This window comes from Anoxybacteroides voinovskiense, from assembly GCF_014196205.1.
In the GTDB taxonomy this organism is placed as follows: Bacteria; Bacillota; Bacilli; order Bacillales; family Anoxybacillaceae; genus Anoxybacteroides; species Anoxybacteroides voinovskiense.
Genome location: NZ_JACIDE010000005.1, coordinates 115,344 through 173,014 on the forward strand (window position 1 = coordinate 115,344; position 57,671 = coordinate 173,014).

General features: G+C 46.2%; 52 protein-coding genes, 1 other RNA gene, 1 pseudogene and 2 other annotated features (2 of these 56 cut by a window edge). Of the genes and pseudogenes, 46 read left to right on the top strand and 8 right to left on the bottom strand.

Features of this window, described 5'->3' with window-relative positions; genetic code table 11:
- From cdr to GGR02_RS04875, 4 genes are all read right to left on the bottom strand, one after another.
- Positions 1 to 1,934: the 5' portion of a CoA-disulfide reductase gene (gene cdr, locus GGR02_RS04860; RefSeq protein ID WP_183183617.1), read on the bottom strand. 493 nt of this gene lie to the left of the window's left edge; only the first 1,934 of its 2,427 coding nucleotides appear in the window; the start codon lies at positions 1,932 to 1,934; the stop codon falls past the left edge of the window.
- Positions 1,935 to 1,990: 56 nt separating this feature from the next.
- A complete protein-coding gene (locus GGR02_RS04865; RefSeq protein WP_183183618.1) occupies positions 1,991 to 2,278 on the bottom strand; it encodes an ArsR/SmtB family transcription factor in 288 nt (95 codons plus the stop codon).
- Positions 2,279 to 2,385: 107 nt separating this feature from the next.
- Positions 2,386 to 2,922, bottom strand: coding sequence for a transcription repressor NadR (locus GGR02_RS04870; protein WP_183183619.1), 537 nt, complete (start codon positions 2,920 to 2,922; stop codon positions 2,386 to 2,388).
- Complete coding sequence (locus GGR02_RS04875) at positions 2,919 to 4,058, bottom strand: IscS subfamily cysteine desulfurase (protein ID WP_183183620.1); 1,140 nt, start codon at positions 4,056 to 4,058, stop codon at positions 2,919 to 2,921. The genes GGR02_RS04870 and GGR02_RS04875 overlap by 4 nt, the downstream gene beginning before the upstream one ends.
- A gap of 100 nt (positions 4,059 to 4,158) precedes the next feature.
- Between GGR02_RS04875 and nadB the strand changes: the two genes are divergently transcribed.
- The 16 genes and pseudogenes from nadB to yajC all read left to right on the top strand — a co-directional run bounded on the left by nadB (position 4,159) and on the right by yajC (position 19,030).
- Positions 4,159 to 5,691: an L-aspartate oxidase gene (nadB, locus tag GGR02_RS04880; protein WP_183183621.1), complete on the top strand. Its 1,533-nt coding sequence runs from the start codon at positions 4,159 to 4,161 to the stop codon at positions 5,689 to 5,691.
- The gene (nadC, locus tag GGR02_RS04885; protein WP_183183622.1) at positions 5,688 to 6,527 is read left to right on the top strand and encodes a carboxylating nicotinate-nucleotide diphosphorylase; all 840 of its coding nucleotides are present in this window, start codon (positions 5,688 to 5,690) and stop codon (positions 6,525 to 6,527) included. Before nadB ends, nadC begins: the two co-directional genes overlap by 4 nt.
- An 11-nt stretch (positions 6,528 to 6,538) precedes the next feature.
- The gene (gene nadA, locus GGR02_RS04890) at positions 6,539 to 7,642 is read left to right on the top strand and encodes a quinolinate synthase NadA (RefSeq protein ID WP_183183623.1); all 1,104 of its coding nucleotides are present in this window, start codon (positions 6,539 to 6,541) and stop codon (positions 7,640 to 7,642) included.
- A 120-nt stretch (positions 7,643 to 7,762) separates the two neighbouring features.
- Positions 7,763 to 7,933: pseudogene (gene safA, locus GGR02_RS17825) on the top strand (SafA/ExsA family spore coat assembly protein); the annotation flags it as partial.
- 1,534 nt (positions 7,934 to 9,467) lie between these two features.
- Positions 9,468 to 10,409, top strand: coding sequence for a phosphotransferase (locus GGR02_RS04900; protein ID WP_183183624.1), 942 nt, complete (start codon positions 9,468 to 9,470; stop codon positions 10,407 to 10,409).
- Between the two features lie 41 nt (positions 10,410 to 10,450).
- Positions 10,451 to 11,191 (top strand): NAD(+) synthase, encoded by a 741-nt coding sequence (nadE, locus tag GGR02_RS04905; RefSeq protein ID WP_183183677.1) that lies wholly within the window; start codon positions 10,451 to 10,453, stop codon positions 11,189 to 11,191.
- Between the two features lie 81 nt (positions 11,192 to 11,272).
- Positions 11,273 to 11,980, top strand: coding sequence for a YhcN/YlaJ family sporulation lipoprotein (locus tag GGR02_RS04910; RefSeq protein WP_183183625.1), 708 nt, complete (start codon positions 11,273 to 11,275; stop codon positions 11,978 to 11,980).
- 96 nt (positions 11,981 to 12,076) lie between these two features.
- On the top strand, positions 12,077 to 12,814 hold the full coding sequence (locus GGR02_RS04915) for a YebC/PmpR family DNA-binding transcriptional regulator (RefSeq protein WP_183183626.1): 738 nt from the start codon (positions 12,077 to 12,079) through the stop codon (positions 12,812 to 12,814).
- Positions 12,815 to 13,018: 204 nt separating this feature from the next.
- Positions 13,019 to 14,029, top strand: coding sequence for a DUF3231 family protein (locus GGR02_RS04920; protein WP_183183627.1), 1,011 nt, complete (start codon positions 13,019 to 13,021; stop codon positions 14,027 to 14,029).
- A 98-nt stretch (positions 14,030 to 14,127) separates the two neighbouring features.
- Positions 14,128 to 14,610 carry an intercompartmental signaling factor BofC gene (locus GGR02_RS04925; RefSeq protein ID WP_183183628.1) on the top strand — a complete coding sequence of 161 codons (483 nt, stop codon included), beginning with the start codon at positions 14,128 to 14,130 and terminating at the stop codon, positions 14,608 to 14,610.
- Between the two features lie 125 nt (positions 14,611 to 14,735).
- Positions 14,736 to 15,329: a Holliday junction branch migration protein RuvA gene (gene ruvA, locus GGR02_RS04930; protein WP_183183678.1), complete on the top strand. Its 594-nt coding sequence runs from the start codon at positions 14,736 to 14,738 to the stop codon at positions 15,327 to 15,329.
- A 12-nt stretch (positions 15,330 to 15,341) separates the two neighbouring features.
- Entirely contained in the window at positions 15,342 to 16,340 is a 999-nt protein-coding gene (ruvB, locus tag GGR02_RS04935) for a Holliday junction branch migration DNA helicase RuvB (RefSeq protein ID WP_183183629.1), read from the top strand.
- Positions 16,337 to 16,543, top strand: coding sequence for a DUF2905 domain-containing protein (locus GGR02_RS04940; protein ID WP_183183630.1), 207 nt, complete (start codon positions 16,337 to 16,339; stop codon positions 16,541 to 16,543). Before ruvB ends, GGR02_RS04940 begins: the two co-directional genes overlap by 4 nt.
- A gap of 23 nt (positions 16,544 to 16,566) precedes the next feature.
- Positions 16,567 to 17,595: a tRNA preQ1(34) S-adenosylmethionine ribosyltransferase-isomerase QueA gene (gene queA / locus GGR02_RS04945; RefSeq protein WP_183183631.1), complete on the top strand. Its 1,029-nt coding sequence runs from the start codon at positions 16,567 to 16,569 to the stop codon at positions 17,593 to 17,595.
- Between the two features lie 10 nt (positions 17,596 to 17,605).
- Positions 17,606 to 18,748: a tRNA guanosine(34) transglycosylase Tgt gene (gene tgt / locus GGR02_RS04950; RefSeq protein ID WP_183183679.1), complete on the top strand. Its 1,143-nt coding sequence runs from the start codon at positions 17,606 to 17,608 to the stop codon at positions 18,746 to 18,748.
- A gap of 15 nt (positions 18,749 to 18,763) precedes the next feature.
- Positions 18,764 to 19,030: a preprotein translocase subunit YajC gene (gene yajC / locus GGR02_RS04955; protein WP_183183632.1), complete on the top strand. Its 267-nt coding sequence runs from the start codon at positions 18,764 to 18,766 to the stop codon at positions 19,028 to 19,030.
- 120 nt (positions 19,031 to 19,150) lie between these two features.
- On the opposite strand, the gene GGR02_RS04960 is transcribed toward yajC, so the two are convergent.
- Positions 19,151 to 19,528, bottom strand: coding sequence for a TIGR04086 family membrane protein (locus GGR02_RS04960; RefSeq protein WP_183183633.1), 378 nt, complete (start codon positions 19,526 to 19,528; stop codon positions 19,151 to 19,153).
- Between the two features lie 54 nt (positions 19,529 to 19,582).
- On the bottom strand, positions 19,583 to 21,142 hold the full coding sequence (gene spoVB / locus GGR02_RS04965) for a stage V sporulation protein B (protein WP_183183634.1): 1,560 nt from the start codon (positions 21,140 to 21,142) through the stop codon (positions 19,583 to 19,585).
- A 109-nt stretch (positions 21,143 to 21,251) separates the two neighbouring features.
- Between spoVB and GGR02_RS04970 the strand changes: the two genes are divergently transcribed.
- From GGR02_RS04970 to dtd, 7 genes are all read left to right on the top strand, one after another.
- The gene (locus GGR02_RS04970) at positions 21,252 to 21,542 is read left to right on the top strand and encodes a post-transcriptional regulator (protein WP_183183635.1); all 291 of its coding nucleotides are present in this window, start codon (positions 21,252 to 21,254) and stop codon (positions 21,540 to 21,542) included.
- 86 nt (positions 21,543 to 21,628) lie between these two features.
- A complete protein-coding gene (gene secDF, locus GGR02_RS04975) occupies positions 21,629 to 23,881 on the top strand; it encodes a protein translocase subunit SecDF (RefSeq protein ID WP_183183636.1) in 2,253 nt (750 codons plus the stop codon).
- Positions 23,882 to 23,899: 18 nt separating this feature from the next.
- Positions 23,900 to 24,847, top strand: coding sequence for a cation diffusion facilitator family transporter (locus GGR02_RS04980; protein WP_183183637.1), 948 nt, complete (start codon positions 23,900 to 23,902; stop codon positions 24,845 to 24,847).
- 56 nt (positions 24,848 to 24,903) lie between these two features.
- The gene (gene recJ / locus GGR02_RS04985; RefSeq protein ID WP_183183680.1) at positions 24,904 to 27,261 is read left to right on the top strand and encodes a single-stranded-DNA-specific exonuclease RecJ; all 2,358 of its coding nucleotides are present in this window, start codon (positions 24,904 to 24,906) and stop codon (positions 27,259 to 27,261) included.
- The gene (locus GGR02_RS04990; protein ID WP_183183638.1) at positions 27,252 to 27,764 is read left to right on the top strand and encodes an adenine phosphoribosyltransferase; all 513 of its coding nucleotides are present in this window, start codon (positions 27,252 to 27,254) and stop codon (positions 27,762 to 27,764) included. Before recJ ends, GGR02_RS04990 begins: the two co-directional genes overlap by 10 nt.
- A 150-nt stretch (positions 27,765 to 27,914) precedes the next feature.
- Complete coding sequence (locus GGR02_RS04995) at positions 27,915 to 30,113, top strand: RelA/SpoT family protein (RefSeq protein ID WP_183183639.1); 2,199 nt, start codon at positions 27,915 to 27,917, stop codon at positions 30,111 to 30,113.
- A gap of 12 nt (positions 30,114 to 30,125) precedes the next feature.
- Positions 30,126 to 30,578: a D-aminoacyl-tRNA deacylase gene (gene dtd, locus GGR02_RS05000; protein ID WP_183183640.1), complete on the top strand. Its 453-nt coding sequence runs from the start codon at positions 30,126 to 30,128 to the stop codon at positions 30,576 to 30,578.
- A 97-nt stretch (positions 30,579 to 30,675) separates the two neighbouring features.
- On the opposite strand, the gene GGR02_RS05005 is transcribed toward dtd, so the two are convergent.
- Positions 30,676 to 31,707 carry an N-acetylmuramoyl-L-alanine amidase gene (locus GGR02_RS05005; RefSeq protein WP_183183641.1) on the bottom strand — a complete coding sequence of 344 codons (1,032 nt, stop codon included), beginning with the start codon at positions 31,705 to 31,707 and terminating at the stop codon, positions 30,676 to 30,678.
- Between the two features lie 9 nt (positions 31,708 to 31,716).
- Positions 31,717 to 32,097, bottom strand: a complete 381-nt coding sequence (locus GGR02_RS05010) for an SH3 domain-containing protein (protein WP_183183642.1) — start codon at positions 32,095 to 32,097, stop codon at positions 31,717 to 31,719.
- Between the two features lie 125 nt (positions 32,098 to 32,222).
- Here GGR02_RS05010 and GGR02_RS05015 point away from each other — a divergent pair, with 125 nt between their 5' ends.
- The 23 genes from GGR02_RS05015 to GGR02_RS05125 all read left to right on the top strand — a co-directional run.
- Entirely contained in the window at positions 32,223 to 32,399 is a 177-nt protein-coding gene (locus tag GGR02_RS05015; protein WP_183183643.1) for a hypothetical protein, read from the top strand.
- 58 nt (positions 32,400 to 32,457) lie between these two features.
- Positions 32,458 to 32,683: a binding site (T-box leader), on the top strand.
- 74 nt (positions 32,684 to 32,757) lie between these two features.
- A complete protein-coding gene (gene hisS, locus GGR02_RS05020) occupies positions 32,758 to 34,029 on the top strand; it encodes a histidine--tRNA ligase (protein WP_183183644.1) in 1,272 nt (423 codons plus the stop codon).
- 11 nt (positions 34,030 to 34,040) lie between these two features.
- The gene (aspS, locus tag GGR02_RS05025) at positions 34,041 to 35,822 is read left to right on the top strand and encodes an aspartate--tRNA ligase (RefSeq protein WP_183183645.1); all 1,782 of its coding nucleotides are present in this window, start codon (positions 34,041 to 34,043) and stop codon (positions 35,820 to 35,822) included.
- A gap of 71 nt (positions 35,823 to 35,893) precedes the next feature.
- Positions 35,894 to 36,076, top strand: a non-coding RNA gene (ssrS, locus tag GGR02_RS05030) — 6S RNA.
- A gap of 141 nt (positions 36,077 to 36,217) precedes the next feature.
- The gene (locus tag GGR02_RS05035; RefSeq protein WP_183183646.1) at positions 36,218 to 36,982 is read left to right on the top strand and encodes a tRNA threonylcarbamoyladenosine dehydratase; all 765 of its coding nucleotides are present in this window, start codon (positions 36,218 to 36,220) and stop codon (positions 36,980 to 36,982) included.
- A gap of 241 nt (positions 36,983 to 37,223) precedes the next feature.
- Positions 37,224 to 40,286, top strand: a complete 3,063-nt coding sequence (locus GGR02_RS05040) for an efflux RND transporter permease subunit (RefSeq protein ID WP_183183647.1) — start codon at positions 37,224 to 37,226, stop codon at positions 40,284 to 40,286.
- Positions 40,287 to 40,364: 78 nt separating this feature from the next.
- Entirely contained in the window at positions 40,365 to 41,237 is an 873-nt protein-coding gene (locus tag GGR02_RS05045) for a TetR/AcrR family transcriptional regulator (protein ID WP_183183648.1), read from the top strand.
- A 53-nt stretch (positions 41,238 to 41,290) separates the two neighbouring features.
- Positions 41,291 to 42,541, top strand: a complete 1,251-nt coding sequence (locus GGR02_RS05050; RefSeq protein WP_183183681.1) for a replication-associated recombination protein A — start codon at positions 41,291 to 41,293, stop codon at positions 42,539 to 42,541.
- 73 nt (positions 42,542 to 42,614) lie between these two features.
- Positions 42,615 to 43,031 (top strand): cysteine metabolism transcriptional regulator CymR, encoded by a 417-nt coding sequence (gene cymR, locus GGR02_RS05055; RefSeq protein ID WP_183183649.1) that lies wholly within the window; start codon positions 42,615 to 42,617, stop codon positions 43,029 to 43,031.
- Between the two features lie 22 nt (positions 43,032 to 43,053).
- Entirely contained in the window at positions 43,054 to 44,202 is a 1,149-nt protein-coding gene (locus GGR02_RS05060; RefSeq protein ID WP_183183650.1) for a cysteine desulfurase family protein, read from the top strand.
- A gap of 5 nt (positions 44,203 to 44,207) precedes the next feature.
- A complete protein-coding gene (gene mnmA / locus GGR02_RS05065) occupies positions 44,208 to 45,323 on the top strand; it encodes a tRNA 2-thiouridine(34) synthase MnmA (RefSeq protein ID WP_183183651.1) in 1,116 nt (371 codons plus the stop codon).
- 94 nt (positions 45,324 to 45,417) lie between these two features.
- Positions 45,418 to 46,083: a tetratricopeptide repeat protein gene (locus GGR02_RS05070; RefSeq protein ID WP_183183652.1), complete on the top strand. Its 666-nt coding sequence runs from the start codon at positions 45,418 to 45,420 to the stop codon at positions 46,081 to 46,083.
- 16 nt (positions 46,084 to 46,099) lie between these two features.
- A complete protein-coding gene (gene recD2 / locus GGR02_RS05075) occupies positions 46,100 to 48,457 on the top strand; it encodes an SF1B family DNA helicase RecD2 (protein WP_183183653.1) in 2,358 nt (785 codons plus the stop codon).
- A 100-nt stretch (positions 48,458 to 48,557) separates the two neighbouring features.
- Positions 48,558 to 48,749 (top strand): hypothetical protein, encoded by a 192-nt coding sequence (locus tag GGR02_RS05080; RefSeq protein ID WP_027407908.1) that lies wholly within the window; start codon positions 48,558 to 48,560, stop codon positions 48,747 to 48,749.
- 17 nt (positions 48,750 to 48,766) lie between these two features.
- Positions 48,767 to 48,901 (top strand): YrzQ family protein, encoded by a 135-nt coding sequence (locus tag GGR02_RS05085; protein ID WP_183183654.1) that lies wholly within the window; start codon positions 48,767 to 48,769, stop codon positions 48,899 to 48,901.
- Positions 48,902 to 50,452: 1,551 nt separating this feature from the next.
- On the top strand, positions 50,453 to 51,514 hold the full coding sequence (locus tag GGR02_RS05090; RefSeq protein WP_183183655.1) for an AI-2E family transporter: 1,062 nt from the start codon (positions 50,453 to 50,455) through the stop codon (positions 51,512 to 51,514).
- A gap of 45 nt (positions 51,515 to 51,559) precedes the next feature.
- Positions 51,560 to 51,780, top strand: a binding site (T-box leader).
- 49 nt (positions 51,781 to 51,829) lie between these two features.
- A complete protein-coding gene (gene alaS / locus GGR02_RS05095; RefSeq protein WP_183183656.1) occupies positions 51,830 to 54,466 on the top strand; it encodes an alanine--tRNA ligase in 2,637 nt (878 codons plus the stop codon).
- 76 nt (positions 54,467 to 54,542) lie between these two features.
- Positions 54,543 to 54,806, top strand: a complete 264-nt coding sequence (locus GGR02_RS05100; RefSeq protein WP_066327429.1) for an IreB family regulatory phosphoprotein — start codon at positions 54,543 to 54,545, stop codon at positions 54,804 to 54,806.
- 25 nt (positions 54,807 to 54,831) lie between these two features.
- On the top strand, positions 54,832 to 55,248 hold the full coding sequence (gene ruvX / locus GGR02_RS05105) for a Holliday junction resolvase RuvX (RefSeq protein WP_183183657.1): 417 nt from the start codon (positions 54,832 to 54,834) through the stop codon (positions 55,246 to 55,248).
- 14 nt (positions 55,249 to 55,262) lie between these two features.
- Positions 55,263 to 55,556, top strand: a complete 294-nt coding sequence (locus tag GGR02_RS05110; RefSeq protein ID WP_183183658.1) for a DUF1292 domain-containing protein — start codon at positions 55,263 to 55,265, stop codon at positions 55,554 to 55,556.
- Between the two features lie 191 nt (positions 55,557 to 55,747).
- Complete coding sequence (mltG, locus tag GGR02_RS05115) at positions 55,748 to 56,842, top strand: endolytic transglycosylase MltG (protein WP_183183659.1); 1,095 nt, start codon at positions 55,748 to 55,750, stop codon at positions 56,840 to 56,842.
- A gap of 111 nt (positions 56,843 to 56,953) precedes the next feature.
- A complete protein-coding gene (locus GGR02_RS05120) occupies positions 56,954 to 57,595 on the top strand; it encodes an O-methyltransferase (protein ID WP_229706143.1) in 642 nt (213 codons plus the stop codon).
- A 6-nt stretch (positions 57,596 to 57,601) separates the two neighbouring features.
- Positions 57,602 to 57,671 carry the beginning of a peptidase U32 family protein gene (locus GGR02_RS05125; RefSeq protein ID WP_183183660.1) on the top strand. 860 nt of this gene lie beyond the right edge of the window, so the window shows 70 of its 930 coding nt (coding positions 1–70); it begins with the start codon at positions 57,602 to 57,604; the stop codon falls past the right edge of the window.

Consider the following 57,671-nt stretch of genomic DNA (forward strand, 5'->3'; position numbering starts at 1 on the left):
ACGCCTTTTCCTTTTTGAATGTATGCTTTAAATTGTTTATTTTCAAACGTTGTTTTTAGTAGTGTATTGCCGGTTTTGTCGCACCATGACTGAATATCGCGCGTAAAGCCAGGGTCTGTCGCTTTTACTTCTAAAATATCCCCCTCTTTTAATTGTTCCATTGTTTTGTATACTTTCATAATTGGTCCAGGGCATTGCAATCCGCATGCATCGAGCGTTGTTGTTGCTTGAATGTTCATCGCTGTTGCACTCTCCGTTTTTTGTTCTAGTTGCTTTGGCTGTTCGATGTTCGCATAAACAGCAGAATACGTTTTATATCCGCCATCTAAGTTTTTGACGCGGTAGCCACGCTGCATTAAAATTCGTGCTGCTAAATAGCCGCGAAGTCCGACTTGGCAATAGACGTAAATCGTTTCGTCTTTTGGTAATTCGTTTAGTCGTTTGCGCAACTCGCCAAGCGGGATATTGACGGACGTTGGAATTGCTCCCATCTCGCGTTCCATCGGTTCACGAACATCGAGAAGAAAGGCGCCATTTTCGATTAAGTCATTTACTTCATCCCATTGCACCGTTTCAACCATCTCTTCGATTAAGTTCGTCGCTACATATCCTGCCATATTCACAGGATCTTTCGCAGATGAATACGGTGGAGCGTATGCCAATTCTAAATCCGGAAGATCAAAGACAGTTAATCCACCTTTAATAGCAGTTGCGAGAACATCGATTCGTTTATCTACCCCATCGTATCCAACCGCTTGCGCCCCAAACAATTTTCCGGTTTTTCGGTCAAATAATAGTTTCAACGCAACTGGAAACGCACCAGGATAGTAGCTAGCATGGGAATATGGATGAATATGCAACACCTCATATTCGATGCCAAGCCGTTTTAATGTCTTTTCATTATTTCCCGTTGCTGCAACGGTCATATCGAATACTTTGGCAATTGCTGTTCCGAGCGTTCCGCGATAGCGCACGTTTCGTCCATTGATATGATCCGCTACGATGCGTCCTTGCCGGTTTGCTGGCCATGCCAACGGAATATGGGTTGGTGTTCCGGTAACATAGTCTTTCACTTCAATGGCATCGCCGATAGCGTAAATCGATGGGTCAGACGTTTGTAAATATTCATTCACTTGAATGCCACCACGTTCGCCAATGGCAAGCCCTGCCCGTTTGGCGAGTTCGTTTTCGGGTTTGACGCCGATAGCGAGAATGACTATATCGGCTTCTAACATCGTCCCACTCGTTAAACGAACGACTTGTCCACGATTTTCAAATGCCGCGACGCCATCTTCTAATATTAGGCGGACTCCTTTGTCACGAATGTGCTGATGAAGAATGGCTGCCATTTCATAATCAACCGGTGCCATGATTTGTTTAGCAGCTTCGACAAGCGTCACTTCTAAGCCGCGCTCCCATAAGTTTTCTGCCATTTCAATTCCGATAAATCCACCACCGATGACAACCGCTTTCTTTGGCTGTTTTTCATCGACGTACGCTTTGATGCGGTCTGTATCTGGAATGTTGCGAAGTGTAAAAACATGTTCCGCTTCTTCGATTCCAGGAATCGCTGGTTTGATCGGGCTAGCACCTGGCGATAAAACGAGATAGTCATAAGACTCTTCGTACGTTTTTTCTGTTGGTAAATGTTTTACCGTCACTGTTTTTCGCTCACGGTTAATATCGACAACTTCGCTTAGCGTGCGGATATCAAGGTTAAACTTTTCCGCCATTCCTTCTACCGTTTGCACAAGCAGCGCTTCACGTTCTGCAATAGTGCCACCGATATAATATGGAAGCCCACAGTTGGCAAAGGAAATATATTCTCCACGTTCAAACATGACTATTTCTGCTTCTTCATCCAATCGACGCAAGCGCGCAGCTGTTGTTGCTCCACCTGCAACCCCACCGACAATGATAATTTTTTTACTCATGATGACTCCTCCTTGACGTTTTATTTATATATTCAAATAATACGATATACTAACGATTAAAAAAGAATGGCCATTAGCTGTTTCACCGTTTGGTTATGAACGCGGTAAATGACTTCTACCCCTTGCCGTTCGGCGCTGACGATATTTTCTGCTTTTAGTTTCGCTAAATGTTGCGAAATTGTCGATTGCGGTAACTTTAAACAATGCTGCATCGTCGAGACGTTGCATCCGCCTTTTTCTATCAACCCTTTCACGATACAAAGCCGAACGGGATGAGCAAGCGCCTTTAATAACTCGGCTTGTTCTACATACATGTTTTGCTCTTGACGATACGTATCCATCATCGCTTTTTCCTCCTTACATTGTGAATTGTATCACAAATATACGTATAGGTGTTTGACAAATATGTGAAAAACCGGATCGCTTACGAAGCATCCGCAAGCGAATCCGGTCATTCGATGAGAAATCCTGCTTGTTGCAAAGCGAAACAAGCAGCGTTAAGTTTTGCAGGAGAGTCCGCTTCAAGTGTATGCAAATGCGTGCCGTCTGTCAGTTGCAGCAAATACGAAGCGTTCGTTTCTTTAATTTTTTGAATGAATTGGTCAACTTCAAGGCGGTTGCTGACCATGACGGAAGCGGTTAAGTCGCCGTAGACAGGGTGCTCGATTTTGACGTCTTTGACGGTGACGCCGTGGTCGACGATTAAATAAAGCTCTTCTTTCGTCTGTTCTGGTGTATGGAAGCAAGCGACGACGCGCGTGTACGTTTCATTTTTAGCTGGTGTTTTTAAATATAAATAGCCTTGGCTTGTCGCAATAATCGGTTCATTCCGCGCCTTTAATAGCGAAATATCTTGTACGATCACTTGCCGGCTGACGTTCGTTTTCGCGGCTAATTCCGCTCCCGTCAACGGCTCATTGCTTTCTTTTAGCCATTGCAAAATAAATTGGCGACGCTGTTCTCCGAAAATTTTTTTCTCCTCTTTCAATTGCTTTTTCCCACCTTTCGCTTTTGACAAATCGTTTCTAACACAGCAACGAATTGAGCGAGTTGGTCTTTCGTCGTCAGTTTGCCGAGCGAAATGCGGACAAATTGTTTCGCTTCTTCCGCTTCTTTGCCAATCGCAATCATCGTTCGTGATGGCGCTTGTTTTCCGACTTGACAAGCGCTTCCTGTCGAAATGGCAAAGCCGTAACGGTTGCATTCAAGCATCGTATATTGTCCTTCGATGCCGTGAACGGAAAATCCGATAATATTTGGTAAATGCGCCTCTGGGTGTCCTTCAATGGTAATGGGCAATTCTTTTACTCGTGAAAGAAAATATTGCCGAAGCGCTTCTAATCGCGTGTTTTCTTCCATAAGCCCGCTACATATTTGTTGGGCAGCAGTAACAAATGCAGCAATCCCAGGCACATTGACCGTTCCGGGACGAAACCCTGATTCGTGTGTCGCGTTGAGAAAGCAAGGCGTCCATTTGATGCGTGGGTCGATATAGACGGCACCGACTCCTTTTGGTCCGTAAATTTTATGGGCAGAAATGGATAAGCTATCAATGCCCATCGCTTGGACATCTACTTGTATTTTACCAAATGTTTGCACACAATCGCTATGAAAGATAACGCCGTTTTTTCGTAAAATTTTCCCGATGTCAGCAATCGGCTGCACCGTCCCGATTTCGGAGTTAGCATGATGAATCGACGCGAAAATCGTTTCGTTTGTAATCGCCCGTTCTAACTCCGCTAAATCGATGCGTCCGAAGCGGTCGACAGACAAATAAGTCACGTCGTATCCTTCTGTTTCTAGCTGCTGGAATAAATGATAAAGGGAAGCATGTTCTGTCGCTGTTGTAATCAGATGGTTTCCTTTATGCCGATGGGCTTCGATGATAGAGCGAACGGCGAGAATATTCGATTCGCTTCCGCCGCTCGTAAAATAAATCCCTTTTTCTTCTCCGTTCATCAATTCCGCAAGCTGTTTCCGACAAATCGAAAGCAAACGAGCGGCATCGCTGCCGATGTCGTGCAAACTGCTAGAGTTGCCAAAATACGTTTTCGCTACTTCTGCATAAACGGCGAGCGCTTCTTCACTCATCGGTGTCGTGGCAGCAAAATCAAGATAAATCATACGTACTCCCTCGCATTTGGAAAAATAAAAGTCTTGTCATCAGTTTAATTATATGTCAATATAGGTGTCAAGACAGTAAAAAATAACAGGGGGCTTACGTATGCCAGAAGCGGATGTCATTATTGTCGGCAGCGGTCTAGCGGCGCTTATGACAGCCTATCACTTGCATAAGCATAAAAATGTGATAATTTTCACAAAAACCAAACAAGAAGAAAGCAATTCATGGCTTGCCCAAGGAGGAGTGGCGGCTGCGATTGCGAAAGAGGACGATTGGCGACTGCATTATGAAGATACATTAATCGCCGGCGCTTTCCATAATGACGAGCAAGCGGTCGAAATACTCGTTCGGGAAGGACCCGTTCGGCTATTAGAACTTGTGAAAGAAGGACTGCAATTTGATATCGATGAAACCGGACAGTTCCAGCTCGGTAACGAAGGAGCACATAGCCGCCGCCGTATTTTGCACGCTGGTGGCGACCAAACAGGAAAAGCGCTCGTTTCGTTTTTGCTTGAAAACGTACGCGGAAAAGTAACGATCATCGAAGGGGAAAGCGTCACCGACCTTCTTGTGCAAAACGGCCGCTGTGTTGGTGTAAAAACGAGAACGGGTACTTATGATGCAAACGCGGTCGTTCTTTCGACCGGTGGCTGCGGCAATGTGTTCGCGTTTACATCGAATGCCCCGACTGCGACAGGCGATGGCATCGCTTTAGCGTATCGAGCAGGTGCGGTCGTTAGCGATATGGAATTTATTCAGTTTCATCCGACGATGCTTTATGTCGATGGAAAAGCGGTAGGACTTGTTTCCGAAGCAGTGCGCGGGGAAGGTGCGATTCTCGTGACAGAGGACGGTAAACGGCTCATGGAAGATGGGCATCCGCAGCGCGATTTAGCCCCGAGAGATATCGTCGCTCGAGCGATTCATGCGGAAATGATAAGAGGGGGACGCGTGTATTTAGACATTTCGATGATTCCTCATTTCCGTACGCGTTTTCCGACGATTGCCGCCATGTGCGAAGCGCACGGGATTGATGTAAACGACGGAAAACTTCCGGTCGTCCCAGGCGCGCATTTTTTAATGGGTGGTATTCAAACCGACTTAACGGGAAAAACATCGCTTCCTGGTTTATACGCCGTTGGCGAAGCTGCCTGTACAGGCGTGCACGGGGCGAATCGGCTAGCGAGCAACTCGCTTTTGGAAGGAATCGTGTTTGGGGCAAGGCTTGCGGAAACGTTGCGTAACGAGCAACCAAACCGGTTGGAATGCTCCGTTTACGAGGCAGTGCCGTTTACAAAACCACTCCCGTCGGTTTCTGACATTCAAGCGATAATGATGAAACATGTCGGCATTGTAAGGGATGAAATAAGTTTAACAACGGCGAAACAATGGTTCGAACAGTTTTCCATTCACGAACTAATTGCTTCCGATTGGTCGCTGTTTAACGAAGAACAACGGACTGCTGCTTCTTTACTACTCACCGGCTGGCTGATTACGACATCGGCGCTAAAGCGCACGGAAAGCCGCGGGGGGCATTATCGCTCGGATTTCCCAAAAGAAGACGATGGGTGGAAAAAACGGCGCATTAAACGGACAAAAGAGGAACTTTTCGCACAGATAGGGGGAAAAGGATGAATTCGCTGAAATTGCAGCAGATGTTGCAACAGTTTTTTCTTGAAGATATTGGCGAGCGCGACGTAACGACAGAAACGATTTTTCCAAGCGACCAGCAAGCAACGGGCGTATTTTTAATCAAAGAAGACGGCGTCTTTTCGGGAAGGGACGTGCTTGTCACTGGCTATCGCTTGCTTGACCCGTCGATTGCCGTGACGCTTTATAAACGAGACGGAGAGTTAGTAAAAAAAGGCGAAATCGTCGCCGAAGTTTCCGGTCCGATCGCCCCGCTGTTAACCGGTGAGCGCGTCATTTTAAATCTCATGCAGCGCATGAGCGGCATCGCGACGCTCACTCATCGAGCGGTGACCATTTTAAATAGCAACCATACGCGCATTTGCGATACAAGAAAGACAACGCCAGGACTGCGCATGCTTGAAAAATATGCGGTAACGTGCGGCGGCGGATACAACCATCGGTTTGGACTGTATGATGCGGTCATGATTAAAGATAACCATATTGCGTTTTGCGGTTCGATTATAAAAGCGGTAGAAGTGGCGCGCGCTCGCCTTGGTCATATGGTGAAAATCGAAGTCGAAACAGAAACGAAAGAACAAGTGATCGAAGCAGTAGAAGCAGGAGCGGACGTCATTATGTTTGACAACCGAACGCCGGAAGAAATAAAAGCGTTTGTCGAGCTTGTCCCGCCATCTATCATTACCGAAGCATCGGGCGGTATTACGCTTGAAAATTTGGCGCAGTACGGCGATACGGGCGTCGATTATATTTCGTTAGGGACGTTAACCCACTCTGCGAAGGCGTTAGATATTAGCTTTAATATTAAAGGTTGGAAGTAGGGGGAGAAACGATGAACGTATTGGAAATGATGAAAAAGCAAGACGATATGCCAGAAGTATATAAAACGATGAGCGTCGAAGCAATGGAAGCGCGCGTGCGGGAGATTAAAGAAAAGCTAGGCGACCGGCTATTCATCCCTGGTCACCATTACCAAAAAGATGAAGTCATTCAATTTGCCGATGCGACCGGGGATTCATTGCAACTTGCTCAAGTGGCAGCGAAAAACAAACAAGCAGAATACATCGTCTTTTGCGGTGTTCATTTTATGGCAGAAACGGCTGATATTTTGACAAGCGATGAACAAAAAGTCATTTTACCAGATATGCGCGCGGGCTGTTCAATGGCGGATATGGCGGAGTTAGCGCAAGTGGAACGGGCATGGCCGATGTTACAAGAGCTGTTTGGCGATACGATTTTGCCGCTGACGTATGTGAACTCGACGGCAGCAATTAAAGCGTTTGTCGGACGCAACGGCGGAGCGACGGTCACCTCGTCGAACGCCGACAAAATGGTTGCATGGGCGTTTACCCAAAAAGAACGCATCTTTTTCTTGCCAGATCAACATTTAGGAAGAAATACTGCCTATAAGCTAGGAGTAGCGCTAGAGAAAATGGCGGTTTGGGATCCATTGACCGATACGTTGCAATACGAAGGCGATATAAACGAAGTGAAAGTCATTCTTTGGAAAGGACACTGTTCCGTCCATGAAAACTTTACGGTGAAACATATTGAACATATTCGCCAAACAAAACCGGACATGAACATTATCGTCCATCCAGAATGTAGCTGGGAAGTCGTGCAGCAGTCCGACTATGCCGGCTCGACAAAATACATTATTGAAACGATTCGTAACGCTCCAGCGGGAAGCAAATGGGCGATCGGGACAGAGATGAACTTAGTCAATCGCTTAATTCAACAACACCCGGATAAAGAAATTATTTCGCTTAATCCATATATGTGTCCATGTTTAACAATGAACCGTATTGACTTGCCGCATTTTCTTTGGGCGTTGGAGTCGTTAGAACAAGGGAAAATCATCAATCAAATTACTGTTCCTGCGTCCATCGCAGCAGATGCGGTAAAAGCGTTAGAGCGAATGCTTGCACGCGCCTAAAAGGTGTCCATTTGGACGCCTTTATTTTTTTATCATAAAATCAGCAACTAGCTCATAAGTTATGTTGAAGGATGATGGCGAAATGGTATATAAACCGTGTGGGTGTAGGAGGGGAACGGAGTGAAAATCCATATTGTCCAAAAAGGCGATACACTTTGGAAAATTGCCCAAAAATATGGGGTCGATTTTGAAGCGTTGAAAAAAATAAATGGCCATTTAAGCGATCCAAATTACATTATGCCTGGAATGAAAATAAAAATTCCAACTGCCGGCGTTCCGGTGAAAAAAGAAGTGCAGAAAAAAGAAACGGTCGTTCATATGCACCCGAAAAAAGAAGAACCAATCGAACATCCATATGCCGAAGCGAAGCCGTTTGTTTCGTTTAACATAGAGGCAGAAATAGCTCCGAACGTCAATGTGAACCCGAAAGCAAAGGAAACGCCAAAAGAAGCAAACATGAACGCCAATCCATCGGTGAATGAAGCAGCGAAAGCACCAAACATGAATGCCAATCCGCCGATGAACGAAGCAGCGAAAGCGCCGAACATGAACGCCAATCCGTCGATGAACGAAGCAGCGAAAACGCCAAATATCCAACAGCCACTACCAGAGCCGCCAAAAGCGCCGATCGCACAAAAACCAAAAGAACCGGCGGCAGAGAAAAAAGAACTACCGAAAGCGCCGGCAAAAGAGCCGGAGAAAGCTCCGCTAGAAAATGTGACAAATGATAAGAAGCCGGCGGAAGCTCCGTATACAATTCCGCCCGTTTCGTCTAAGCCGTACGCGCATTGGAACATGCCACCGCTTCCGCCAAAGCCAGCAAATATTTTGCCAAACATGATGAAGCCGGAGGTAGAAGATGTGGAAAGTCCAGAAAAACCCGTTCATCACGACGCGCCGCCAGAACTTCCAGCCGTTCCATACGTTCCGATGTGGCCGCAGCAACAATGGGGAGCGAATCAAGCAAATCAGCCAAATGAGCCAGCGAATCCGCAAACGCAGCCGCAAGAACATTGCGTTCCGGTCACGCCTGTCATGCCTGGCTATGGATTTTATTATCCACCAATGCCATTTGCGGGCTATCCAGCTGCACCAATGCCGATGCAAGTAGAAAGCAGCTCGCACATGTTTCCAGGTATTCATGAAAGCAGCGAATCACATGGTTGGATGCCGCCAGCTCCACCAGCGGGAACGCAGTATCCGACGCCATCAGGAGGAATGCAATACCCGCCAGCAGGAATGCCGTATCCGACGCCATCGGGAGGGATGCAATACCCGCCAGCAGGAATGCCGTATCCAACGCCATCGGGAGGGATGCAATACCCGCCAGCAGGAATGCCGTATCCGACGCCATCAGGAGGAATGCAATATCCGCCAGCGGGAATGCCGTATCCGACGCCATCGGGAGGGATGCAATACCCGCCAGCAGGAATGCCGTATCCAACGCCATCAGGAGGAATGCAATATCCGCCAGCAGGAATGCCGTATCCAACGCCATCAGGAGGAATGCAATATCCGCCAGCGGGAATGCCGTATCCGGCGCCATCAGGAGGAATGCAATATCCAATGGCACCGCCTGGAGGGATGCAGTCCCCAGAAATATCACCAACGGATGAGCAATATCAAGCGCCAGCGCCAACAGCCGGAATGACGTCACCGCCAGCAGGGGATGCGCCGCTGCCGCCAAGTTACGGAGGTTCGCCACAATATGCACCATATTATCCACAACCTCAAGTGCCTAGTTTTTCAGCACCGTTTGCGCCAATGCCACCGCAGCCGTCTGCATTTCCGCCAAGCCCACAGCAACTGTTTATGATGCCGCAATATGGCGAAAGCAGTGAGCACGATGAATAAACAACAAAGAGACGATGGCTGGCATCGTCTCTTCCTCTTTCTTGAAAACGAGTACGGGGTAAAAGTACAAAAATGTACCGTGATTAAACCGCATGTGTTCCTTATAGAAACGAGCCGTGGAAAAAAGGTGGTAAAAAAATACCACACGTTTTTGGAAGCATCGAGACAACAAATGCTTTCGCGACTATTAAAAGCGGAAGGATTTCTCGCCATGCCTTCTATTGAAGGGGTTATTTCGTTCGTAGACGATTACTGGACGGTACAACCATATATTCAAGCGCATCGTTCATTTGATTACCGCATCGAAAAAGATCGAGAGGATAGTTTGACATTGCTTCGTACGTATCATGCTTTTTCCGAGCCGTTCGTACGTCATCCGTTTTTTCCGACGATGGTACCGCGTTATTTTTTATACGAGAAGTGGCTAGAGCGATATAGACGGTTTCTTTCTATGTTGCCAGCGTTACAGCGGTTAATGAAAAAGGAAGAGCTCTCGTTTGTTTTCTCGTGCGCTGAGGCGTTTTTTACGTATTTTCCTTCTTATCGTTCGGCATTTTTCGCGGAACAAACGACGATGATTCACGGCGATGTTGCCTCACATAATTTTTTGCGCACGGAAACACGTAGTTATTTAATCGACTATGATTTACTTGCGATTGCGCCACCTGCCGTTGATTATTTGCAATACATAAGCCGCGTCATGCCGCACGTTCAATGGTCAGTGGCGTTTTTAACACAACATCCAATGCTGCGGACGTTCATGGAAAACCCGTGGTTTTTAGCGGCGCTTTTATTTCCGGCGGACGTGATGCGTGAATGTCGATGGATCGTTCAGCGTAACGTGCCGTTTACGATTTCACAGTTTGATTACCGCAAACAGTTTGTGCAAAAAATCATGAATATGATAAGATAGCGTATATGCCATTTTTCGTGAAAGGGAGTCAGATCGAGATGATGGAACAAAAAATTGAGAAATTGATTGCGTGGCTTCGTGAACAAGTGCACAATGCGGGGTTAAACGGAGCGGTCGTCGGCATTAGTGGCGGCATTGATTCAGCGGTAGTGACGCATTTAATTAAGCGGGCGTTTCCAAACGATTCGCTTGGGCTGATTATGCCGTGCAAAAGCAATCCGAAAGATAAAGAAGATGCGCTAAAAGTGGTGGCAAGTTGCGGCATTAAGCACCTTGAGATAGACTTAACAGAAACGCATCAAACGTTATTTCGCGAAATTGAAAAACAGCTGAAAGAAAAAGGGGAATGGAACGAGGAAGCAGCAAAGCTTGGCGACGCAAATACGAGAGCGCGTCTACGCATGACGACATTGTATGCCGTTGCGAATAACTACGGCTATCTTGTCGTCGGAACAGACAATGCGGCGGAGTGGCATACCGGTTATTTCACGAAATACGGCGATGGCGGCGTCGATTTAGTTCCGCTCGTTCATTTTACGAAAGGAGAAGTGCGCGAAATGGCGCGTATTCTCGGCGTTCCAGAAGAAATTATTACGAAAGCGCCAAGCGCAGGGCTTTGGGAAGGACAAACGGACGAAAGCGAAATGGGAACGACATACGAAATGATTGATAAATATTTAAAAGGCGAAGACATTCCGGAAAAAGACCGACAAATTATTGAACGGCTACATAACCGTTCCCACCATAAACGCCAATTGGCAATTGCACCGCCAAAATTTTAATCGTTCGATGAGTAAACCCTCTCGTATTTGCCAAGCTAAAAATGGACCACTGGTCCGATGGCAAATAAGGGGGGTTTTTCGTTGAGAAAAACGATCGCAATAGTAGGTGCTATTTGCTGTATCGGGGGACTCGCGGCATGTGCGAACTATGCAGAGGATAGAAATCCTCGTTATCGCGATGCTGCCCGTCCGATCGGATATTATTCCACCGATCACGATCAATATATGTACGGCCGTTACGGCACAAACCGTGAAAATGACGGAAATGCGTATATGATGGACAATCAAAACGGCCCGCTCGCTGATTTATTAAACGTCGATATGACGGGGCGCTACACAAAGCGAACGAATCCAACGCTTCCGCTTCCAGCTAATTTTGGCGTAGCCGATAAAAATTACCACGGGCATTTAAACCCGATGACTGCCAAAACGCATCCGTCGTATTATGACCATTATGACGGGCGGTTAGCGGAAACGGTCGCTCATCAAGCGATGAAGGTGAGAAACGTGACCGATGCGCGTGCGCTCGTCTATAAAGGACATGTGCTCGTAGCAGTCGCAACGAACGCTTCTGACACAACCCGTGTTGAACAACAAGTCGCCAAAACGGTAGCGCCGTATACGAAAGGAAAACATGTGCGCGTCGTTTCCAATCCAAGCGTATTTCAACGCGCACGCGTCATCGACAACAACATTCGCTACGGTCGTCCGTTTTCAGAAATCGAACGCGAGTTAAAAACGATTTTTTATAAAGGGGAAATCATCGAGCACCCAGCCAATACCCGATAGAGATGCCTTATAGGCATCTCTATGCTATTTTACCGTTGGCGGATTTTTTGCTATAGTAGTATCGGAAATTTCGTGTCATGAGAGGAGAAATTCACAATGGCTGGACATTCCAAATGGAAAAATATTCAACGGCGGAAAAATGCCCAAGATGCTAAACGCGGAAAAATATTTATGAAATTGGCGAAAGAAATTTACGTTGCCGCAAAAATGGGAGGCGGTGACCCGAGCACGAACGCCAGCTTGCGCCTCGTCATTGAAAAAGCGAAAGCAGCAAACATGCCGAACGAAAATATTGAACGTGCGATTAAAAAAGCGACGGGAAACCAAAATCATGCCAACTACGAAGAAATTCGCTACGAAGGATACGGCCCGGGCGGCGTAGCGGTGATGGTCGTGTGTTTAACAGACAATAAAAACCGTACTGCATCAAACGTGCGCGTCGCGTTCTCGAAAAATGGAGGAAACCTTGGGGAAACGGGGTGCGTATCGTATTTATTTGAACGGAAAGGGTTGCTTGTTATCGCCCGAGAAGAGTTAGACATCGAAGAAGACGATATGCTTCTTCAAGCGATTGAAGCGGGAGCAGAAGAGATGGAAACGACGGACGATTCATTTGAAATTTATACCGCCCCTGAACAGTTTGAAGACGTGAAAAACGCGTTAGCAGCGAACGGCTTTACGTTCGTTGATGCCCAAATTACAATGGTTCCACAAACATATACGAAATTAACCGGCGACGACTTAACAAAAATGTTAAAATTAATCGACATGTTAGAAGACGATGACGACGTCCAAGAAGTGTACCACAACTTAGACGAATCCGATATGGAGTAGAAACCGCTAGAAGAAGCGGTTTCTTTTTTTAAAGGTAGTAGAAAATTTTACGATGAGGTGGGGAGCTGTCTAGCTCCAAGCGCCATGGACAACCCCTCCTCGGTGGGGTTTGTGCGATCTTCGCCGATAGGCGGGCGCTTTACGCTTTTCTTACATATTTTTTTCGTTCGCGAACATACTAATGGCAAATGGGAGGGATGGATAATGACAACAAAAACAATACGGTTAACAAGTGCCGAGGTTGCGAATAGTTGGCACACATATATGTACGACAGTATGGTTGAGTGCGTGATGACGCATTTTAAACGAACCGCAGAAGATGCAGAAGTGAAAATGATAGTAGAGAAACTGATTCAGCTCGTACAAAAACATCTTCAGGCATTAGAAAAGCTATTTCGCGAAGAAGGAATGGCAAAACCAGATGGCTTTCCAGTCGCCAAACATGTGAACATCGATGCACCGAAGCTTTTCTCCGACGTCTTTTATTTAGAATATATTAACCAAATGACGCAATTTAAAATTTCATCACATATGACATCCATTGTCATGGCTTCTCGCGACGATATTCAACGATTATTTACGGAATTTATTCAAGAGGCGATTGAGTTAAATGCTAGCGTGCGTACGGTGATGAAAGAAAAAGGGGTGCATATTCGCCCGCCATATATGGAGTATCCAAAGAAAGTCGATTATGTTGAAAAGCAAAGCTTTTTAACGGGATGGCTCGGACGTCGCCGACCGCTGTTGGCAGTAGAAGCGGCGTATTTAGTGATGAACTCCATCAATAACGAAATCGCCAAATCGACGCTTATCGGCTTTGCTCAAGTGACGAAAGACCCGGATATTCGCAATTTCTTTATTCGCGGACAACGAGTCACGTCGGATATTATCATTTCGATTTTTGACGTGCTGCAAGAAAACGATATCCCTGCATCAATGACATGGGATACGGTCGTCAACGATTCGACAGTTGCGCCATTTTCGGAGCAACTGATGCTCTTTTTAATTCATACGTTGTCCGGTTTAGGGATTGCCATGTACGGGCAAGCGTTGGCGCTGACGATGCGCAGAGATTTAGCGGCATTATATGCGGCGTTTGTGGCGAAAGCGGGGGCATATGCGGAAGACGGTGTCAATCTAATGATTGAACGCGGCTGGCTCGAACAGCCTCCTCATTTTCTCGACCGCGAACGGTTAGTGAAAGAGTCAAATTAACGATGCCCGCATGTTGTGGGCATTTTTTTGGATAAAATTTCAACAGCTGGCGAAACTACAAATGAGCAAGATATTTTTCAACTAAGAGGGGGAACAACATGCGAACGGTGAGCGCGTGCTTTTTATTGGTCGTTTCCTTATTTATCGCTTCTTCGTATACAGCAGCACAGTCACCTATGCAACTAACGATTTTATTAGAGCGAATGTATTTAGACGGACAAGTAAGTGAAGAAATTCGCAAAGAAACGGTCATGTCGATGCATGAAATATGGAAAAAGTATAGCGATTGGCAGCTCGTTGATTTAGATGACAAGCAAATCGTTTTTCAAAAAACGATAAACGACATTTCGCCATTAGCAAAAGCAAATGGTTATTTTGGCTTAACGAAAGACGGGACTTTGTCCATTTTTGAAGGAAAGCCGACGCCGTCCTCACGCATTATCCAATCGTTTTTTCAAATTGATGTAAAAAAATTAGAAAGCCGAAAACAACAACAGCTGAAAAAAGGCATTCGCGTTGTTTCGAAAGCGCGGTACGAAGACATTTTAGCCACTTACCGCCCGTTTGCCCTCACCGAATAAAAGGCTTATCGAACGATAAGTCTTTTTTGTATGCAGAGCAGTCGCTGTTAGAGAGAGAATATACATTCGCTTTTTTTTCTGGATGTGGTACAATGAGAAACAGTGAGAAAGAGAGGGGAACGGTGTTGATTGAGTTTGTCCGCGGAGTAGTGGATTATGTTTGTCCAGAATATATTGTAATCGAAACGAACGGGGTTGGCTATCAAATTTTTACCCCCAATCCGTTTTCGTTTCAGCCAGACCGTGATACAATCGTGACGGTCTATACATATCAATACGTGCGCGAAGATATCATGGCGTTATACGGGTTTCGAACGCGCGAAGAACGGACGCTGTTCGCGAAACTATTACAAGTATCTGGCATCGGACCAAAGGGAGGATTAGCGATTTTAGCCGCAGGAGAGCCAACACAGCTTGTCAATGCAATTGAAGCAGAAAACGAAGCATTTTTATGCAAATTCCCTGGCGTCGGAAAAAAAACAGCGCGGCAAATGATTCTCGATTTAAAAGGAAAATTGGCGCACATTGCTACAGATGTTGCTGATTTCTCTCATTGGACCGAGCGAGAACAAGAAACAGCGCTCGCAGAAGCGATCGAGGCGTTAAAAGCGCTTGGCTATGCGGAGCGGGAAATTCGTAAAATCGAACCATTTTTAAAAACGGAAACGATGTCTACCGACCAGTATATTAAGCGCGCGTTGCAGCTATTATTAAAGTAAGGGGGGAGTATCATGGAAGAGCGCCTTGTCGCCGGAGGTGCTTCGGCTGATGAAGCGTCGTTAGAATATAGCCTCCGTCCGAAAGTGTTACAAGAATATATCGGCCAAGAGCAAGTGAAAAATAACTTAAAAATATTTATTGAAGCGGCGAAAATGCGGAATGAAACGCTTGACCACGTTCTATTATACGGCCCCCCAGGGCTTGGAAAAACGACGCTCGCTGCCATTATCGCCAATGAAATGGGCGTTCGCTTGCGGACGACGTCGGGACCAGCGATTGAACGTCCAGGTGATTTAGCGGCGATTTTAACGGCGCTTGAACCGGGGGACGTCCTATTTATTGATGAAATTCACCGCCTGCCTCGAGCGGTAGAAGAAGTGTTATATCCAGCGATGGAAGATTATTGTTTAGATATCGTCATCGGCAAAGGGCAAACGGCGCGGTCGATTCGACTTGACTTACCACCATTTACGCTTGTTGGGGCAACGACAAGAGCAGGCGCATTGTCTGCCCCGCTTCGTGACCGATTTGGTGTATTAAGCCGATTAGAATATTACCGTCCAGAGCAGCTGGCACAAATTGTCACAAGGGCAGCTAGTCTTTTAGAAGTGGCGATTGAGGAAGCAGCGGCAGTTGAAATTGCTAGGCGCTCGCGTGGAACGCCGCGCATCGCCAACCGGCTATTGCGGCGCGTCCGTGACTTTGCCCAAGTAAAAGGCGATGGAACGATCACAGCGGTGTTAGCGAACGAAGCGCTCGAATTACTGCAAGTCGATCGTCTAGGGCTTGACCATATCGACCATAAACTATTGCAGACGATGATCGAAAAATTTCGCGGCGGTCCTGTTGGAGTAGAAACGATTGCGGCGACGATTGGCGAAGAAGCACAAACGATCGAAGATGTATACGAGCCGTATTTACTGCAAATCGGCTTTTTGCAGCGAACACCGCGCGGCCGTATCGTCACTTCTGCAGCGTACCGACATTTCGGAATGGAGGAACCAAAATGAGCAATTTCCCGAAAATGATCATGCTAATGGGTGCGATTTTGCTTGTTGTTGGGTTTGTTATGCAGTTTGTAAAGCTCGGTCGCCTTCCGGGCGATATCATCATTCAAAAAGGGAATACGACCTTTTATTTTCCGGTCGTGACGTCGATACTAGTAAGTATCGTGCTTTCGCTCATTTTTTATGTAATCGGTCGATTTCGCTAAAATAAACGAAATAGGTGAAAGAAATGAAAGTAGACTTATTTGATTTTTATTTGCCAGAAGAGTTAATTGCCCAGACACCGCTACCTGATCGGGAAGCCTCCCGATTGATGGTGCTTAATAAACGAACAGGTGAAATAAACCATGAAACGTTTCGCAACATTTTATCGTATTTACAAGCAGGCGATTGCCTTGTTTTAAATGATACGCGCGTATTGCCGGCAAGGCTTTACGGGGAAAAAGATGGGACAGGGGCAAAAGTGGAAGTGCTCTTGTTAAAACAGCTCGATGGCGACCGATGGGAAACGCTTGTAAAACCGGCAAAACGTGTGAAAGAAGGAACGGTCATTACATTTGGTGACGGGCGGTTACAAGCCGTATGCGAAGGCACGCTAGAACACGGCGGCAGAGTGCTCACTTTCCACTATAATGGCATTTTTTATGAAATATTAGAATCGCTTGGCGAAATGCCGCTACCGCCTTACATAAAAGAACAGTTAGAAGACCGCGAACGATACCAGACCGTTTATGCGCGTGAACGCGGGTCGGCAGCGGCGCCGACGGCAGGGCTGCATTTTACCGAACAGTTGCTGGACGATATTCGAAAAAAAGGTGTACACATCGCTTTTATTACGCTACACGTTGGGCTTGGTACGTTCCGCCCTGTCAATGTCGAGAATATTGAAGAGCACGACATGCACGCAGAGTTTTACCAAATGACCGAAGAAACGGCCCGCCTATTAAACGATGTAAAGCAGCGTGGCGGACGGATTATTGCCGTTGGCACAACATCGACGCGCACGCTCGAAACAATTGCAGCCCGCCATAATGGCACGTTCGTTGCCGAAAGCGGCTGGACAGATATTTTCATTTATCCGGGCTATGAGTTTCGGGCAATTGACGGGATGGTAACCAATTTTCATTTGCCAAAATCGACGCTCATTATGCTCGTCAGCGCGTTGGCAGGGCGCGAAAATGTGTTGCGTGCATATGAAGAAGCAGTGAAAGAACGATATCGCTTTTTTAGCTTTGGCGATGCGATGTTAATTATTTAAGAAAGGGGCTATACGCTTGGCGATTCGATATGAACTAGTGAAAACATGTAAACAAACGGGTGCGCGGCTTGGAATGATCCACACGCCGCACGGCTCATTTGAAACACCGATGTTTATGCCAGTCGGGACGCTAGCGACGGTGAAAACGTTGGCGCCGGAAGAATTGAAAGAAATGGGCGCCGGCATTATTTTAAGCAACACGTATCATTTATGGCTTCGTCCTGGACACGAGATTGTAAAAGAAGCAGGTGGGCTTCATTCGTTTATGAATTGGGATCGTGGCATTTTAACCGACTCCGGTGGCTTTCAAGTATTTAGCTTAAGTGAATTTCGCAAAATTGAAGAAGAGGGCGTATATTTCCGCAACCACTTAAATGGGGACAAGCTATTTTTGTCTCCAGAAAAAGCGATGGAAATTCAAAATGCCCTCGGTTCGGACATTATGATGGCGTTCGACGAATGTCCACCGTATCCGGCGACGTACGAATATATGAAACGCTCGGTCGAACGGACGAGCCGTTGGGCAGAGCGCTGCTTAAACGCGCACCAACGCCCAAACGAGCAAGGATTGTTTGGCATTGTGCAAGGCGGGGAATTTGAAGATTTGCGCAAACAGAGCGCGCAAGACCTTGTATCGCTCGATTTCCCAGGCTATGCTGTCGGCGGGTTATCGGTCGGAGAACCGAAAGACGTGATGAATCGCGTCCTTGAATTTACGACTCCGCTATTGCCAGCGAATAAGCCGCGCTATTTAATGGGCGTTGGGTCGCCGGATTCCTTAATTGACGGCGCGATTCGCGGCATTGATATGTTTGACTGCGTCTTGCCGACAAGAATCGGACGAAACGGCACGGTAATGACGAGCGAAGGGCGTGTCGTCATTAAAAATGCCCAATATGCCCGCGATTTCACCCCGCTTGACCCGAATTGTGACTGCTATACGTGTCGCAACTATACTCGGGCATATATTCGCCATTTAATTAAGTGCGATGAAACGTTTGGCATTCGCTTAACTTCTTACCATAACGTCTATTTTTTGATAAAATTAATGGAGCAAGTCCGTCAAGCGATTCGTGAAGACCGTCTCGGTGATTTCCGCGATGAATTTTTCGAACGATACGGGTTTAACAAACCAAACGCGAAAAACTTTTAGAAAGGGGGGAAACAGATGGCAGCAGCGATGAATTTACTACCGATTGTGTTAATGTTTGTGATTTTTTATTTCTTGCTCATTCGCCCGCAACAAAAGCGCCAGCGCGCCGTACAGCAAATGCAGGCGAACTTGAAAAAGGGCGATAAAATCGTGACAATCGGCGGGTTGCACGGCATTATCGACTCCGTCGACGAAGATAAAGTCGTCATCCGCGCAGGCGACGGCACGCGTCTTACATACGACCGTTCAGCGGTTCGTGAAGTAATCGCGGAAAATAAATAACGATAAAAAAGCTGCCTTTTTATGCGAAAGGCAGCTTTTCTTACGAATTTTACGAGTAGGTGAGGAGCTGTCTAGCTCCAAGTGCCATCGGCTCGAGTCGCTCGGTGGACGCTTTTCTTCTTAATGTTGACGCGATGAGGAGAAATTGACGCCCATGATTCCTCCAATCATTGCGACGGCCAAAAAGCCGAGATGGTACAACCATTGTTGTGCGGAGAAAGTTTTCTCCATCCCTAAAAATTGAAACAAAAAGATGATGAATGTAAAGCAAACACCTGTTGCTCCACCAATGAGCCACCCTCTTTCTTTTCCTTTCCCGCCGGCAACGACCCCACCGATAAAGACAGATAGAAGCGAACAAGCGAAAATAACAAATGTTAACGACGACTCTTGCACATCCGTCCATTTTAAGAGAAGTGACAGCAACATGCTCACTATTGAGGCGAGTAAAAAAATGGTCACTACTCCATATGCCACGGCTTTTCCAAACCGAGCCATGTGTTCTCCCTCCGTTTCTCGTTTTACCGAAAATATATTCACGCTCGGACATGTTTAGAAGCGTTTTTTTCGTAAAAACAGCCGAATGAATGGGAGGCGTGCCAATTCCTCGCGTTTTACGAGATTGAACACGATTAAAAGAATGATATAGGTAACCGTTGTGACCGTAATTGCGATGAGCGTGCGAATATTAATAGGGAGTGAGTATTGCCAATAACGAAATGCGATATGTCCAATAAGTCCAGAAGCTGCCATTGTCAGGAGCGTATATACATATTCAAGCACATAGATGGAATACGAAATCGCTTTGACAATCGTCGCAAAATGAAGCAACGTCACAAGCACTGTTCCGATCGCAATCGCTAATGCCGCCCCCATAATGCCTAATTTCGGTTGGGTAGCGAGCGCGAAAATGCAGGCAGTTTTCACTGCAGAGCCGATAAAGCTATTTACCATCGCTGCTTTTGCTAAATCCAAGCCTTGCAACACCGCTTGGAGCGGCCCTTGGCAGTAATAGAATAAGAAAAAAGGGGCCATTACTTGGACGAAACCGGCAGCGTTGCTCGTTCCGTACATAAGCAGCATGATCGGATCGGCAAACACATACAGTACGACTACCGCTAAACCGCCGGTAATAAGAGAAAGACGCATTCCTTGTTGGACGCGATGTTCGATGAGTAGTGGCTGTCGCTGAGCTGCCGCCTCGCTAATCGCTGGAACGAGCGACGTAGAAAGCGAATAGGTAATAAATGACGGCAGCATTAATAACGGCAGCGCATATCCGGTTAATTCCCCGTATTGTTTAGTTGCCGCCGCTGTTGCGACGCCAGCTATCGCTAAACTACGTGCAACGACAATCGGCTCTAAAAACCAAGCGATGGAGCCGATTAAACGGCTTCCGGTTGTTGGAATGGCGATGCGTAATAAACTGACGAACGTTTCTTTCCCTGCTTTGACATAGCGGAAAAATTGCGAGCGAAGCTTCATCGGTTTTTTCCGTTTGAATATATATACTAAATAAAAAAGAGACGCCAATTCCCCGAGGACGGCAGAAAACATTGCCCCCGCTGCGGCATACTCAATGCCGTACGGCAAAAACAAATTCGTGCAAAAGGCGATTAAGCTAATGCGGACGATTTGTTCGATGAGTTGCGAATACGCGTACGGCTTCATTTGTTGCCGCCCTTGAAAATAGCCGCGCAATACAGAAGAGACGGCAACGATTGGAACGACCGGCGCAATCGCCAGTAGCGGATAATACGTGCGGGCATCGGTAAAGAGCGACGTTGCTAAAAAAGGAGCAAGCAGCACCATCGCAGGGAAAAACAACACGCTTAACGTTCCGGTAATCACTAACGAAACGACGAGAATTTTTTTTACTTTTTGCTGGTCACCCATCGCTTCTGCTTCCGCTACTAATTTCGAGATGGCAACAGGCAGCCCCATTTGTGTGAGTGTAATGGCCAACACTAGCGTCGGAACGGCCATCATATATAACCCGACCCCTTCTTCGCCGATGACGCGGGCAACGACGATGCGGTTAATAAACCCGAGCACACGTGTAACGAGGCCGGCGACAATTAAAATAATCGTTCCTTGCAAAAATTTGGACATCGCGAACTCCCCTCCCTTCTCAAATAGGACAATCTTTTATACAATTAACTATATGCAGTACATGCGAACGAGCATGACAAGTTTGCCTTGAAAATGGGGAGCGGTGACGATGGCGAAAGAGCAAGTAGAAAAATTGCGGGCGGAGCTTATGCCTGCATTGCAATGCAAATATGACGAATTTCGCTTGTTAGGCTATGAACAGGTGACATACGAAAAAATTTGGGAGTGTTTGCGACAAAAAAAATGGAAAACGTTAGAAGAAAAAAAGTTATACGAACTAGTAAGCGATATTTTGTCGCTTTCGATTGGTGAATATATGGCGTTTCTCACGATGTCATCGTATCGAGAGCAACATGTAAAAGCAGACGACTTACAATCACTTGTAGATGAATTATTGTAGAAAATTGACAGCTTGTCGAAACTGCTTCATAATAAAATGTTGAGGCGGTTTGGCTCGTGGTTGGTGAGAACATAAGGAGGATTTTTATGGTAAAAAGAAGTCGCATCATTGCGTTTTTCCTCATTGTGCTTTTATTAGGGGGCACGATGGGAACGACAATTCAAGGAATTTTACATAACATAAAGCTAGGGCTTGATTTACAAGGCGGCTTTGAAGTGTTGTATGAAGTAAAGCCGGCGAAAAAAGGCGATAAAATTGACAAAGAAACGCTTGCTAGCACGGTAAGTGCTTTAAATAAGCGGATTAACGTGCTTGGGGTGAGCGAACCGAACATTCAAACGGAAGGAACCAACCGAATTCGCGTGCAGCTTGCAGGGGTGAAAGACCAGAACGAAGCGCGTGAAATTTTATCGACGCAAGCGAAATTAACGTTTCGTGACGTGCATGATAACGTATTGATGGATGGAAGCGATCTTGTCGAAGGCGGCGCGAAGCTTTCGTTCGATGAACATGGAAAACCGAGCGTTGCCATTAAGCTAAAAGATGCAAACAAATTTAAGCAAGTAACCGAAAAAGTGTATAAAATGGGGGAGCCAAATAACTTATTGGTCATTTGGCTTGACTTTAAAGACGGGGTCGACTCGTACGCCAAAGAAGCAGGAAAAGCAAAGCCAAAATATATTTCCGCTGCCGCTGTCAACCAAGTGTTTGACCAGACAGACGTATCGATCGTCGGCAACTTTACTGTCGAGGAAGCAAAGCAGCTCGCAAGCTTATTGAATGCGGGGGCTCTTCCGGTTGAGTTAAAAGAAATTTATTCGACGTCCGTTGGGGCACAGTTTGGCGAAAATGCGTTGCAAAAAACGATTTTCGCTGGCATTGTCGGCGTCGCGTTAATTTTCTTATTTATGATTGCCTACTACCGCTTGCCAGGGCTTATTGCCGTTATTACGCTTTCCGTTTACATTTATTTAATTTTGCTCGTCTTTGATTGGATGAACGGTGTATTGACGCTGCCGGGAATCGCGGCGCTCATTTTAGGGGTCGGGATGGCGGTCGATGCCAACATTATTACGTACGAGCGAATTAAAGAAGAAATGAAGCTCGGGAAGTCGATTATGTCCGCGTATCGCACCGGAAATAAAGGGGCGTTTACGACGATTTTCGATGCCAACATTACAACCATTATTGCTGGGGTCGTCTTGTTTATTTATGGGACAAGCTCGGTAAAAGGCTTTGCAACGATGCTTATCATCAGCATTTTAGCAAGCTTTATTACTGCCGTATACGGTACGCGTTTATTGCTCGGACTGCTTGTGCAAAGCCGTTTCTTAAACAATAAACCAAGCTATTTTGGCGTGAAGAAAGCGGAAATTTTAAATATTGCCGAAACGAATGAAGACACGGAAGTGCCGACAAAATTTGACCGCCTTGATTTCGTCAAACACAGTAAAAAATTCTTTATCCTTTCTGGCGCATTGACGGTTGCTGGCATTATTGCCCTGTTGACGATGAAGCTAAATCTTGGGATTGACTTTGCGAGCGGGACGCGCGTCGAAGTGATGAGCGACCAAAAACTAAACGTACACCAGCTAGAAACGGAATTTCAAAAGCTTCATTTACAGCCGAAAGATATCGTGCTCTCAGGAAATAAAGGTGAAGTTGGCGTTGCTCGCTTTATTGGCGTCTTAAGCAAAAAAGAAATTTCTGAACTGAAGACACACTTTAAAAAGCAATACGGGTTTGAGCCGAACGTCAGCACCGTATCGCCGACCGTCGGAAAAGAATTGGCGCGAAATGCGTTTATCGCGGTCATCATTTCGTCTATCGGCATCATTCTTTATGTCACGCTTCGGTTTGAAATGTATATGGCGCTAGCAGCGATCGTTGCGTTACTACACGATGCGTTCATTATTATTACGTTTTTTAGCTTAACCCGTCTAGAAGTAGATTTAACGTTTATCGCCGCAGTGTTAACGATTATCGGTTATTCGATTAATGACACGATCGTTACGTTTGACCGCATTCGTGATTTAATGAAACGTCGGAAAGTGAAAACGGTGGACGACTTAAAGTATATCGTCAACCGCGCGTTGCAACAAACGTTTACGCGCTCCATTAACACTGTATTAACCGTTATTTTCACGGTCGTGGCGCTTTTACTGTTCGGAAGCGAAGCAATCCGTAACTTTAACATAGCGTTATTCGTCGGATTAATTTGCGGCGTCTACTCATCGTTATTTATCGCTTCCCAGCTATGGGTCGTTTGGAAAGGAAATCAGTTGAAAAAAGGGAAAATGAAGAAACAACCGCTGAAAGAAGCGGAGCCGGAAATATAAGCAATAGGATGCCTACAAATGGGCATCCTATTTTTATGGAATCAACGGGAAAGGAAGAGAACGGTGAAAAAAGAAGAGCGTTTTCGGCAAGCAGAATTTGCCGCAGCAGTTGGCATCATTGGAAACATCGTGCTTGCGGTAGTCAAAGCGATCGCCGGAGTAGTCGGACATAGTAAAGCACTTCTTGCCGATGCGGTGCACTCTGCATCCGATGTCGCTGGGTCGGTGGCAGTATTAGTCGGACTGCGCGCGGCGAAACGCCCGCCGGATGAAGACCATCCGTACGGGCACGGCAAGGCAGAGTCGATTGCTGCGATTATCGTCGCTGTGCTGCTATTTATTGTTGGCATCGAAATTGGTAGAGCATCACTCACATCATTTTTTAAGCCACTTCGTCCGCCAGAAATGATCACTGTCTATGTCGTCATTGCTTCGATTGTTGTAAAAGAAGCGATGTTTCGCTATAAATATCGGCTTGGGAAAAAACTAAAGAGCGACGCGATTATAGTGAATGCTTATGAGCATCGTTCCGACGTTTTTTCTTCCATCGCTGCGCTGATCGGCATCGGTGCTGCCATCGTCGGTTCTGCTTTTGGCATCGACTGGCTCGTCTATGCCGATCCGGTTGCAGGGCTATTTGTTTCTATTCTTGTCATTAAAATGGCGTGGACACTTGGAAAAGAATCAATTCATACGACGCTTGACCATGTATTGCACGAAGAAGATATCGAGCCGTTTCGCGACGCGGTATTGCAAATTCCTGAAGTACGAAAGCTTCATGAATTGCGTGCGCGCGAGCATGGGCATTACGTGATTATTGATGTGAAGATCGCCGTCGATCCGACGCTAACCGTCGAAGAAGGGCATCGAATCGGTAAACGCGTAAAAGAGCGGCTTCTTTCGTTTGCCAATGTCGAGAACGTATTTGTGCATGTGAATCCGCACTATCAGAAAAAAAACGAGTAACCTCGTTGCTCGTCTTTTCCTCCTTTTGTATAATAGGGGGAGTTGAGGTGGAGCATATGTTAACAGCAAAAACACGATGGGATGTAAAGCGTCCTAGTCTAGATAAAGTCAATCAGCTTGTCGAACGATTAAATATCGCTCCGCTTGTCGCGGCATTGCTTGTCAATCGCGGCATCGAAACAGCGGAAGCAGCAAAGGCGTTTTTACTGCCGGAAAAGCAACCGCTTCATGACCCGTTTTTATTTGACGACATGGAGCAAGCGGTCGAACGAATTCATCGAGCGATTCAAGCTAGAGAACGCATTCTCGTCTTTGGTGATTACGATGCCGACGGCGTTAGCAGCACGACCGTCATGATGAGCGCGCTGAACGAATTAGGAGCGAATGTGGACTTTTATATTCCTAACCGCTTTACCGAAGGATACGGACCGAACGAGAGTGCGTTTCGCCGAGCAAAAGCGCAAGGCGTTTCGCTTATCATTACGGTTGACACAGGAATTGCTGCGGTGAAAGAGATAGCGCTGGCGAATGAACTTGGAATGGATGTCATCATTACCGACCATCACGAACCAGGACCAGTGTTGCCGGAGGCGTTCGCCATCATTCATCCGAAAATCGGAAGGTATCCGTTTCGTGAACTAGCCGGGGTTGGGGTCGCGTTTAAACTAGCCCATGCGTTGCTTGGAAACGTGCCAGAACATTTATTAGACGTCGTGGCGATTGGGACGATTGCCGACCTTGTGTCATTAACAGGCGAAAATCGTTCGCTCGTCGTCCGCGGCTTACAACAATTGCGCAATACGGCGCGCATCGGCATTCGGACATTACTGAAACAGTGCGGAGCGAATCTTTCGCAGGTGAACGAAGAAACGGTCGGCTTTGTCCTTGCGCCGCGCATTAACGCGGTTGGGCGGTTAGGCGATGCTTCGCCAGCAGTGAAGTTATTAATGACCGACGACGAAGCGGAAGCGCAGCAGTTAGCGGCAGAAATGGAAGTGCTCAACCGCGAGCGGCAACAGCTCGTCAACGATATCACGGAAGAGGCGGTAGCGATGATTGAGCGTGAGTTTCCGCTTCATGCGCACCGTGTGCTTGTCGTGGCGAAGGAAGGATGGAACGCAGGGGTTGTTGGCATCGTTGCTTCCAAGTTGGTGGAGCGGTTTTATCGGCCAACGATTGTGTTGAGCATTGACCGAGAAAAAGGAATTGCGAAAGGTTCAGGGCGAAGCATTCATGGCTTTGATCTTTTTCACCACCTATCGGCAAGTCGCGATATTTTGCCACATTTTGGCGGTCATCCGATGGCAGCTGGGATGACGCTTGCGATCGAACATGTGGACGAGTTAAGGGAGCGGCTCAATCAACAAGCGAGGGAAACGTTAACAGAAGAAGACTTTTTGCCGATGACACCGATTGATGCTGTCTGTTCTGTCCGAGACGTCACGTTAGAAGCGGTAGAGCAACTAGAACAACTCGCTCCGTTTGGCGTCGATAACCCAAAACCGTTTGTGTTGTTAGAAGAAGTGGCAGTGCAAACGATTCGCCGCATCGGGACGAACCAGGCTCATATTAAAATGTTGTTTGAACATGAAGGACATACGCTTGACAGTGTTGGTTTCGGATATGGCTATTTGCACGATGAAATTGCTCCTGACGCAAAAGTGTCCGTCGTTGGCACATTGTCTGTGAATGAATGGAACTATTTACGGAAGCCGCAGCTCATGATTTCCGACGTCGCGGTACGCGATTGGCAGCTATTTGATTGGCGGGGAATGAAGCAAGTACAATCTGCTTTTTCAGCGCTTCCGCTCGATAAACGTTTGCCAATCGCGTTTCACGCCGAAACGATAGAGGAATTAAAGTTTGGAGCACATCGTGACGAAGTGCATATTATCACGTCGGCGGAAGAAGCAGGACGCATTTGCACGGACGGCCGCTACCTTGTCCTCCTTGATTTGCCGCCGTCGTTGGACGTCTTAAAAGTTTTATTACATGGTAGTTTACCTGCGCGCATTTATGCGTTATTCTATCAAAGGGAGAATCATTTTTTTAGCACGCTGCCAACGCGTGACCATTTTAAATGGTTATATTCGTTTTTGCGGCAAAAACGATCATTTGATGTGGAAAAATACGGTGCTAAACTAGCGCGTTCGCGCGGATGGACGAACGAAACGGTTCGTTTTATGGTGCAAGTCTTTTTAGAGTTGCAATTTGTCACACTTGAACATGGCGTCGTTCAACTCGTTGAACAGCCAGCGAAGCGCGATTTAATGGATTCTCCAACCTACCGATTAAAACAAGCTCAACTAGAGCTCGAAAAAATGTTTGTCTATTCATCTTATGAACAATTAAAGCGCACCTTTTTGGAAATGAGAGGTTCGCAACTGTACGAGGAGGCAAAAACATGGATTTAAAACAATACGTCACGATCGTTCCGGATTTCCCAAAACCAGGCATTATGTTTAAAGACATTACGACGATCATGGATAAAGGAGAAGTTTACAAATACGCGACAGACCAAATCGTGCAATATGCACGGGAAAAAGAAATTGATATTGTCGTTGGTCCGGAGGCGCGCGGATTTATTATCGGCTGTCCGGTTGCGTATGCGCTCGGCGTCGGTTTTGCTCCGGTACGAAAAGAAGGAAAATTGCCACGTGAAGTCGTTCGCGTTGAATACGGATTAGAGTACGGCAAAGACGTGTTAACGATGCATAAAGATGCGATTAAACCAGGCCAGCGCGTCTTAATTACAGACGACTTATTGGCGACAGGCGGAACGATTGAAGCAACGATTAAGCTTGTCGAACAGCTTGGCGGTGTAGTGGCAGGCATTGCGTTTCTCATTGAGTTGACATATTTAGAAGGTCGGAAAAAGCTAGAAGGATACGATATTTTAACATTGATGCAATTTTAAACATCGACATCTTCGCATGAATTCGCTAAAATAGAAGGAAGAGATGTTTGCAAAGAGCACTCCGTAGGGTGCTCTTTCTTATTAACTCCAACTTTACATGTCGAAAAATTTCCACGATAATAGTATCAAATTTTAGTTAAAGGTGATCTCATGGCCAACGAACAAGTGTTAACGGCGGAACAAGTCATCGAACAAGCGAGTCGTTATTTGTCCGAAAAAGACGTTGAATTGATAAAAAACGCGTACGAATTTGCGAAACATGCTCACCGTGAGCAATATCGAAAATCAGGCGAACCATATATTATCCATCCGATTCAAGTCGCCGGCATTTTAGTTGATTTGAAAATGGACGCGGTGACGATCGCCGCTGGATTTTTGCATGATGTCGTAGAAGATACGGTAGCGACAAAAGAAGATTTAGAAAAGGCGTTCGGCGAGGAAGTAGCGATGCTTGTTGACGGCGTCACGAAGCTTGGAAAAATTAAATATAAATCCCACGAAGAGCAACAAGCGGAAAACCATCGGAAAATGTTTTTAGCGATGGCACAAGACATTCGCGTCATTTTAATCAAATTAGCGGATCGGCTCCATAACATGCGGACGTTAAAGCATTTGCCGGTGGAAAAGCAACGGCGCATTGCCAATGAAACGCTGGAAATTTTTGCTCCGCTTGCACATCGGCTCGGAATTTCAAAAATTAAATGGGAGCTAGAAGATACGGCACTTCGTTACTTAAACCCGCAGCAATATTATCGGATTGTCAACTTGATGAAGAAAAAACGCGCGGAACGCGAGCAATATTTAGAAGAAGTCATTCAAGAAATGCGCGAGCGGTTAAACGAGGTATCCATTAAAGGGGAAATTTCTGGGCGACCGAAACATATTTACAGCATTTATCGGAAAATGGTGTTACAAAATAAGCAGTTTAACGAAATTTACGATTTGTTGGCCATTCGCATTATCGTCCATAGCATTAAAGACTGTTATGCAGTGTTAGGCATTATTCATACCTGTTGGAAGCCGATGCCGGGCCGTTTTAAAGATTACATTGCGATGCCAAAGCCAAACATGTATCAATCGCTGCATACGACCGTCGTTGGTCCGAAAGGCGAGCCGCTTGAAGTGCAAATTCGCACGTTTGAAATGCATCAAATTGCCGAATTCGGGATTGCTGCCCATTGGGCGTATAAAGAAGGAAAGACGGTAAAACCGAATTCGTTTGAAGAAAAACTTTCTTGGTTTCGGGAAATTTTAGAATGGCAAAACGATGCAAGCAATGCAGAAGAGTTTATGGAAACGCTCAAAATGGACTTGTTCTCTGATATGGTGTTTGTCTTTACGCCAAAAGGGGACGTCATTGAACTGCCGGCTGGGTCAGTGCCAATTGATTTCGCCTACCGGATTCACTCGGAAATCGGCAACAAAACGATCGGCGCTAAAGTGAATGGCAAAATGGTGCCGCTCGATTACAAGTTAAAAACGGGGGATATTGTTGAAATTTTAACGTCGAAACATTCGTACGGACCGAGCCAAGATTGGTTGAAACTAGCGCAAACGTCACATGCGAAAAATAAAATTCGCCAATTTTTCAAAAAGCAACGCCGCGAAGAAAATATCGAAAAAGGAAAAGAAATGGTAGAAAAAGAAATTCGCAACCTTGGTTTCGACGTCAAAGACATTTTAACAACCGAAAATGTCAAACGAGTGGCGGAGAAATTTAACTTTTCCAATGAAGAAGATATGTACGCAGCGGTCGGCTACCACGGGATTACGGCGGCGCAAATTGCCCATCGGTTAACGGATAAATGGCGGAAGCAGCGCGATTTAGAAGAACAGCAAAAAAAATTAGCCGAAGCGGTGCAAGAAATAAAAACGCCGATTGGGAAAAAACGCGATTGCGGCATTCGGGTGCAAGGAATCGATAATTTATTAATTCGTTTGTCGCGTTGCTGTAACCCAGTTCCTGGCGATGAAATTATCGGCTTTATTACGCGAGGGCGGGGTGTTTCGGTGCATCGCGCCGATTGTCCGAACGTGCAAACAGAAGAAGCGGAAGACCGGCTCATTTCGGTCGAGTGGGAAAGCGATGCGAAAACGAGTCGCGAATACAATGTCGAAATTGAAATTTCCGGCTTTGATCGGCGCGGCTTATTAAACGAAGTGCTCCAAGCGGTGAATGAAACGAAAACAGATATTTCTGCAGTTTCCGGGAGATCGGATCATCGAAATAAAATCGCGACCATTCATATGACGATTGCGATTCGTAACATTAGCCATTTACAAAAAGTCGTCGAACGAATTAAACAAATTCCAGACATTTATTCTGTTCAACGAATAATGAATAACTAGAAAGGGATTGTTATGCGAGTAGTCGTACAACGTGCAAAACAGGCGAAAGTGACCGTCAACGGGGAAACGGTCGGCTGTATTGATTTTGGGCTGGTGCTTCTTGTCGGGGTTACCCATCATGATACAAACGAAGATGCGGCGTTTGTTGCCGATAAAATTGCGAATTTGCGCATTTTTGAAGACGAAGCTGGGAAAATGAACGTATCGCTTCTCGATGTTGGCGGTGCGGTGTTGTCGGTGTCGCAGTTTACGCTATACGGCGATTGTCGAAAAGGACGGCGTCCGAATTTTATGGAAGCCGCACGACCAGAGCATGCGCTTTCGATTTATGAAACGTTCAATGAAGAATTAAGAAAAAAAGGAATTACGGTCGAAACGGGCCAATTTGGTGCGATGATGGAAGTGACGCTCACAAATGACGGACCGGTCACCCTTATCGTTGAAAGTAAAGAAAAAAGCGAGTAACGGATGGTTGCTCGTTTTTTTTTTCGACCGTCGGAGGCAAGCATATAGCTTGCCTCCACGTGACATAGTTATGCACGGCTAGTCGAATTTGCTGCTTCTATTGGTTAAAGTAGCGCTGTAGTCCGTTGATGATGTCGGCTACTACTTGCTGCTGGTAAGCGTCGGAACGAATGATCGCTAATTCCGTTGGGTTGTTGACGTACCCGAGTTCTAATAAGACTGACGGAACCGTTGTTTCGCGAATGACGTGGAAATCGCCGAATCGAACGCCGCGATACGGAATAGACAGCCCATTGGAAAAGAACGGGTCAAGCGATAGTGCGAGCGGGTAGTCGCTTTGTTGGTCGTAATAATACACAGTCATTCCGCTTGCTAACGTTGGCGAGCTGTCGTAATGAATGCTAATAAACGCATCGGCATGAGATTGATGGGCGATGCGGACGCGTTCTTGCAGCGTAAGGTATGTGTCATCGGTTCGCGTAAGATAAACAATGGCTCCTGTTTTTTCTAGCTCCTGCTTTAAACGAAGTGCAGTGTTGAGCGTCAATGTCTTTTCCATTGCGCCATCGCTTCCGATGGTGCCGCTATCTTTGCCCCCATGGCCAGGGTCGATGACGATGATTTTCTTTTCAATCGTTCCATTGTTATTGCTACTGCGGACAATTGAAACGACCCATTCGGCGATATAGCCGCTCGTGCCCTCTGGAAGTTCTACTTTATACCACGTTCCTTCTTTCGCAAGGACGTGAAACTGCTCCCCTTTTTTTGCTACTTTTCGTACGCTCGCCGTCAGCGATGGCGCAGTACGAACGTTCGTCCCGTCTTCTAACACTTTAATAGAATAAGAAGCGGTCATAATGTATGTACGGTATACCCACCCGGTCACAGTGCCGTTCACGTTTATTTGATACCAATCGGTCGTTTCGCCAACGATGCTAACTTCTTGCCCGAACGTTAGCTTTTGAATGACGTTTGCTTGCAAAGACGGTTCTGCCCGTACGTTCAGGATGTCGACAGCGACCGTTCCCGTTTTCGTCTGTATGGCAGGCGGTGCTGGATTCGCTGGATTAGAAGACACCGGAACGAGGTAGTCAGAAGCGACCCAACCGGTTAGCGTATTTTGTTTCATTTTTACCCATTATCCGTTTCGATCGATGACTTGAACGGTTTGTCCGCGCTGTAAATAGCCGATGATTTTTGCTTGTGGGCTCGGAGAAGTGCGGACGCGGAGCTGGTTGACAGCCGCTTTCATTTGCATCGCTGTTTCGGCGACGTATTGTCGAGTAACCCAGCCCGTTTCTTTAGCGGTCAGTCGCAAGTGTACCCATCCGTTCGTTTCTTGAAGCACAGGGTACGTTTCTCCTTGCCGAAGCTTTGCTTTGACTCGATATGTTGTTCCAGGCCCTTCTCGGACGTTTAGCCGGTCTGCAGTCGTGACGACCATTTTTGCTTCTGCCAAAGTAGAAAGAGGGATGAACAATAAGGCAAAAAGCAAATAAGCGATAGTTGTTCGTTTCAAGCTAGCTCCTCCTTTCGTTAGCCGTCGGAATCATAATAATTCGATAAAAAATGAAAAAATCCTTTTATTTTTTTATAAAACAGGAAAGATTAAAAAATGAATGCCGAAACGAAAGGATGACGACCGTGAGAAATAGTGAGAAGGGAGAGTTCGTTCATCAAAAAGGGGGCGAACTATTTCATGTCGATTTTCATGAATTTATTCGCAAAGCACCGGACTATACGCCTTATGAGCTAGCATCGGAGTTTGGATTGACGCTTCGCGATGTCCAGAAGTTAAAAAAGCAACTGTTCCGCGCATAAATACGTTTTCTCGCTTGACAAACAGAAGATTCATTCGTAACATAAAAAATAAAATTGGGAAAAGCCGATGATGGAGAAAAGTAGTTAAGAGTACACATGGCCAGAGAGGAAATGCCGTAGGCTGCAAGCATTTCTCCATGATGACTTAACGAACGAACACTCCGTAGGTTTCTCTTTGAACGCAGTGGCTAGTAGAAGAGAACGCGCACCGGGCGTTATCGGGACAAAGTGGAAGCTTTAGCTTCAATTAGGGTGGCACCACGGGATAAACTCTCGTCCCTATGTTTTTGCATAGGGAAGGGAGTTTTTTTATTGGCAAGACGCTTTTTTATTTTACATAGAAGCAGGAGGATGAAGGATGTCGTTTCAAATTCCGAGAGGGACGCAAGATATTTTGCCAGGGGAAGTAGAGAAATGGCAATATATCGAACAACTAGCGCGCGACCTTTGCCGGCGCTATAACTATCAAGAAATTCGCACGCCGATGTTTGAACATACGGAATTGTTTTTACGCGGCGTTGGCGATACGACGGATATCGTGCAAAAAGAAATGTATACGTTTGAAGACCGCGGCGGCCGAAGCATTACGCTTCGCCCAGAAGGAACGGCAGCCGTTGTTCGGTCGTTCGTGGAACATAAAATGCATGGGCAGCCAAACCAACCCGTGAAGCTTTATTACATCGGACCGATGTTTCGGTACGAACGGCCGCAAGCTGGACGGTTTCGGCAATTTGTCCAGTTTGGTGTCGAAGCGCTTGGAAGCAACGACCCAGCAATAGATGCCGAAGTGATTGCATTGGCGATGGATATTTACCAGTCGCTCGGCTTAACGAAGCTAAAGCTTGTGATTAATAGCCTCGGGGATATCGAGAGCCGAAAAGCGCACCGCCAAGCGCTCATTGCCCACTTCAAAGAAAGAATCGGCGAATTTTGTGCAGACTGCCAAACGCGTTTAGAAAAAAATCCGATGCGCATTTTAGACTGCAAAAAAGACCGCGATCACGAATTGATGGCAACCGCTCCATCCATTTTAGACTATTTGAACGAATCGTCGCGCACCTATTTTGCAAAAGTGCAAACGTATTTAACCAAATTAGGGATTTCGTTTGAAGTAGACCCTCGCCTCGTTCGCGGGTTGGACTACTATAACCATACAGCGTTTGAGATTATGAGCGAGGCGGAAGGATTCGGAGCGATTACAACGTTATGTGGTGGCGGCCGCTATAACGGGCTTGTGCAAGAAATTGGTGGGCCAGAAACGCCAGGCATTGGCTTTGCGCTTAGCATTGAACGGTTGCTTGCGGCATTGCAAGCAGAAGGAATTTCCTTGCCAATTGAAACCGATCTTGATTGTTACGTCGTTGCGTTAGGCGAGAAAGCGAAAGAGGAAGCAGTTGTGCTTGTCCATGCATTGCGTCAAGCGGGCATCGCCGCAGAAAAAGACTACCAAGATCGGAAAGTAAAAGCGCAGCTAAAAGCGGCTGACCGCTTGCAAGCGCAATATGTCGCGATTCTTGGGGATGACGAGCTCGAAAAACAAGTGATTAATGTAAAAAATATGAAAACGGGTGAACAAACAGAAGTGCCGCTTGCTTCATTTGTGGAGTATGTTAAACAAGCGTTAGTATAGGAGGGGTTTCGATGTTTGGAAGGACGTATTATTGTGGTGAAGTTAGCGAACAAGCAGTTGGCGAAAAAGTGACGTTAAAAGGATGGGTACAACGACGTCGCGACCTTGGTGGATTGATTTTCATTGACTTGCGCGATCGCACGGGCATTGTACAAATTGTTTTTAGCCCAGATGTATCGGAAGAAGCGTTACGTATTGCGGAAACGATTCGCAGTGAATATGTGCTAGACGTCGAAGGAACGGTTGTGCGCCGTGAAGCAGGACAAGTAAACCCAAATTTAGCAACAGGCACTATTGAAGTGCATGTTGAGCGCGTAACGATTTTAAACGAAGCGAAAACGCCACCGTTTACGATTGCCGATGACACAGACGTTGCCGAAGATGTGCGTTTAAAATATCGCTACTTAGATTTGCGCCGCCCGGTGATGTTCCAGACGTTTAAAATGCGCCATCAAGTGACGAAGGCGATTCGCGACTTTTTAGACGAAGAAGGCTTTTTAGAAGTAGAAACACCAATTTTGACGAAAAGCACGCCAGAAGGAGCGCGCGACTATTTAGTGCCAAGCCGAGTGCATCCAGGAGAATTTTATGCGTTGCCGCAATCGCCGCAAATTTTTAAGCAGCTATTAATGGTCGGCGGTTTTGAGCGTTATTATCAAATTGCCCGCTGTTTCCGCGACGAAGATTTGCGGGCAGACCGCCAGCCGGAATTTACCCAAGTCGATATTGAAACATCGTTTATGAGCCAAGAAGAAATTATCGCGATGGTCGAGCGAATGATGGCGCGCGTCATGAAGGTGGCGAAAGGAATCGACGTCCCGCTTCCGTTCCCGCGCCTGTCGTACGACGAAGCGATTGCTCGGTACGGCTCGGACAAGCCGGACACGCGTTTTGGCATGGAATTAGTCGATGTGTCTGAACATGTGAAAACAAGCGGCTTTAAAGTGTTTGCGAGCGCGGTAGAAACCGGCGGTCAAGTAAAAGCAATTAACGTAAAAGGGGCGGCAGACAAATATTCCCGTAAAGATATTGACGGCTTGACCGAATTTGTTTCCCGTTACGGTGCGAAAGGACTGGCATGGCTAAAAGTCGAAGAAGACGGGTTAAAAGGGCCAATTGCGAAATTTTTCACCGAAGCAGAACAAGAAAACTTTATGCAAGCGCTCGCTGCGGAAATAGGGGACTTGCTTTTATTTGTGGCGGATAAAAAGACGGTCGTTGCCGATGCGCTCGGAGCGTTGCGGCTGAAGCTTGGCAAAGAATTAAAACTCATCGATGAAACAACATTCCATTTCTTATGGGTTACGGACTGGCCGCTGTTAGAATACGATGAAGAAGAAGGACGCTATTATGCAGCGCACCATCCGTTTACGATGCCGGTGCGCGAAGACTTAGAAAAGCTTTCGACCGACCCAGCTTCGGTTCGCGCCCAAGCGTACGACCTTGTGTTAAACGGCTATGAGCTAGGCGGCGGCTCGCTCCGGATTTTTGAGCGCGACGTGCAAGAAAAAATGTTCCAAGTGCTCGGATTTACGGAAGAAGAAGCGCGTGCGCAGTTCGGCTTTTTACTAGAGGCGTTTGAATACGGCACTCCGCCGCACGGTGGGATTGCGCTCGGGCTAGATCGTCTTGTCATGCTTTTGGCAGGGCGCACGAACTTGCGCGATACGATCGCTTTCCCGAAAACGGCAAGCGCAAGCTGCTTGTTGACCGATGCACCGAGCGAAGTGAGCGAAAGCCAGCTCGAAGAATTGCATTTAGCGGTCAAAACAGAAAATGTTAGCCGTGTGTAACGTGTGTCACGAAAAAGTAACAAATCTGTTCGTTGAAAAGGCATGCAAAGTGTGCTATGATACATTCAAGCATAGTCCTGATGTGTTCGTCGTATAACCTTATTGTTTTGACCGAACAATAAGTTATACGGGAGTCCGGAGTTTTCAAGCGGCGTACATGCCTCTGTTCGAGGACGTGCAATGGTTGAAACAGGGCACCCACCTGCTGGGAGCGGGTTCAAAACGAAGGCATCGACGGCACGATTGGGACTTCAACCTCCGAATGAATCCCTTATGTGAAGCACATGCTTTACATAAGGGTTTTTGTTTTGTCAAGAAAAAATCCGATTGAAATACTTACTTTAATCGTGTAGGATAGTAGCGGTACAAAAATGATACATGTGATGGAGGGTGTCATGCTGCATCAGTTTTCACGCAATGAATTGGCGATTGGAAAAGAAGGATTAGAGAAGTTAAAAAAAGCAACCGTCGCTGTATTAGGGATTGGCGGCGTCGGTTCGTTTGCGGTGGAGGCGCTCGCGCGTTCGGGCGTCGGTCGGCTTGTGCTCGTCGATAAAGACGATGTCGACATTACGAACATTAACCGGCAAATCCATGCGCTTCTTTCAACCGTTGGTCAACCGAAAGTGGAGTTAATGAAAGAACGTATTGCTGACATTAATCCCGCATGCGAAGTGATTGCGCTGAAAATGTTTTATACGGAAGAAACGTACGAACAATTTTTTAGCTATGGCTTAGATTTTGTTATTGACGCTTCCGATACGATTACGTATAAAATCCATTTAATGAAAGAATGTTTAAAACGAAACATCCCGATCATTTCAAGCATGGGCGCAGCCAACAAAATGGATCCAACTCGCTTCCGCATCGCCGATATTTCGAAAACACATACTGACCCGATTGCGAAAGTAATCCGGACGAAATTACGGAAAGAAGGAATTAAAAAAGGAATTCCAGTCGTGTTTTCCGATGAGAAGCCAGTCGTTATTCGCGAAGAAGTGCGCAAAGAAGTCGGCAATGACAAAGCGACGATTCGCAAGGCGAAAATGCCGCCATCTTCCAACGCGTTCGTGCCGTCCGTCGCTGGACTGATTATGGCTTCTTACGTCGTTCGCGAGCTGTTAAAAGACGTAAAAATTTACCGCGTGGGCGAAGAATAAGCAACAAGGGCTTGTCGAAATAGACAGCCCTTTTTTTGTGCGGAAAAGAAACAAAAATACGTCGCAAGCCGTAGAAAAAATATGACGGAAGTATGTGATAGAACAACGTGTAAGCCATTACGATAAAGATAGTTGAAAAAAACGGTAACATCAAGTATAGTCATAATATAACGACCGTTCAGTCATGACGATTTAAGAACAAACGGTCAGTCTACATATGACAAGAGAAAGGAAGGGAACAATGAATTTTTTAACACGGTTTAGCTTAAAAAATGCGGTTGCGGTGTTTATTATTTCATTTCTGCTCATTTTAGGAGGACTGTATTCGTTTTCCTCTTTAAAAGTCGATTTATTGCCGAACATCGAGTTTCCGCAGCTATCGATTGAAGTCGTCTATCCAGGTGCTTCTCCTGAAGACATTAACGAGCAAGTTACGTCGAAGCTAGAAGAAAAATTGAAATCGATTGACGGCATTAAAAAAATGCAAAGCTCTTCTTATGAGAGCATCTCCATTATTAACCTTGAATTTCCGTTCCATACCGATATGAACGACATGGAGCGGCAAGTCGATACGATCATTAAAGATACAAAACTTCCAGACAACGTACAGACGAAAATTAACCGTTTTTCGTTCGGGACATTCCCGATTTTTAACATTTCGCTCTTTGCCAAGCAAGGGGTTGATTTACAAAAAGTATTAGAACAAGACGTTATTCCAGAGTTGAACAAAATTAACGGCATTAACTCGGTATCGGTCGGTGGGCTGAAAGAGGAAATTGTCCAAATTACGATCGACAAACAAAAAGCGGCACGAGCAGGGCTTTCGTTATCGCAAGTAAAAGACCAAATTAACGAAAAGTTTTTGTCGTTCCCAGCTGGAAATGTGAATACCGATACGTTACAAATTCCAGTGCGTGTGCAAGAAAAGCTCGATACTGTCCAAGCGCTTGAGAACATGACATTAACGTCGCCGCTGGCACAAACGACGACACCGGCGTTCCAAGGACGGATGATGCAGGCTACGCCACCGCTAAAGCTAAAAGATATCGCAACAATTGAAACGATTACAGACCAGCCGGAAAAAACACGTTACGATTTAAAAGAGTCACTGTCCATGGCAGTGACGAAAAAACAAGATGCCAACACGGTCGAAGTGGCAGATAAAGTGATGAAGGTATTAAACGCCCATAAAGATCAATTCCATTATGCCATCGGCTTTGATTCGGCAGAAGGGATTAAAAAATCGGTCGAATCGCTTGTGCGGGAAGGATTGTTAGGCGCATTGTTTGCGTCGATTGCCGTGCTCGTCTTTTTACGAAACGTGCGGGCAACGATCATTGCGATTATCTCCATTCCACTCTCTTTAATCGTCGCGTCGATTTTCTTATACCGCTTAGATATATCGCTAAACGTGATGACGCTCGGTGGTATGGCGGTCGCCGTTGGCCGCGTGGTGGACGACAGCATCGTTGTCATTGAAAATATTTTCCGCCGCGTCCGAAAATCGAAAACAGGCATGAGCGATGAACTTGTGCAAGATTCGACGAAAGAAATTTTAAAAGCGATTACGTCTTCGACGATTACGACCGTTGTCGTCTTTTTACCGCTCGGATTTGTCGGCGGCATTACGGGTGAATTTTTCTTGCCATTTGCTTTAACGATCGTTTTCTCGCTCTTTTTATCGCTTATCGTCGCTGTGACAATCGTGCCAATTTTAGCGAAATTTTCGTTTAAAAAAGTGCCTCCAGAAGAAAAAGAAGGCGCATTGCAACGGTTTTACGGGCGCGTCATTGCTTGGGCGCTCAATCATAAAGTGATTGTCTTAGCATTATCTGTCGTTCTTCTTGTCGGTTCGTTTGCGCTCGTTCCGAAGCTTGGGTTTACGTTTTTGCCGAACGAAGAGCAAAAGACGCTTGTCGCTAGCATTGAACTACCATCTTCTACGTCGCTTGCAAAAACGAACGACGTGTCGTTGAAAATAGAAAAAATGTTTGCTGACCAACAAGAAATTAAAGATGTGACAGCAGGCGTCGGAAGCCGCGATTTCCGTACAGGACTGAAACGGTCAAACCAAGCGAACTATTTCATTCGCTTAAAAGAAGGTGTCAACGTCACACGCTTTATTAAAACGCTTGAGAAAAACATGCAGTCGATTGTCGATGAGGAAGCAAAAGGGACGAAAGTCGGCGTGCAGGAACTTAGCTCTGGTGGACCGCCTTCGAACAACAATGTCAATATTGACTTATATTCAACCGATCTTGCATCATTACAAAAAGCAGCAAAAAATGTCGAAACCTATATGAATAAGCGGAAAGACTTAAAATATGTAACAAACAACTTTGCCGATCAGCAAAAACAAGTCGTTGTCCAAATCGATCCAGAAAAAGCAGCGGAGTACGGTGTGTCTGGATTCCAAGTACTCGGGACGATTGCCGATGCGACAAGACCGGTTCAAGTAGGAACGCTCAAACTCGATGGAATTGACCGCACAGTGCAGTTGTCGTACGACAAAGGAATAGATTCCGTGGATGCGTTAAAAAATACGCTTCTTTTCACAAAACGTGGTCTTGTTCCCGTTTCGGCGATTGCGGACGTAAAAGAAGTGAATACGTATACGTCGATTCAAAAATTGGACGGAAAAGTATTTGCTCGTGTATCGGCGCAAATTGTCGGGGACAACATCCAAAAAGTGACTCAAGATGTCATTAACGACGTGAAAAAAGAAGTGGAACTTCCAAAAGGCGTTTCGTTTGAAGGTGGCGGCGGCAGCGACGACACCGTAGAAACGTTCCAGCAACTTGGTCTCGCGATGGTTGTCGCGATTGGGCTTGTGTATATTACGATGCTGATTACGTTTGGAAAAGCAAGAATTCCGTTCATTATTTTGTCCGCTTTAATTTTCGTGCCAATTGGCTCGTTACTCGGCTTGTATGTCGCTCATGAACCGATGTCGGTGAGCGTCATGATTGGGCTATTAATGCTAATTGGAATTGTGACGACAAATGCGATTGTACTTGTTGATCGGATCGGACAAAACCGTGAACAAAAAGGAATGGCGGTGCGCGATGCCCTAATTGAAGCGGGAAAAACGAGATTGCGCCCGATTTTGATGACGGCGTTTGCGACGATTACTGCGCTTATTCCACTGGCGCTCACGAAAGCATCGGGAACGTTGATTTCGAAAGGTCTAGCGATTACGGTCATCGGTGGGTTAACGTCATCGACGTTATTGACGCTCGTTATTATCCCGGTGATGTACGAACTATTTTTCTTCCGTCAAGTGAAAAAAGAACGAAACGCATAAAAGATAGGCTGGCTCAAACCGAGTCAGCCTCTTATGCTATAATAAAATGAGGAAACTAGTGATAAGGAAGGGACAACGTTGAGCAAAAAAGAAACGATTATTCAAGCAGCGATGAAGTTGTTTGCCGAAAAAGGGTATCACGCCACATCCATGCAAGAAATTGCCGAACAAAGCGGGATGGCGAAAGGCTCGATTTACAACTATTTTAAATCAAAAGAGGAAATTGCCCTTTCGATTTTTCGCTACCATTATGACATGTTGTTTCAAAAGCTAGAACAAGTAGCAAACGACGCCACATTGTCTGCAAGGGAAAAGTTTGAAAAACAGCTGATGCTGCAAATTGAAGAATTTGTACGGCGGAAAGAACTTGTCGGAATGCATATGGGGGAACAAGCAGCGAAAATTAACGATGAAGTACACCAACTTGTGTTTCGTATTCGTGCGCAGACGATTAACTGGTATAGAAAAGCGATTATCGATATGTATGGGGAGAGCGTGCGTCCATTTGCGCTTGATTGTGCGACGATGCTTAACGGTATTATGAAAGAATATATGTTTTACATGGCAATCGAAAAAAAAGAGCTGCGTTATTCATCGCTCGCACCGTTTATGTTGCGGCGGCTCGATGCGATGGTGGCAAGCTTTACAACAAACGATGCTCCGCTTTTAACCGATGAATTAATGCAAGATTACTTAAACGTAGAACAACACGAGAAAGAAAACGACCGAAAGCAAATTGTTGCGTATCTTGAGGAAATTTTACAAAAGCTACAACAGGACGAGTTGGTAAAACGCGACGTCATTCATTCGCTAAAGACGTTAAAGGAAGAGTTTTTGCAGCCGGAAAACGCAAGGGAATTTATGGCGGAAGCGCTTCTCATGTATTTAGAAAAGCAACGACTCCCGCATTGGCAGGAAGTAGCCGCTGCTATTCGCCGCTATTTTGCGTAACAGAGCTTTCTGTTTTGGAGGTGGGAACATTGCAAGAACCGCTCGCTGTTCGCATGCGTCCGCGTACGATTGATGAAATTGTCGGACAAGCACATATCATTGGGCCTGATACAGCATTATACAAAATGATTCATAACGGCTACGTTCCGTCGCTGCTATTGTATGGAGAACCAGGCGTCGGGAAAACGTCGCTAGCGTATGCGATTGCCGGGACGGTGAATCGCGAATTTTTTGCGTTAAATGCCACGACATCAGGAAAAAAAGAAGTGGAGGAAATTGTTGCCGCCGCCAAAATGGTCGGCAACGTCATTTTGTTTATTGATGAAATTCATCGCTTTAATAAAGCACAACAAGACTATTTGTTGCCGAACGTCGAAAGCGGGCTCATTACGCTTATTGGCGCAACGACGGAAAACCCGTTTCACGAAGTCAATCCAGCCATCCGCAGCCGCTGCGGGCAAATTAAACAGCTAAAGCGGCTAACGCGTGAGGAAATCATCGTGCTGTTGAAGCGAGCGCTACAAGACAAAGCGCGCGGGCTTGGATCACTTTCTGTTGATATCGACGAACGTTTTTTGCAGCTAATTGCTGACGGGACAAACGGCGATGCCCGTTCTGCTCTCCAAGCGTTAGAAGCGGTCGTATACGCTGCTAGGCAAAAAGACGGGCGCATCGTCGTCGATGAACAGCTCGTGCTCGATTGCGTCGAAAAGAAAGGATTTTCTCATGATAAAAAAGGCGATACGTATTATTCGCTGTTGTCCGCCTTCCAAAAAAGCGTTCGCGGCAGCGACGTCGATGCTGCGCTTCATTATTTGGCAAGACTATTAGAAGGAGGAGACGTCGCGGCGATTTGTCGCCGGCTGCTTGTCATTGCGTATGAAGACATTGGCTTAGCGAATCCGTTTTTAGGAGTGAAAGTGAATGCCGCCATTCAAGCAGTAGAGCGGCTTGGTTTGCCGGAAGCGCGCATTCCGCTTTCTGTCGTCACCGTGGAATTATGTCTATCGGCTAAATCTAACTCCGCTTACAAAGCGCTCGACAACGCGATTGCCGATGTGCAATCAGGGAAAATTGGCGACATTCCTGCACATTTAAAAGATGCGCACTATGACGGAGCAAAAGTGCTCGGGCACGGAAAAGGGTACCTATATCCGCATGATTACCCAAACAGTTGGGTATTGCAACAATATTTACCGAAAGAATTAGAAAATGTGCAATATTACTATCCGAAAGAAAACGGCGAGGAAAAGCATTATGCGAAAGTGTACAGCCGGCTGTGTGAGTTAAGGCACAAGCAATGAAGGAAGCAAAAAAGTATGGTATAATGGTTTGCGATTGTTTTCTAGACGGGTAATACGCGGTAGGGGGAATATGATGAAAATTTCAACAAAAGGCCGATATGGGTTAACGATTATGATTGAATTAGCGAAAAAATACGGGGATCGCCCGATTTCATTAAAATCCATTGCCCAAGCGCACGGTTTATCCGAGCATTATTTAGAGCAGCTCGTGTCGCCGCTTCGCAACGCTGGGCTTGTGAAAAGCATTCGTGGGGCGTACGGCGGTTACGTATTAACGGACCATCCATCCAAAATAACAGCTGGTGATGTCATTCGTGTATTGGAAGGACCGATTAGCCCGGTCGAAGGACTAGAGGAAGAAGAACCAGCAAAGCGAGAATTATGGATTCGCATTCGTGATGCGGTACAAGAAGTGCTTGATAGCACTACACTGGAAGACTTGGCGAAATATAGCGACGGCAATAGCGAGTCCTATATGTTTTATATTTAAATCGTGAGAAAGGAGAATGTCGTTGGAACGCATTTATTTAGATCATGCCGCGACATCGCCAGTGCACCGAGCGGTCGTTGAGCGAATGGCAACGATGATGACGGAGGTGTTCGGCAATCCGTCAAGCATTCATTTTTTTGGCAGACAAAGCCGCCACGTGCTCGATGAGGCGCGCGAAACGGTCGCAAAAAGCATCGGGGCAAAACCGGCAGAAATTATTTTTACGAGCGGTGGAACGGAAGCGGATAATTTAGCGCTCATTGGCGCAGCGCTAGCGAATCGGCATCGAGGTCGTCATCTCATTACGACAGCGATTGAGCATCATGCGGTGTTGCACGCGTGCCGCTATCTTGAAAGCGAAGGGTTTGAGGTGACCTATTTACCTGTCGATGAACGGGGAAAAATATCGCTTGCGGAGTTACAGCGCGCCCTTCGTGACGACACGATTGTTGTATCAGTAATGTTCGGAAACAACGAAACAGGTGTGTTGCAGCCGATTGAAGCAATCGGACAGCTATTAAAAGACCATCCCGCCTATTTTCATACGGATGCGGTTCAAGCATACGGGCTTGTGCCGATCGACGTGAATGAATTAGGGGTTGACCTTTTATCGGTTTCTGCCCATAAAATTAACGGACCAAAAGGGGTCGGCTTTTTATATGCGCGCGAGCATGTGAAGCTTGCACCGCGAGCATTCGGCGGCGAACAAGAACGAAAGCGTCGAGCAGGGACGGAAAACGTGGCGGGCGTTGCTGGGTTAGCAAAAGCGGTCGAAATTGCGCAAGAAACGATGGCAACAAAGCAAAGCGAGTACCGAACGTGGAAAGCAAAAATGCTCGCTATTTTTGCAGAGAGCGGCATTCGCTATGATGTTAACGGCGACGAAGAAATGAGTTTGCCGCACATTTTAAACGTCGCGTTTCCAGGGACGAACGTCGAATCGATGCTTGTCAATTTAGATTTAGCAGGCATTGCTGCTTCCAGCGGCTCGGCGTGTACGGCTGGTTCGATTGATCCGTCGCACGTCCTTGTTGCGATGTTTGGGAAAAACTCTGACCGCATTCGCTCCTCGATTCGCTTTAGTTTTGGGCTTGGAAACACAGAAACACAAATTGAAAAAGCCGCTTACGAAACGGTGAACATCGTCAAACGGTTAACAAACGGGAGGTGAGAATTGTGAATAAAGCACCAAAAGATACACGCGTCGTCGTCGGCATGTCGGGAGGGGTGGATTCCTCGGTTGCTGCGCTTCTTTTAAAGCAACAAGGCTATGATGTCATCGGCATTTTTATGAAAAACTGGGACGATACCGATGAAAACGGCGTATGCACGGCGACGGAAGATTACGAAGACGTTATGCGCGTTTGCAACCAAATCGGCATTCCGTACTATGCCGTCAATTTTGAAAAGCAATATTGGGAGAAAGTGTTTACGTATTTTCTCGATGAGTATAAAGCAGGTCGTACACCGAATCCAGATGTCATGTGCAATAAAGAAATCAAGTTTAAAGCGTTTTTAGAGCATGCGATGTCGCTTGGCGCGGACTATTTAGCGACCGGACATTATGCGCGCGTTGCGTACCGCGATGGCGAATATAAAATGTTGCGCGGCATCGATGCAAACAAAGACCAGACGTACTTTTTAAACCAGCTTGGACAAACGCAGCTTGCAAAAGTCATGTTTCCGATTGGGGAATTGGAGAAAGCGCAAGTTCGCCAAATAGCGAAAGACGCTAAACTTGCGACCGCCAATAAAAAAGATAGCACCGGCATTTGCTTTATTGGCGAGCGTGATTTCAAGCAGTTTTTAAGCAACTATTTGCCAGCGCAGCCAGGGCAAATGCAGACGCTGTCTGGGGAAGTAAAAGGAAGACATGATGGCGTCATGTATTATACGATTGGACAGCGGCACGGACTTGGCATCGGCGGGAGCGGCGAGCCGTGGTTTGTCGTTGGGAAAAATGTAAAAGAGAACATTTTATACGTCGCGCAAGGATTTGATAACGAACTATTGTATTCTGATGCGATCATTGCGACACAAGTAAATTGGGTGTCCGGTCGTGTGCCGACAGAGCCGCTAAAATGCACGGCGAAATTCCGCTATCGTCAGCCGGATACAGGCGTAACCGTGCATGTCATCGACGCTACGACAGTAAACGTCGTATTCGACCATCCTGTAAGGGCGGTCACTCCAGGACAAGCCGTCGTTTTTTACAACGGCGAAGAATGCCTTGGCGGCGGCACGATCGACGAAGTGTTCCGCAACGGCGAAAAACTTTGGTATGTCGGATAAAACCTCAACTCTTGGCGGAGTTGGGGTTTATCGTTATAGCAAACTAGACATTCTTCGGCAATGCGTACTTATGATATAATGAGGAGTGAAAAAGATGGAAAATAAAAATGCGCTAGGCATTCAATATATGCAGGAAGGAAAGTATGAAGAAGCGGTGAAATGTTTTCATGAGGCGATTGAAGCCAATCCTCATGACCCGGTCGGCTACATTAATTTTGGAAATGTATTAGCGGCGGCCGGCGAAGAAGACAAAGCGATCCGCTTTTTTAAAAAGGCGCTTTCGCTTGATGAGCAGGCGGCGACGGCGTATTACGGGCTCGGTTCGATTTATTACAACCAGAAGCAGTTTGCTAAAGCGAAAGACATGTTTGAACAGGCGGTGCAAAAAGGGCTGAACGACAGCGACGCCTTTTTTATGCTCGGCATGTCGCTTATGTTTTTAGAACAGCCGCGGCTTGCGTTGCCGTATTTACAGCGCGCGGTAGAACTGAATGAAGATGATGCCGAAGCACTGTTTCAGCTCGGGCTTTGTTTAGCGCAGCTTGAGTTTGTGGATGAAGCGATCCGTTATTTAGAACGAACGATTGCGTTAGATGACCAGCATGCCGACGCCTGCTATAACTTAGGGGTGGCGTATGCGTACAAAGAAGAGGCGCAAACAGCGCTCGACTGGTTTACAAAAGCGCTTTCGATTCAGCCAGATCATTTGTTGGCAGGGCACGGAAAAAAGCTGATGGAAAAAGCGCTCGGACAACGATAAAAGGTAGGGATTCCCATTGGAACAACAAGGATCGTTTGCCTTAGACGAAAAATCGTTTATTAAAGGAACACATATCGTCACGATTTTCCATAACGAAAGCAATTTGTATTCGGTCGTGCGCATTCGTGTCGAGGAAACGAACGAGGCGTATAACGAGGAAGAAGTTGTTGTGACTGGCTATTTTCCGCGCATGCACGAACAAGAGACGTATGTGTTTTACGGTTCGTTTAAGGAACATCCGCGCTTTGGGCGGCAATATGTCGCCGATTATTTCCGCAAAGACGTTCCGCATACGAAAGAAGGCGTCATTCATTATTTATCGAGCGATTTGTTTAAAGGAATTGGGAAAAAAACAGCAGAAGCGATCGTAGAGGCGCTTGGTGAACAGGCGATTTCCGTGATTTTAGCCGACCCGGACGCGCTTTCGAAAGTGCCAAAGCTATCGAAAGCAAAAGCGAAAGAACTGTACGAAACATTAAAAGCGCACCAAGGGCTTGAGCAAATTATGATCTCGTTATCAAGGCTCGGGTTTGGCCCGCAGCTATCGATGAAAATTTATCAAGTGTACCAAGACATGACGCTTGATGTTATTCAAAAAAACCCGTATCAGCTTGTCGAAGACGTCGAAGGCATCGGGTTTGTCCGTGCGGACGAGCTAGGGCATCAGCTTGGCATTTCCGGTCGTCATCCAGACCGCATTCGTGCCGCTTGTTTGTATGTCTTAGAAAACGATTGCTTGCAGGAAGGGCACGTGTATTTAACAAAAGAGCAGGTATTAGGCAAGGTAAAAGAGCTATTAGAAGCAAAGCGCGACGAAGCTGTGCCGGAAGAAAATATCGCCCATGTGCTGCTAATGTTGACCGAAGAAGGAAAACTAATGAGCGAGGATGACAAATATTATATTCCGTCGCTTTATTTTGCGGAAAAAGGAATTGTCACGAACGTGAAACGACTGTTGCAGCAGGAAGTGACGGCGTTTCCAGAGTCGGAATTTTTATTGGCGCTTGGGGAGTTGGAGGAACGATTGTCTGTTCAATACGCCCCGCGGCAAAAAGAAGCAATCCAACAGGCGCTTTCTTCCCCGCTCTTTATTTTAACCGGCGGACCTGGGACCGGAAAAACGACGGTCATTAAAGGGATTGTCGAAATTTTTGCCGAGCTGCACGGCCTGTCGCTCGACGTCAATCGCTACAATAAAGACAATCCGTTTCCGATTTTATTAGCTGCGCCAACGGGAAGAGCGGCGAAGCGAATGAGCGAGGCGACCGGTTTGCCGGCGGTGACGATTCATCGATTGCTCGGGTATAACGCGGCAGAAGGGTTTACGCACGATGAAGAAGCGCCGATTCAAGGGAAGCTGCTTATCGTCGATGAAATGTCGATGGTCGATACGTGGCTGTTAAACCAGCTGTTAAAATCGCTTCCAGATGGGATGCAAGTCATTTTTGTCGGCGATGAAGACCAATTGCCGTCGGTTGGACCAGGACAAGTGCTGAAAGATTTGCTAAAGACGAATATTATCCCGACCGTTCGGTTGACCGAGGTGTATCGGCAGGCGGAAGGGTCGTCGATTATTGAACTCGCTCACCATATGAAAAGCGGGCAGCTTCCGCCAGATTGGGCTGCCCCGAAAGCGGACCGTTCGTTTATTCGTTGCCAAGCAGGGCAAGTCGTCGATGTCGTGCGGCAAATTGCCGATAATGCGTGGAAAAAAGGATATTCCGTCAAAGATATTCAAGTACTGGCGCCGATGTATCGCGGTCCTGCTGGCATCGACCGGCTGAATGAAGCGCTGCAAGAGCTGTTTAATCCGAAAACAGAGAAAAAGCGCGAGCTGTCGGTAGGCGACACCGTGTACCGGATTGGCGATAAAGTATTGCAGCTTGTGAATCAGCCGGAGCAAAACGTGTTTAACGGCGATATTGGCGAAGTCGTCGCCATCTTTTATGCGAAGGAAAATGTTGAAGAACAAGATTTAGTCGTCGTGTCGTTTGATGGGAATGAAGTGACGTATACGCGGCAAGATTTAACGCAAATTACGCATGCGTATTGCTGCTCGGTTCATAAGTCGCAAGGAAGCGAATTTCCAATTGTCATTTTACCTGTCGTCAAAAGCTATTATCGAATGTTAAGGCGGAATTTATTATATACCGCCGTGACGCGCAGCAAAAAATTTTTAGTTTTATGCGGTGAGGAAGAGGCGTTTAAAATGGGGGTTGCCCGCTATGATGACAGCGTGCGGCAAACGACGCTTTCCGAAAAGCTCATGCAAGCCGTTCAGCCGTTTGAAGAAGGCGAGCTTCCACTAGATGATGCGAACATCGGAATGGAAAACGTTTCACCGTATGACTTTATGAGCGAAGGGATAGGATAATGGTAGTCGCACATGAGTGGCCACGTTCCTCACCAGACGTATAACTTTTTCACAAATGGACAAAAATGATGGTAAAACGGAAAGAGGAGCGTGCCTTTTTGTGCTGAAATGTCCTAATTGCCAAAGCAAAGATTTAGGGAAAATTGGGGTCAATCAATATTATTGCTGGAATTGCTTTATCGAACTTTCGGTTCATAAAGGAATGATTTACACACATCAAGTCGAAGAAGACGGAACGCTCAGTTCGTTAGATGATTTATTTAGCGAGCAAGAACGGACGCTTTCGTCATAACAAGAGGGGGATTGACGATGAACCGCACGATGACATCGCTCGTCGCCATCGGTTTAGGCGTTGCCGCCTACCAAATGGCTCGCCGCAATGGCGGAATGAACATGCGCAACGTACGAAAAATGGGCCGCCAGCTCATGCGCTCATTCACGTAACAAAGCACGGCACCCTAATCATAGGGTGCCGTGTTTGTGTATGCTAGGCATGTCTATCAACTTGACGGTCAAAGTCCGTTATGGGCGTTGGAAGATCATTTGTTTCAACATACCAATAACTCGTACACTTATGTTTGGAATGCCGATTATCTCAATTGGGCTCCCTATAGAGAAAGCGATGATGCTGCGACAAAAGACTCATTATATTCAGCTCTTTGGCGAGGAGCTAGACAATTGATTCTGTATATGGTACCTTTCAATAAAGAGCAAGTTTTGCACACCACCCAAGTATGAAAACAACCGCTCGTGAATCCGTTAGTCTCATAGAAAAATCGAAGGATTGCCACATGATCTTGCATGCTCACCCTTTTGATGGAGGACAAAAAAATGAAAAGCAAATACTTTTGGATTCTGCCGCTTATTTGTTCAATCATTCTCTTTTGTCAACTCAAAAGCCAGCATAATGTTTATAACATTCTCAGTCAAGCGCCAACATGGGATGACGTCAATCCATTCATTCTTTTTTGGTATCATAATTCCTCTGTTGTAGTAGGTGTGTTCTTATTATCATTTCCATGCTTATCGTTTTCCGGTCTCCTGCTTGGTCAACGATCCTTTTTCTCATACTCCCAATAAGTTTAGCCCTTTATCAAAAACTGTTACTATTTCCTGTTTGGATTTACGATGATCAAATGCAATTTGTTTTGAAAATCTTCCTGACTGTTATCGTTCTGACATTGTCAGCGGCTAGAATTAAAGTGATAAAAGCGGTTATACAGAAACTCATTGCTCATTAGACGATTGCTTTGTTGCTGTACCTGTCATCTATCGAACCATTCACATTACAAAACAGTATCCCTCTAGGTGCCGCTTTATAATGTGAATGGTTGTATAAGTGATAGTCACAACAGCAAAGCTCACCAACAGTCATTTTCTAATCAGGGAACTTTTCATAAAGAGTATCGCATAAAAAGCAAAAACAATCCATACTACAAAAGTTATAAAATTAAAAATATTACCTATCAGTGCACTTTCATCGAATCTTAATTGAACCTCCTCATTTAGAAAACTTATTACAGTCGCAATAACGAGCCATATAAATCCCTTAGTAGCAGGTTTATTTTTTCCTTTGGATTTAAACAAATTCGAGTCCCTCCCTTAGATACTATGTGTATGTTTAATTTTAAGCAAAACTTCAACAAATATATATACATGCAACTGAGAAGTTTACCTTCATTTTTTCGACTGTCGAGGCAAGCCTTTGGCTTGCCTTCGTCACGCTAAAGCGTGACGGAGAACCGAACAACACCGCTCCCAGACAAATTCATTTGTCTGGGGAGCGGCTGATTGTTCGGTCGCCCGACAGTCGAAAAATAACGATGTAAATGATAAAAATGTTAAAGCTTCAACGTGCACCTATATAGACACTTTCAAATTTTAAATTTTAAGATATGCTAACAGGTGTGTTGATTGTTGTTGTACCTGTCACCTATCGAACTTTTTGCATAATTATCCGCTAATCCTCCACACTAATGTGTAGGAGGGATGTTCGTGCAAAATGAACAATGGCGCTTTTTTATTCGCGTGACGAAAGTGCTGCTTGTCGTTGTGTTAGTTTATTTCATTATGAGGCTGAAAGGGTTTTGGATGCCGGCGTTACGCGTGCTAGGCATCGTACTCACCCCGTTTGTGCTTGGGGCGTTTATCGCGTATTTATTGCATCCAGTCGTGGAATATCTCCACGCCAAAGGATGGCCGCGGGCGCTGGCAATTTTACTTATTTACGCTCTTTTTTTCGGTGGAATCGGCTACGGAGCGTACAAAGGCATCCCGATTTTTCTCAACCAGCTGCAAGACATGACAGAAAGCTTGCCGATGCTTGTCGATACATATAAAGGATGGACGGATAAAATTCATGACGGCACTGCCGCTTGGCCAAAACAGCTGCACGAACGCATCGAAACGACAATTGTCGAAATCGAGGCGCTATTAGGACTATGGTTAGTCAAAGCAGTCACAAGCGTCAAGCACGTGCTAAATTCCGCCCTCGTTTTTTTGCTCGTTCCACTTATCGCTTTTTATTTGTTAAAAGATATCGACCATATCAAAAAAGCCGCCTGGGAATGGACGCCAAAAAAATGGCGAAATGAGGGGGTTGCGTTTTTAAAGGATGTCGATAAGTCGCTCGGAAGCTATATTCGCGGCCAACTGCTCGTCTGTGTGTTAATCGGAAGCATCGCTGCCCTTTCGCTTTGGATCGCTGGGATGAAATATCCGCTACTATTAGGGATTATCATCGGTGCGACGAACGTTATCCCGTATTTCGGACCGATTATTGGTGCTGTTCCTGCCGCTTTGTTAGCCGCCACCGTTTCGGTAAAAATGGTGCTCATTGTCCTTGCGATTATTTTCGTTTTGCAATTTATCGAAGGAAACGTCCTTTCTCCGCTTATCGTCGGCAAAAGCTTGCATATGCATCCGCTTGTCATTATGTTTTCCCTTTTTCTTGGCGGGGAAATTGCTGGAGTTGTCGGGATGATGGTCGCTGTCCCGCTTGTTGCTATTACGAAAGTTGCCTTTTTGCACGGAAAAGAACGCTTCCGAACACATTGACAATCAAAGGAAGCTTGTCTATAATCTGTGTGAAAAGGTTTATACACGAACGCGATGACGGATCGAGTATGTTACAGTCCATCTTAACGCGCGAGGCGCACAGAGAGGAATTTCCGCGGCTGAAAGAAATTCCAGATGAAGGGTAACAGAACGCTAATCCGGAGCGCAGGCAAAACCTGACGGCGAAGCCACGTTACGGCTTTTAGAGGTGATGGACGTCTGTCCATAAACAGGGTGGTACCGCGAGCATAACTCTCGTCCCTGCAAGGGATTGGGAGTTTTTTTATTTGAAAAAATGAAAAGGAGGCAGGCATTATGAAGAAATTAACATCTGCACAAGTTCGCCAAATGTTTTTAGACTTTTTCCAAGAAAAAGGGCATACGGTCGAACCGAGCGCCTCGCTCATTCCGATTGACGACCCTTCGTTATTATGGATTAATAGCGGGGTAGCGACGTTAAAAAAATATTTTGACGGACGTGTCATCCCAGACAATCCGCGCATTTGCAACGCACAAAAATCGATTCGTACGAACGACATTGAAAACGTCGGAAAAACGGCGCGCCACCATACGTTTTTTGAAATGCTCGGCAACTTCTCGATTGGCGATTATTTTAAACGAGAAGCAATTCATTGGGCGTGGGAATTTTTAACAAACGAAAAATGGATTGGCTTTGACCCGGACCGGCTATCGGTCACGATTCACCCAGAAGACGACGAAGCGTTTGACATTTGGCATAAAGAAATTGGTTTGCCAGAAGAACGAATCATTCGATTAGAAGGAAACTTTTGGGACATTGGAGAAGGACCAAGCGGACCGAACACGGAAATTTTCTATGATCGTGGGGAGCAATTCGGCAACGACCCAAATGACCCGGAATTATATCCAGGCGGCGAAAACGAGCGCTATTTAGAAGTATGGAACTTAGTATTCTCGCAATTCAACCATAACCCGGACGGGACATATACACCGCTGCCGAAGAAAAACATTGATACGGGCATGGGGCTGGAGCGGATGTGCTCGATTTTGCAAGACGTGCCAACGAACTTTGATACAGACCTTTTCCTACCGATTATTCGTGCGACCGAACAAATTTCTGGCGAGCAATACCGTACCGATGCGGAAAAAGACGTCGCCTTTAAAGTGATTGCCGACCATATCCGTACCGTAACGTTTGCGATTGGCGACGGGGCGCTTCCATCGAATGAAGGGCGCGGATATGTGTTGCGCCGTTTATTGCGCCGCGCTGTTCGCTATGCGAAAAAATTGAACATTAACCGTCCGTTTATGTACGAATTAGTACCAGTCGTCGGCGAAATTATGGTTGATTACTATCCAGAAGTGAAAGAAAAAGCAGAGTTTATCCAAAAAGTCATTAAAAATGAAGAAGAGCGGTTCCACGAAACGCTTCATGAAGGCTTGGCGATTTTAGCGAACGTCATTCAAAAAGAAAAAGCGCGCGGCAGCCAAACCATTTCCGGGGAAGATGTGTTCCGCTTATACGATACGTACGGTTTCCCTGTGGAACTAACGGAAGAATATGCAGAAGAAGAAGGCATGAACGTCGACCACGACGGATTTGAAAAAGAAATGGAGCGTCAGCGCGAACGGGCGCGGGCAGCTCGCCAAGAAGTCGATTCGATGCAAGTACAAGGCGGCGTGCTCGGCGAGATTAAAGTCGAAAGCGAATTCGTCGGCTATCACCAGCTTCGCACGCAATCAATGGTGACGGTCATCGTTAAAAACGGCGAACTAGCGGAAGAAGTGCATGAAGGCGAAGAAGCGCAAATTATGCTAGACGTTACACCGTTTTACGCAGAAAGCGGCGGACAAATTGCCGACCAAGGCTTTATTGAAAATGACGCGGTCAAAGCGTACGTAAAAGACGTACAAAAAGCGCCAAACGGGCAACATTTGCACCATATTATCGTCGAAAAAGGAACGTTGAAAAAAGGCGAAACGTACACCGCTTCCCTATTCGAGCAAAAGCGGGCACAAATCGTGAAAAACCATACCGCGACCCACTTATTGCACCAAGCGTTAAAAGACGTGCTTGGCGTTCACGTCAACCAAGCAGGGTCGCTCGTCGCGCCAGACCGTTTGCGCTTTGACTTCTCGCACTTCGGACAAGTCAAACCGGAAGAATTAGAACAAATCGAAGCGATCGTCAACGAAAAAATTTGGCAAAGCCTTCCGGTGCAAATTGACTACAAACCGCTTGAGGAAGCGAAAGCGATGGGTGCCATGGCACTCTTTGGCGAAAAATACGGCGACATCGTCCGCGTCGTGCAAGTCGGAGACTATAGCCTCGAACTTTGCGGCGGCTGCCATGTCGCGAACACAGCGGAAATCGGTCTTTTCAAAATCGTCTCCGAATCGGGCATCGGCGCTGGTACTCGTCGAATTGAAGCAGTGACGGGGGAAGCAGCGTACCGCTTTATGAACGACCAGCTCTCGTTATTGCAAGAAGTCGCGCAAAAACTAAAAACGAACCCGAAAGAAATCGTCGGGCGGATTGAGGCGTTAATGAACGACATTCGCCAGCTTCAGCGCGAAAACGAGTCGCTTGCTGCACGCCTCAGCAACCTAGAAGCAGCAAACATCGTCAATAAAGCAAAAGACATCGGCGGCGTCTCGGTGCTAGCAAGCAAAGTAAACGCCCCAGACATGAACAGCTTGCGGACGATGATGGACGAACTAAAACAAAAACTTGGTTCTGGCGTCATCGTGCTTGCATCGGTTCAAGGCGACAAAGTGAACTTCATTGCCGGTGTCACGAACGACTTAATCGACAAAGGCTTCCATGCCGGAAAGTTAATTAAAGAAGTGGCGACGCGTTGCGGCGGAAGCGGCGGCGGACGTGCCGACATGGCGCAAGCAGGCGGAAAAGACGCGAACAAAGTCAGCGAAGCGCTACAATTTGTTGAAGAATGGGTAAAATCCGTTTTATAATTGGTGAATATAGTGTACAATGGATGTAAGAGGTGGAGATGCCAGATCTCTTGAATGGAGAGCGAGGTGCATGACGGTGAGCTCATTTGACCAAACGATGCAATTTAACTTTTCCGAAGAGCCTGCAGAAACAAACGTTCGCGACGTGTTATTAACCGTGTATGAGGCTCTTCAAGAAAAAGGGTATAACCCAATCAACCAAATTGTCGGTTATTTACTATCTGGCGACCCCGCTTACATCCCGCGCCATAAAGATGCGCGCGCGCTTATTCGCAAAATTGAACGGGATGAATTAATCGAGGAATTGGTGAAATTCTATTTAACGACGGTGCGTCGTTAACGATGGCGATGGAAAGGATTGACGTATGCGCGTATTAGGCTTAGATTTAGGGACAAAAACGCTCGGGGTAGCGGTCAGCGACGAACTTGGCTGGACGGCGCAAGGAATTGAGACGATTCCGATTGACGAGGAAAAAAAGCAATTTGGCTTCAAAAGGCTTCGCGAAATTATTACCGAATACAACGTCGATACGATTGTGCTCGGGTTTCCGAAAAACATGAACGGCACCGTCGGCCCGCGCGGCGAAGCGAGCGAGCGGTTCGCCGCGTTGTTAAAAAAGGAGTTTTCGTTGCCGGTCATTTTATGGGACGAGCGCCTTTCGACGATGGCAGCGGAGCGCATGCTCATTGCTGCCGATGTTAGCCGACAAAAACGAAAAAAAGTGATCGATAAAATGGCGGCAGTCATGATTTTGCAATCTTACCTTGACAGTAAACAATAATGGAGGACATGAACATGGAACATGGCGAAAAACATATTACCGTCGTAGACGAACAAGGAAACGAACAATTATGCGAAGTATTATTCACGTTTGAATCTGAAGACTTTGGAAAATCATATGTGTTTTACTATCCAGTTGGGGCTGAATTCGATGACGAAGAAGAAACGGAAATTCACGTTTCTGCGTTCGTTCCTGGCGAAGGCGACCAAGAGGGCGAACTTCAGCCGATTGAAACAGAAGAAGAATGGGACATGATCGAAGAAGTGTGGAACACGTTCTGCGCAGAACAAGAAGAAGACGAAGAATAAAAGATGGCCGACGAGGCCATCTTTTTTTCTGTAAACATAACGGATGTTCATGTTTCGGCTGAAAATAACTACTAAAGTAGTTATTTTCATGCGGGGATGGCGCGCAAAGTTTGCCCATGGCGTTTTTTGAAAAAACAATAGCGAAAAATGCAAAAATTTGTAGTATAATATGTCGAGAATGGAGGGATTCAATGGAACAGAACGGACTTTTTCCAAAAGATATACAGCTTGTACGAAAGACCGTCTTAATCATTAGTGCCGTCATCATTTTCCTTGTCGTTGCGACGGCGATTGGAAGCTATGTATATATTCAATCGGCGTTAAAGCCAGTCGACCCAACAGACAAACGCCCGGTCGCGATTTCGATTCCGATTGGCTCAACGGTAAGCGACATTGCGGCGACGTTAGAAAAAAAGGGAATTATTAAAAGCGCCGCCGTGTTTCGCTATTACGTCAAGTTTAAAAACCATGCCGATTTTCAAGCAGGGAATTATAAATTAACAAAAGCGATGACGCTTGAACAAATCATTGATGCGTTAAAAACGGGAAAAGTAATGGAAGAAATAAAAGTGAAAATGACAATTCCGGAAGGAAAAAAACTTGAAGATATTGCGACAATTATCGCCCAAAAAACTGGCTATACGAAAGAAGAAGTGATGCACCAACTAAACGACCGTGCCTACATTCAAACGTTAATCAAAAAATACCCGATGGTGCTATCGACGGACGTATTAAATAAAAACATTCGTTATCCGCTCGAAGGCTATTTATTCCCAGCAACGTACTCCTTCTCCGAAGAAAAACCACCGCTTTCTTCCATCATTGAAGCGATGGTCGAAAAAACAGTAGAAGTTGTCGGGAAATACGAGCAAGAGATGGAGGAGAAAAATTTCACCCCTCATCGCCTGTTAACGATTGCGTCGCTAATCGAAGCAGAAGCGACAGAAAAAGCAGATCGCAAAAAAATTGCGAGCGTTTTTTATAACCGGCTACACATCGGCATGCCGCTGCAAACCGACCCGACAATCCTTTATGCGCTCGGGACACATAAAGAGCGCGTCTATTACGAAGACTTAAAAGTTAACTCCCCATACAACACGTATACTCATAAAGGATTGCCGCCAGGGCCGATCGCTAGCCCAGGGGAAATGTCGATTCAAGCCGCGCTTGAGCCGGAACAAACAAAATACCTTTATTTCCTAGCCACACCAGACGGGGACGTCATTTTTACGAACACGTTAGAAGAACATAACCGCGAAAAAGCGAAATATATTGGCAAACAGTAAAAACGTTCGCATTTCGTTTCGTTTTATGGTAGTATATATAAAGTTATCGGTTGATACATTCCCTTCTTAAGAGTCTGCTTCGGACTCTTATTTTTACGAGGAGGAATTCGTTTGTTACAAGAAGCACTTAAATATATTGAAACGCTTATCCCTCCCCGTGAGGCTGTCGTTCAAGAAATGGAAGCATACGCGAAAGAGCATCGCGTGCCGATTATGGACATCGTCGGCATCGAAGCGATGCTGCACGTATTGCAATATATCGAGCCGAAAACGATTTTAGAAATCGGCACGGCGATTGGTTATTCCGCGATTCGGATGGCGCTAAAGCTGCCAGACGCGCGCATCGTGACGATCGAGCGTGATCAAACGCGGCATGAGCGAGCGCTTTTTTATATCGAACGGTCGGAAACAAACGAGCGCATTGACGCGTTATTAGGGGATGCGTTTGACTTATATGAGGAAGTAAAAAAACGAGCACCGTTTGACGTCATGTTTATCGATGCCGCCAAAGGGCAATATGAGCGGTTTTTTCGCTTATATGAACCGCTGTTAGCGGATGGGGGCGTTGTCATTACTGATAACGTGTTATTTAAAGGATTGGTAGCGGCAAACGAACCGCTCGAAAATAAACGTTGGCGGCAATTAGTGAAAAAAATCCGTGAATATAACGAATGGCTAATGCGCCGCACCGATTACGACACAGTCATTTTACCAATCGGCGACGGCATTGCCATATCGAAAAAAAAGAGGTGAAACGAAGTGAAAAAACCGGAATTGTTAGTCACCCCAACAAGCGTTGCTCATATTCATGACCTTGCGAAAGCAGGGG

Coding starts and splice junctions, on each gene's coding strand:
- GGR02_RS04865 (WP_183183618.1), bottom strand. CDS start 2,278: ATGATGGATACGTATCGTCAAGAGCAAAACATGTATGTAGAACAAGCC.
- GGR02_RS04875 (WP_183183620.1), bottom strand. CDS start 4,058: ATGATTTATCTTGATTTTGCTGCCACGACACCGATGAGTGAAGAAGCG.
- nadB (WP_183183621.1), top strand. CDS start 4,159: ATGCCAGAAGCGGATGTCATTATTGTCGGCAGCGGTCTAGCGGCGCTT.
- nadC (WP_183183622.1), top strand. CDS start 5,688: ATGAATTCGCTGAAATTGCAGCAGATGTTGCAACAGTTTTTTCTTGAA.
- nadA (WP_183183623.1), top strand. CDS start 6,539: ATGAACGTATTGGAAATGATGAAAAAGCAAGACGATATGCCAGAAGTA.
- GGR02_RS04900 (WP_183183624.1), top strand. CDS start 9,468: ATGGCGAAAGCAGTGAGCACGATGAATAAACAACAAAGAGACGATGGC.
- nadE (WP_183183677.1), top strand. CDS start 10,451: ATGGAACAAAAAATTGAGAAATTGATTGCGTGGCTTCGTGAACAAGTG.
- GGR02_RS04915 (WP_183183626.1), top strand. CDS start 12,077: ATGGCTGGACATTCCAAATGGAAAAATATTCAACGGCGGAAAAATGCC.
- GGR02_RS04920 (WP_183183627.1), top strand. CDS start 13,019: ATGACAACAAAAACAATACGGTTAACAAGTGCCGAGGTTGCGAATAGT.
- GGR02_RS04925 (WP_183183628.1), top strand. CDS start 14,128: ATGCGAACGGTGAGCGCGTGCTTTTTATTGGTCGTTTCCTTATTTATC.
- ruvB (WP_183183629.1), top strand. CDS start 15,342: ATGGAAGAGCGCCTTGTCGCCGGAGGTGCTTCGGCTGATGAAGCGTCG.
- GGR02_RS04940 (WP_183183630.1), top strand. CDS start 16,337: ATGAGCAATTTCCCGAAAATGATCATGCTAATGGGTGCGATTTTGCTT.
- queA (WP_183183631.1), top strand. CDS start 16,567: ATGAAAGTAGACTTATTTGATTTTTATTTGCCAGAAGAGTTAATTGCC.
- yajC (WP_183183632.1), top strand. CDS start 18,764: ATGGCAGCAGCGATGAATTTACTACCGATTGTGTTAATGTTTGTGATT.
- GGR02_RS04960 (WP_183183633.1), bottom strand. CDS start 19,528: ATGGCTCGGTTTGGAAAAGCCGTGGCATATGGAGTAGTGACCATTTTT.
- spoVB (WP_183183634.1), bottom strand. CDS start 21,142: ATGTCCAAATTTTTGCAAGGAACGATTATTTTAATTGTCGCCGGCCTC.
- GGR02_RS04970 (WP_183183635.1), top strand. CDS start 21,252: ATGGCGAAAGAGCAAGTAGAAAAATTGCGGGCGGAGCTTATGCCTGCA.
- secDF (WP_183183636.1), top strand. CDS start 21,629: ATGGTAAAAAGAAGTCGCATCATTGCGTTTTTCCTCATTGTGCTTTTA.
- GGR02_RS04980 (WP_183183637.1), top strand. CDS start 23,900: ATGGGCATCCTATTTTTATGGAATCAACGGGAAAGGAAGAGAACGGTG.
- recJ (WP_183183680.1), top strand. CDS start 24,904: ATGTTAACAGCAAAAACACGATGGGATGTAAAGCGTCCTAGTCTAGAT.
- GGR02_RS04990 (WP_183183638.1), top strand. CDS start 27,252: ATGGATTTAAAACAATACGTCACGATCGTTCCGGATTTCCCAAAACCA.
- GGR02_RS04995 (WP_183183639.1), top strand. CDS start 27,915: ATGGCCAACGAACAAGTGTTAACGGCGGAACAAGTCATCGAACAAGCG.
- dtd (WP_183183640.1), top strand. CDS start 30,126: ATGCGAGTAGTCGTACAACGTGCAAAACAGGCGAAAGTGACCGTCAAC.
- GGR02_RS05005 (WP_183183641.1), bottom strand. CDS start 31,707: ATGAAACAAAATACGCTAACCGGTTGGGTCGCTTCTGACTACCTCGTT.
- hisS (WP_183183644.1), top strand. CDS start 32,758: ATGTCGTTTCAAATTCCGAGAGGGACGCAAGATATTTTGCCAGGGGAA.
- aspS (WP_183183645.1), top strand. CDS start 34,041: ATGTTTGGAAGGACGTATTATTGTGGTGAAGTTAGCGAACAAGCAGTT.
- GGR02_RS05035 (WP_183183646.1), top strand. CDS start 36,218: ATGCTGCATCAGTTTTCACGCAATGAATTGGCGATTGGAAAAGAAGGA.
- GGR02_RS05040 (WP_183183647.1), top strand. CDS start 37,224: ATGAATTTTTTAACACGGTTTAGCTTAAAAAATGCGGTTGCGGTGTTT.
- GGR02_RS05050 (WP_183183681.1), top strand. CDS start 41,291: ATGCGTCCGCGTACGATTGATGAAATTGTCGGACAAGCACATATCATT.
- cymR (WP_183183649.1), top strand. CDS start 42,615: ATGAAAATTTCAACAAAAGGCCGATATGGGTTAACGATTATGATTGAA.
- GGR02_RS05070 (WP_183183652.1), top strand. CDS start 45,418: ATGGAAAATAAAAATGCGCTAGGCATTCAATATATGCAGGAAGGAAAG.
- GGR02_RS05085 (WP_183183654.1), top strand. CDS start 48,767: ATGAACCGCACGATGACATCGCTCGTCGCCATCGGTTTAGGCGTTGCC.
- alaS (WP_183183656.1), top strand. CDS start 51,830: ATGAAGAAATTAACATCTGCACAAGTTCGCCAAATGTTTTTAGACTTT.
- ruvX (WP_183183657.1), top strand. CDS start 54,832: ATGCGCGTATTAGGCTTAGATTTAGGGACAAAAACGCTCGGGGTAGCG.
- GGR02_RS05110 (WP_183183658.1), top strand. CDS start 55,263: ATGGAACATGGCGAAAAACATATTACCGTCGTAGACGAACAAGGAAAC.
- mltG (WP_183183659.1), top strand. CDS start 55,748: ATGGAACAGAACGGACTTTTTCCAAAAGATATACAGCTTGTACGAAAG.